Here is a 55,058-nt window from a genome sequence, read left to right as displayed (position 1 = left end):
GATCATCCTTGGACGCTGGTGGAAGTGGTTGGATGAACTTTGTTGCCGAGGGCGAAAAACAAGGCTATAATTGAGTTCTTCGCTGATCACCACAGTGGAGAAAGTGATTGGGAAACAGAGACTTAGCGCTCTAGTGCATGACTCGTCTCCCGCTCCAAATACAAAAAGGAAGCACCGGCCTATACCGAGCTTCCTTTTTTCTTGCAGTACTGGCGCAATGGCAGAGTGGTTATGCAGCGGATTGCAAATCCGTGTACGTCGGTTCGATTCCGGCTTGCGCCTCCAGTACCTTCCCTGCAATCCCCCCTGCATCTCGTTACCCATCCCTACGCCCGGTCAATCGATTGATTGCTATGGTGACGCCGTTTTCATTTTTTGACGACGCTCCCATGCTCAACAATCAAAAATCCCGCCGCCCCTCCCCTACGTTGTTGGCATTGTCCACCGCCGCCTTGATGACGCTGGCGCCGCTGGCCGCCGAAGCGGATTCCGATCGCCATCACCATCGCCATGGACATGGGCATGGCCGCGGCGAGTATAAAGAGAAGTATTGGGATGGCGCCTGCGAAGTCGAGCGCAAATGGAAACGCAACGGCGACTATCGCGAAAAGCGTAAATGCCGCGACGACTACCGCTATGGCTACGCGCCCCAGCCGGTTCTGGTGCCGGCGATGCCGGCGCCCGCCATCGTCATCAACCCGCCCCCCATCATCATTCGCCCCTGACCATGGACCCCTTGGTGAAAGACGCCATTGCCCGCTGGCCCGACGTGCCGGCGGTATTCGGCTGGCTGTCGCTGGACGCGCGCGGCCGCTGGCGTCTGCATCCCCAGGGACAGGCCGCGCAAGGCGGCGGGGGCGAATCGATCTCCAACCCGCAGATCCTGGGATTCATCAACCGCAATTACGAACGCGACAACGATGGCCGCTGGTATTTCCAGAACGGGCCGCAACGCGTGTTCGTGCGGCTGGACGCGGCGCCATACGTGCTGCGCCTGGGCGATGATGGCGGCAGCCTGGTCACGCATACCGACGCACCGGTCGATACCATCACCGCCTGGTGGCTCGATGACGCCGGACAGTTGTATGCCATGGCGCCGCAAGGGCCCGGCATCGTGCTGGACCGCGATCTGCCCGCGCTGATGGACCGTTTGACCACGTCCGACGGCGTGCCATTGCTGGACGCCGTGGAATCGCTGGCAGGCTCGCATCACTTGCCCGTCACGCTGCCCGGCGTCTATCCCGCCGCGCCATTGCGGCAGGTCGAGCGCGCCGACGTGCCGCTGGTGCTCGGCTTCCAGGCAAATCCCACCGCCTGAATCTCACCCCCCACTGCGGCCGCGCGCCGCGCCGCATGCCGTTCAGAACATGCCATTGCCATTGGCGGACTGCTCGGGGATCGGCTGGACCGCGTCCCAGTGCTCGACGATCCTGCCCTTTTCGAGACGGAAGATGTCGATGATGGCGTTGCCGCGCGTGCCCGGCTCGCGCACCGCGTGCACGTGCAGGATCACGTAGTCGCCATCGGTGAAGACACGCTTGATCTCGCTTCTGGACTGCGGGTACTTGTCGCGCAAGAAGGCGACGAACTTGCGGAATCCCTCGGGCCCGTCGGCGGCGTTGGGGTTGTGCTGCACGTAGCGGTCGCCCAGATAGCGCAAGGCGGCATCCGCGTCCTTCTGGTTCAGGCCCTTCTCGTAGAAGGCCAGCACGGCCGCCTTGTTGGCGGCTTCCTGCTCGGGCGAGGCCTGGGCGGTGGACGACAGGGCGGCCGCGAACAGGACGGCAGCAAGGACTCGCATAACGGGTGACATGGGATCTCCAGGTAAGCCAAGGCGGCCGGCCCATTCTAGGGCCGGCCGCGCCGGGGACGATGCCCAATCCAGTAGACAGTTTGATGCGCGGGGCGATCAGCCGCGGCCGCTCTTGAGCAACGCGAACTTGCCGTCGCCCAGCAGCGCCAGCACCGCGGCAGCCACGGCCAGGAACACCGGGTATTCCCAGCCGCCGCCCGGGTTGCCGAAACCCCAGCCGTTGCCGAAGTGGACGCTGGACGCGACAAACAACTGCACCGCCGCGATCACGGCGATCCAGCGCGGCCACACGCCGAGGATCAACAGCGCGCCAGCGCCAATTTCAAAGAAGGTCACGGGATAGGCCAGCCAACCGGCGAACCCGATCTTGGCGAAGAACTGCGCGGTGCCCGGCAGCGTGAACACCAGCAGCTTGGTCAAGCCGTGGGCCAGGAACATCACGCCCAGCGCGATGCGGAGCAAAAGCGCGGCATACGGCGCGGTACGGGTATCGATCATTGCATTCTCCGGGAGCGAATCGCCCAGGACGGGAAGATTCTTGATGGCCGCTATTCTTGCGATTCCAAAAACAAAGATAAACATGCAAAATCGCAACTTATTGTTCCCCATTAGGAAACAATCATGGACACCCATACCGCCATGCAGACCTATGTCCGGGTCGTCGAACTGGGCTCCTTCGCGGCGGCCGCCGACAAGATGGGCCAGGCGCGCTCGGTGGTGACCCGGCAGATCGCCTTCCTGGAAGAGAAGTACGGCGTGCGCCTGCTCAATCGCACCACCCGCAAGCTCAGCATGACCGACGCCGGCCGCGCCTTCTACGAGCGCGTGCGGCCGATATTGGCCGAAGTGACCGACCTGGAGTTGTCGCTGCAGGCCGAAGGCCAGGCTCCGAGCGGCCGCCTGCGCATCAGCGCCCCGGTATCGTTCGGCATCCTGCACCTGGGCCCCGCCATCGCGGAATATCTGCTGCGCTATCCGGACGTGGTGATCGACCTGGACCTGAACGACCGCGTGGTCGATCTGGTCGAGGACGGCTATGACGTCGCGGTGCGCATCGGCCCGCTGCAGGATTCATCCCTGGTGGCGCGGCCGCTGGCCCCGCAGCAACTGTTGGTGTGCGCCGCGCCGGCCTACCTGGAAAGCCATGGCGTGCCCCTCGTCCCCGAAGACCTGAAACAGCACCGCTGCCTGCACTATGCCTACGCCAGCACCGGCAACGAATGGCATTTCGAGAAGGACGGCGTCAGCCACCTGGTGCGGGTCAACGCGGCCTTGCGCGCCAACAACGGCGACGTGCTGCGCACCGCGGCGCTGGCCGGGCACGGCGTGATCCTGCAACCGGAATTCCTGGTGGGCGATGACGTGCGCGCCGGCCGCCTCGTCGCCCTGCTGCAGGACTATGTCCACACCCCGATTTCCATGTACGCGGCCTATCCCCATCGCCGCTTCCTGTCGCCCAAGGTGCGTTCCTTCGTCGAACACCTGGAAACGCGCTTCGGTGGCAACGCGCCGACTCCGCCCGCGCGGCGCGCCAGCCGGCGCCGCAGCCGTTAGAATCGTATCCATGACCGCCAAATCGCCCCTCGAATATTTCCCCGCGCCGCGCCGTGCGAATTTCTGCAGCCAATGCGGCTCGCCCGTGAACCGCCGGGTGCCCGAGGGCGACAACCGCGAACGTGACATCTGCGACCACTGTGGCGCCATCCATTACCAGAATCCGCGCCTGGTGGTCGGCACGGTGCCTGTGCTGGACAACCGCGTGCTGCTGTGCCGCCGCGCGATCGAGCCGCGCTACAACACCTGGACGCTGCCGGCCGGCTTCATGGAACTGGGCGAAAGCACCGCGCAGGGTGCCGGCCGCGAAACGCTGGAGGAATCCGGCGCCCGTATCCGCCTGGGCGACATCTACACCATCATCGACGTGCCGCAGATCGAACAGGTGCACGTCTTCTACCTGGCCGAAGTCCTCGGCCCCGAGCTGGATCCCGGCCCCGAGAGCCTGGAAGCCCGCTTCTACGACGAGGCCGACATTCCCTGGGACGACCTGGCGTTCCGCACCGTGGCGACCACGCTGCAACGCTACTTCGAGGACCGCAAGCGCGGCACGTTCGGCCCTCACCACTACACCTTAGAATCGCACCGTTGAAGCTGCCCTGGCTCGCCGCAGACACGCCGTTCCCGCCAGCTGAATTCGCCCTGACGGATCCGGACGGGCTGCTGGCGGCTGGCGCGGACCTGTCCATCGATCGCCTCGTCCAGGCCTATTCCAACGGCATTTTCCCGTGGTATTCCGAGGGCGAGCCGATCCTCTGGTGGAGCCCCGACCCGCGCATGGTGCTGGCCTGCCAGGACTTCGCCCCCTCGCACTCGCTGCGCAAGCTGCTGCGCCAGGTCGCCAGCCACGAACACGAGGCCGCGCCGCGCATCGAGGTACGGGTGGACACCGCCTTCGCCACCGTCATGGCCGAATGCGCCGCGCCCCGCGAGGGCCAGCCGGGCACCTGGATCACCGCCGCCATGCGCCAGGCATACCGCGCCTGGCACGAAGCCGGCTACGTCCATAGCGTCGAAACCTGGATCGACGGCGAACTGGCGGGCGGCTTGTACGGCATCAGCCTGGGGCGCATGTTCTTCGGCGAATCGATGTTCACGCGCGCGCCCAACGCCTCCAAGATCGCGCTGGCCTACCTGGTGCGCTATGTCAGCGCCCAGGGGGTGCAGTGGATCGACTGCCAGCAGCAGACACGGCACCTGGCCAGCCTGGGCGCCCGGCCGATCCCGCGCTCGCGCTTCCTGGCGCACATCCGCGCGGCGACCTCGCGGCCCGCCATCGCCTGGGCGCCCGGCAGGCTGGACAGCACCGGGCGGCTGATTCCGTTCGCGGCCTCGGCAGGCTAGCCGCGGCACGACGGGCGCCGCCATGGCCGCGGCGTTCATGCGTCCCTGGCCACATCGGATCGCGGGTTAAGCGTTACTATGTAGTCGTCCCCGTCACGGACTTGGCGCCGGACACCGGGATTCCAAATGAGCCAGCTAAAAGAATTACCTTTCTCCACGCTGCAGTTCTACGCGACCGCGCCCTACCCTTGCAGCTACCTGCCGGGACGCCAGGCCCGGTCGCAGGTCGCCGCGCCCGGCCACCTGATCAATGCCGGCACTTATTCGCAACTGGTCGAGCAGGGCTTTCGCCGCAGCGGCCTGTTCACCTATCGCCCGCATTGCGACAACTGTCACGCCTGTGTGCCGGTGCGGGTCGATACCGCCGGCTTCGCGCCAAACCGGAGCCAGCGCCGGGCCTGGCGCGACCACCGCGACCTGCAGTCGTTCGTGGCGGAGCTGGCCTGGTCGCCCGAACACTACCGTCTCTATACCCGCTACCAGCAAGGCCGCCACCCAGGCGGCGGCATGGACGAGGACAGTCGCACCCAGTACGCGCAGTTCCTGCTGACCAGCCGCGTCAATACCCGCCTGGTCGAATTCCGTGACCCGGGCGGCGTGCTGATGATGGTGTCGATCATCGACGTGCTGGACGACGGCCTGTCGTCCGTCTACACCTTCTACGACCCCGACGTGCCTGGCAGCCTGGGCACCTACAGCATCCTGTGGCAGATCGAGCAGTGCCGCACCCTCAACCTGCCCTGGCTCTACCTGGGCTACTGGATCGAGGACAGCCGCAAGATGTCCTACAAGGCAAGCTTCCATCCCGCCCAGTACCTGATCGACGGCGCCTGGGGCGAGCCTCCGGCGCCGGCCGGCGGCGCCGACGATCGCGCCGCCTGATCCGCGGCGGCGGGCGCGCCCAAAGACGTTCTACAATCCCGCTCCATGTCGATCCTCTTCCACGCCTATCCCCTGGCCCGCCCGGCGCTGTTCGCCATGGACGCGGAAACCGCCCACGAAGTCACCCTGTCGGGGCTGCAACGGGCCTATGAATGCGGCGCCACGCGCAAGCTCCTGCATGCGCAGCCCAAGGCGCCATGCACGCTGATGGGCATGCATCTGGCCAACCCCATCGGACTGGCGGCCGGCCTGGACAAGAATGGCGCGTATATCGACGCCCTGGGCAACCTGGGGTTCGGTTTCATCGAAGTGGGCACCGTGACCCCGCGCGCGCAACCCGGCAATCCCAAGCCGCGCATGTTCCGGCTGCCACGCGCCAATGCGCTGATCAATCGCCTGGGGTTCAACAACCAGGGCCTGGACGCATTCCTGGCCAACGTGCAGCGCAGCCAATGGCGCAAGCAGGGCGGTATCCTCGGCCTGAACATCGGCAAGAACGCCGACACGCCGATCGAGCGCGCGGCAGACGACTACCTGATCGGGCTGGCGGGCGTGTACCCGCATGCCGATTACGTGACGGTGAACATTTCGTCGCCCAACACCAAGAACCTGCGGGCACTGCAAGGCGGGGACGAACTCTCGGCGTTGCTGGGGCAATTGGCGGACAAGCGCCGCGCGCTTGAAGACCAGCACCAGCGGCGCGTGCCGATGGCGGTGAAAATCGCCCCCGACCTGACGGTCGAGCAGATCGACGCCATTGCCGACACCCTGCCCCGCCACGGCATCGATGGCGTCATCGCCACCAACACCACGCTGTCGCGCGACGCGGTCAATGGCATGGCGCACGCCGAAGAAGCGGGCGGGCTGTCCGGCGCGCCGGTGCATGAACTGTCGCTGGCGGTGATCCGGCGCCTGAAGGAGCGCCTGGGCGACAGCCTGGCGATCATCGGCGTGGGCGGGGTGCTGTCGGGGCAGCAGGCACGCGAGAAAATGCAGGCCGGCGCCGATGCCGTGCAGCTCTATACGGGACTGATCTATCGCGGCCCCGCCCTGGTGGGCGAGTGCGTGCGGGCCGTCCGCCGCTGAACGGCAGCCTTGCGCGCCAACTACGGCACGCGGACGACAGGCAAAAAAAGAGGCCACCCCGAGGGGTGGCCCTAATTCCAGCTCTGCTCTGTCACTCAACAGTACTACATAACTGCAATTTGCGCAGCACCGCTGCGCCAAATACTTAGGCGCTGCGGCGGCTGCGGCTGGCGACCTTGGTGGCGGCGTCGGCGGCGTCCGTCGCCGCCTTGAAGGTCGCGTTGGCGGCGGCGTTCAGGTTCGACTCGGCGACTTCGGCGGCCTGCTTGGCGGCCTTGGTCAGCGAATCGTAGGCGCTGTTGGCGGTGGCCAGCGAGGACTTGATCAGGGCGACGGCGCTTTCCGAACCCGTGGGGGCGTTCTTGGAGAACTGCTCGACGGCGTCGGTCAGCTGCTGCTGGCCTTCGGCGATCTGTTCTTCGGTCAGCTTGACCAGGTTGCCCTGCACGCCGGCGACGATGTCATACACGTGCTTGGTGTAGGCCAGGGCCTTTTCGGCGCCCGGTTGCAGCAGGCCCGAGGCGAACGCCGCGGCTTCCTGCGGATCCTTGACGTCGGCGGCTTGCTGCGACTTCTGGGCGACTTCGTCCAGGGTGGCGCGCACGACCTTCAGGTTCAGTTCGACCAGCTTTTCGAAGCCGGCGAACACAGCCGACTGGGCGGCCACGAAAGTGTTGATGCTGGCTTTTTGACGGTCCAGGACTTGTTGCGGGATAGCGCTCATAGAATTGCTCCTTTTAGGGGTAGCCGGAGGCTGTCCGGCAGGTAAGGATGGTGTCTGCGACGAAATAAGGAACGTGCGCGGAAACTGGTACTACAAGCTACCGCCGGCCCGTTTGATGCACTGCACAATTGACATTCTACGGGCCAAAAAAACCTTGTCAAGCAATATTGGTGCAACGCAACAACTATTTGCACATTAACAGTGCAGGCGCCGGTGCCGATTTGATCCAGCACAAGGATTTCCCATGATTCGGGAAATACCGGACATGACGGCGTATCAATTCTTTTCTACACTGCTTGCACGCTGATGACAGACAAACACAAACGATAAGTCAGCGGTCAAAAACACATCGCAGCAAGCAAAACCCTGCAATTGGAGACTTCATGACCCTCATCCCCCGCACGCTTTCGGCCCTGCTCGCGGCCAGCGCCATGCTCGCGGCCGGCGCCGCCCACGCGGAATATCCGGAACGCCCCATCAACATGGTGGTGCCTTTCGCCGCAGGCGGCCCGACGGACAACGTCGCGCGTTCGCTGGCTGAAGCCATGCGGCAATCCCTGGGCCAGACTGTCGTGGTCGAAAACAAGGGTGGCGCGGGTGGCACGATCGGCACCACGCAGGTCGCCCGCTCGCAGCCGGACGGCTATTCCGTGCTGCTGATGCACGCCGGCTTCTCGACCGCGCCCTCGCTGTACAAGAATCCGGGGTACGACCCCTACAAGAGCTTCGAGCCCATCGGCCTGGTGGTCGACGTGCCGATGACCATCATCGCGCGCTCGGACTTCCCGCCCAACACCATCCAGGAACTGGCCGACTACGTCAAAAAGAACAAGGACAAGGTCTCGCTGGCCAATGCCGGCATCGGCGCCGCCAGCCACCTGTGCGGCACCATGCTGGTCGAGGCCCTGGGCGTGCAACTGCTGACCATCCCGTACAAGGGCACGGCGCCGGCCATGAACGACCTGCTGGGCAAGCAGGTGGACCTGCTGTGCGACCAGACCACCAACACCACGCAGCAGATCGACGGCGGCAAGGTCAAGGCCTACGCCGTCACCAGCCTGCAGCGCGTGCCCACCCTGCCCAAGCTGCCCACCATGGACGAGTCCGGCTTCAAGGGTTTCGAAGTGGGTATCTGGCATGGCATGTGGGTGCCGAAGGGCACGCCCAAGCCGGTGGTCGACAAGCTGGTCAAGAGCCTGCAGGCCGGCCTGGCCGACCCCAAGTTCCAGGAGCGCATGAAGCAACTGGGCGCGACGGTGCTGACCAAGGAAGCCAACCCGCAGGCGCTGGAGGCCAAGGTCAAGCAGCAGGTCCCGCAATGGGCCGAGCTGTTCAAGAAGGCCGGCGTCGAACAGCAGTAAGCCAGGGGCCCCGCCAGGCGGGGCCTGCGCTGCCTATCGCGCCTGGTGGACATCCTGTCCCCGGCAGTGAAAAAGCCCCTCGGTTGCTGAAACCGCGGGGCTTTTTCGTTGGGGGATGCGGCAGGCGTATCAGGTGCGCATCGCCTCGGCCGCCATGCCCAGGCCATTGAAGCCGCTGGACACCGAGGGCTCGTAGCCCAGCGCCTCGGAAATGCTGGCGGCGGTATCGACCAGCGCCTTGATCCAGTCGTCCTGCAGGCGTTCGGCCGGCGCCGAGATCGACAGCCCGGCCACCAGCTTGCCGGTGTCATCGAAAATGCCCGCGGCGATGCAACGCACGCCCAGTTCCAGTTCCTCGTTGTCGCGCGCATAGCCATGGCGGCGCACCAGCGCCAGCTCGCGTTCGAGACGCTCCAGGTCGGTCAGGCTATTGCGGGTGTGGCCGGCCAGGCCGGTACGGAGCGCATAGGCGCGCACCTGGCGGGTGTCGGCGGTGGACAGGAACAGCTTGCCGGTGGAGGTCAGGTGCAGCGGCGCCCGGCCGCCAATGGCGCGCACCACCTGCATGCCGGAACGCTCGCTCCAGGCGCGGTCGATATAGACGATCTCGTCGCCCTGCTGCACCGACAGGTTGACGGTCTGCCCCGTCAGCTTGTGCAGCGATCGCATGGCGGCGATGGCCGCCTCGCGCACGTTGAGCCGTCCCTTGACCAGCGAGCCCAGTTCAAGCAAACGCATGCCCAGCTGATACAGGCCGTTGTCCACCCGCTCGACGTAGCGCCCCACCACCAGGTCGTTCAAGATGCGGTGCGCGGTGGAGGCGTGCAGGCCGGTGGTCGCGGACAGTTCCTTGAGCGTGACGGGATCGGGCTGCGCGGCCAGCGCGTCGAGCAGGCGCATGGCGCGCTCGATGACCTGGATGGCGATGGGACTGCCCGAGGCGCCGTCGGTTTCGGCATCCAGGGCGTTGCGAGTGGAGGAAGGGCGGGACATAGGCGGGGAAAGGGCTCGCGCCGCGCCACCGGAAGACCAAACTTGCGGCAACGCAGCAAACAGTTCTTTCCCGTATTGTGAAATTTACGGAGCCATTTGGCAACCGTTTTTTGGCCTGCCTATCGGGGACACTCCCCGATTCGGCCAGCATCTGTCCTCAGGCCGCGGGCGGCGCCAGCTTGCCGCCCAGGCGCAACACTTCGGCTCGCAGAAACGCCAATGCCTCGGCCGCCGCCTCGGGCTCGCCCTTCACGCCCAGGTCGATGTGCGGCGTGCCGCCGGCTTCGCCGACGCTGGGCAGACTGAAGGCGCGCACGCCGGGCCAGCGTGTTTCCACCATCTGCATGGCCGGCGTGATGCGGGATTCCGGCATGCTGAACACCAGGAAGGAATGCTCGGCGTGGCGGCGCGTATGTTGCAACGCACGATAGCGCGTGTCGAGCGTCCATTCCAGCATCGGCCACGCCATCACCGGGAAGCCCGGCACGAAGGTGTGGTCACGGATGAAAAAGCCCGGAATGCGGTTGTAGGGGTTGGGCACGATCTCGCAGCCCTCCGGGAACACGCCCATCTGCAGCCGCTGCTGGTTCTCGGGCGCGCTCATGTCGGCCGTGCCCTGCCCCTTGGCCGCCATTTCGGCGGTGCGCAGCGCGATGGCCTGTTCGGCCTCGGGATGCAGGGCCAGTGGCAGATCGAGCGCGGCGGCGGCGGCCTGGCGGGTATGGTCGTCGGGCGTCCCGCCGATGCCGCCGCACGAGAACACCACATCCCCGGTGGCGAAGCTGCGCCGATAGGCTGCCACCAGGGTATCGCGGTCGTCCGGCAGGAATTCCGCCCAGCCCAACTGCATGCCGCGCGCGCCGAGCAGTTCCACGACCTTGGAAAAGTGTTTGTCCTGCCGGCGGCCCGAAAGGATTTCGTCACCGACGATGATGAGGCCGATGCGGCGGGAGGCGGGTTCTGCTGCCATGTCCGGTTCCAGAGAGTGGCGGTTGAGGGAGGCGGACGACGCCGCGTCAGGCGACGTCGATGGTGCGATCCTGACGCAGCCGTTGCACCGCGTCCAGTCCGTAGTGGGCATAGACCAGCGCCGAAAACACCGGCAGGATGATCCAGGCCGGCGGCAGCAGGTTGAGCAGCGCGCAGATCAACCCGATGATCCAGAAGCCGCCATTGTTGCGTTCGAGGATGAGTTTGCGCTCGGCCGGGCTGGCATGCTCGACGATGGCGTCGACCCGCATCATGCGCGAGAAGGCGAAGGTCCACCAGAAGACCGGCAGCACCAGGGCCATCGGCGGCACCAGCCACAACGGCATGGTGAACAGCCAGCCGAGCACGAACGCGCCCGACACCCATACCGCGTTCCAGACGCTGACGGTGGTGGCCAGCTTGCCCTGCCGGCTGAGGCCGGCGTATTCGCGCTGGCTGACGTGGCGCAGCACCAGCGGCATGACGAACACCGCGGCGATCGCCAGGCCCAGCACGCCCGACAGCGGCAGCAGGATCGACACGGCGACCAGCGGCACCAGATAGAGCTTGAGCGAGAACAGCCCCATCGCCAGCAGCCATTCGTCGGTGCGGTTGATGAAGTCCCAGTGCGAGGCCTGGGCGGCGAGCCAGTCGGTCAGGGGCGTCCAGAACAGCCAGAACAACAGCAGCGCGCCGACCAGCGCGATCAGGAAGGGCAGCAGCAGCGCGAACAGCATGGTCGGGTGGCACTGCGACACCAGCGCGCGCTTGAAGGCCTGTGCTACACCCGCCATGCTGCGGGTGTAGCGGCTGGCGCCGGGCATCTCGGTATCAGGGCGCAGGACAGGCATGGCGGGAACAATGGAAGGTGATCATCCCGGGTATGATAGTCAAACACGCTTTCCCGCGCTCGTATGACATTACTGGTTCCCGGCTCCGATCTCACTGCCCTGCGCGCCCAACTGGCGGCCTCGCCCAAGGCCTGGCTGGTGGCGTGCTTCTGCGCCGCCTGGTGCGACACCTGCGAAGAATACAAACCCAAGCTGCGGGCCCTGTCCAGTACCCTGCCGCACCACGTCTTCGCCTGGATCGACATCGAAGACCACGCCGAACTGCTGGGCGAGGTCGACGTCGAGAACTTCCCCACCCTGCTGGTCCAGGTCGGCGGGCGCGTGGTCTTCTACGGCCCCATGCTGCCCCATATCGGCCATCTCGAGCGGCTGCTGGAAAGCCTGGACGAACACAGCGCGCCGGTCACCGCACCGTTGCCCGACCTGCCACGGCTGCTCGCCGCCTGAATCCGCACATATGAAAAAAGCGCCCTGCCAGGGCGCTTTTCCGTTGGGCGCGCAGCGCGGCCGCGACGCCGGGGCGGCGATCGTCGCCCTACTTGCGGCTGCCACCCAGCAACACGGCAAGCTGGCGCTTGGGCGCGGACGAATTGCCATTCTGGCGCGGCGCCTGTTCCTCGGCCGGCGCCGACGGAGCCGACGGTTCGTAGGGCTTGAGGAAGAAGTCGTCCACCGGCTGGCGCGAAGCGCCGCCGCCCGAGCGGCGCTCGGAAGAGCGGCCGCGTTCACGGCCGCCTTCGCGCGACGACGAACCGCGTTCCTCGCGGCGGCCATGGCTGCGCGCGACCAGTTCGGCCGGCACGTCGAGCGTGCCGCGCGGCACTTCGCGCTTGATCAGCTTCTCGATGTCGAGCAGGAAGCGTTCTTCGTCGGCGGTGAACAGGGCGATGGCTTCGCCCGTGGCGCCGGCGCGGCCGGTACGGCCGATGCGGTGCACGTAGTCTTCGGCGTTGTACGGCAGGTCGTAGTTGATGACGCAAGGCACGCCGGCGACGTCGAGGCCGCGCGCGGCCACGTCGGTGGCCACCAGCACTTCGAGTTCGCCGGCCTTGAAGGCCTCGAGCGCCTTCATGCGGTCGGCCTGGGTCTTGTCGCCGTGGATAGATTCGGCCTTGACGCCGTCGCGCTCGAGTTCGCGCGCCAGGCGCGCCGTGCCGATCTTGGTGTTCGAGAACACGATGACCTGCTTGAGGCCTCGCGACTTCACCAGGTGCACCACCGCGGCGCGCTTCTGGTCGCCGCTCATCTTGTAGGCGATCTGCGTGATGGTGTTGGCCGTGGCATTGCGCGCCGCGACTTCGATTTCCACCGGGTGATTCAGGTAGGAACGGCCCAGCTTGCGGATCTCGTTGCTGAAGGTGGCCGAGAACAGCAGGCCCTGGCGCTGCGCGGGCAGCAGCCGGATGATGCGTTCGAGATCGGGCAGGAAGCCCATGTCCAGCATGCGGTCGGCTTCGTCCAGCACCAGGATGCCGACCTGGCTCAGGTTGACGTTCTTCTGCTCGACGTGGTCGAGCAGGCGGCCGGGCGTGGCCACCAGCACTTCGCAACCACGGCGCAGCGCTTCCTTCTGCGGCCCGATGTCGACGCCGCCGAACACCACGGCGGAACGCAGCGGCGTCTGCTTGCTGTAGCGCTTGACGCTTTCGTAGACCTGGTCGGCCAGCTCGCGCGTCGGCGTCAGGATCAGCGCGCGCACCGGATGGCGCGCGGGCGAAGCGCTGGTATTGGCCAGCGGCATCAGGCGGTGCAGGATCGGCAGCGTGAACGCCGCGGTCTTGCCGGTGCCGGTCTGGGCCGCGCCCATGACATCACGCCCTTCGACCACGACGGGAATGGCTTGCGCCTGGATCGGGGTGGGCGTGGTGTAGCCGGTTTCGGCGATCGATTGCAACAGCAGGGGATGCAGCCCGAAATCGGAAAACGTGGGCGTCGGCGCGGGCGCGGCGGCGGGTGCTGCGGATTGAGTGGATTCAGTCATCAGGGTTTGGCAGATACCGGGACCAGTAAAAAAAGAACAAAACGAGAGTGCTGCGAGCACTGCACTGCATATGCATCAGGACAACCAGAACGCGCGCCACGCTCGCGCGGCCACGTGCGAACCACCGCGAGGCGCAAGCGCATCGCAGGCAATCAGCACCCTGCCTTGCAGGCCAGGTGGCGCATTCTGGTTTCGATACTTATGAGGGCAGTACCAGGCCCGGATTGCTGTGGATAACTTGATTTTAGCGCAGCCGGGCGCCGGGGCGGTCAAGCCAGTGCCGGGGGGCGACTCCTTTGGCCTGGCGAAAGCTCTTGCTGAAATGGCTCAGGTTGGCGAATCCGGTGGCCAACGCAGCGTCGGTGACCCGGTATCCGGCCTCCAGCATGGACGCCGCGGCCTCCAGCCGGACCGACTTCAGGTAGGCGTGGACCGAGCGGCCGGCCACCTGACGAAAGCCCGCTTTGAGCTTTTTCTCGCTCAGGCCGACCTCCCGCGCCAGCCGCGGCACCGTCCATTCCTCGCCATAGCGGACTTCGATCAGACGCCGGGCCTGGGCCAGCTGGCGCCGTTCGCGGGCCGCCACCGGCGGTTCGCCGGCCGCGCCGCTCATGGTTTCCAGCACGATGGCCAGGGCTTCGAGCGCCTTGGCGCGCATGTAGAGGCGACGCGCGGTGGCGTTTTCGTGGCGGCAGTCCAGCACGTCGGCGGCCAGCCGTAACAGGCCCGGCGGGGCCGGGAATCCCGCCATCAGCGAGCCGGCCGTCGGCACGCTGTGATCCAGCACGAACGCACCGCGCAAGGCCGCCAGCGGCCTGCCCCCGGCACGCAGCAGCCCGGCGGGCGAATAACGAATGTCCACCAGACGGACGAGCTGCCCGCCCGACATCTGGAAACGGCCGCGCGCCCCACGTTCGCCCGTCTGCACCACCGCCATGCCGGGACCGGCGCGCAGCGGCACGCCGCCGTCGATCGACATGCAGGCCTGGCCCTCAAGGAAGACCGCAATGCAGAACATGGGCGGCCCTTCGGCGGCGACATCCAGGTCAACGCCCGGCGCCCCGCTCCAGACCGACATGGTCAGGTCTTCGTCGAACGCTTCCAGGCGGGACAGCGCCTCCCAGGCGGCCGGGATGACCGCGGCCGGCAGGAGCGGATGGCCGCAATGGTGCCCGGGTCCGTGGGCGGTTTGCACGCGCGTGCCAGTGGCGAAATCCAAATTTAGACCCCGAATTGAATAGTGGCGGCACCGAAAGCGTTAGTCCGCGCCCGAACAAATAACAATAATTCTCATTAATGATTCTACTGAAAACCCGCTTCGACGACCATGACACTTTCGCTCCCTTTCCGCCACACCGCGCTGACGGCCGCGCTCTGCGCACTGACACTTCCCGCCGTCGCGCAGTCCCAATCCGTCAGCGAGCTCGCTCCCATCACCGTCACCGCCAGCAAACAGGAACAAGCGCTGCGGGATATCAACGGCGCCGCCATCGTGGTGCCGGCCGAAACCCTGCACGCCGCGCAGGTGGACAACACCCTGCAGTTGTCGCGCGTGCTGCCGGGCGTGCAGATGTCGGGCAGCGGATCGTTCCTGTTCCCCGTCATTTCCGTGCGCGGCATTACCTCGGCGCAGGATTTCTACAACCCCGCGCTTACGGTTTATGTGGACGGCGTGCCGCAATTGCCCACGTTCGCCTCCCAATTGCTGACCGATGTCGATCGCGTGGAACTGCTCAAAGGCCCGCAGGGCACGCTGTACGGCAAAAGCGCCATGGGCGGCGTGCTCAATATCGTGTCGCGACAGCCGGACGACACGCCTTATTTCCGCGCGACCGCGGGTGTCGCCAGCCGCGATGGCTACCTGTTCAAGGCCAGCGGCGGCGGGCCGCTGGTCGACAACCTGCTGTATGGCTCGGTGGCCGCCGCGGTCAACGACGCCCCCGGCCGGCTCGACAGCCCGGTCACCGGCGCCAGCCATATCGGCGGCACCTCGGCCAACGCGGGAACGGCGCGCCTGCGGCTGGCGCCAGCCGGCAGCCCCTGGGAAATGGGACTGGCCGTCAGCGGCGAATGCACCCGCGGCAGCCAGGATGTCTACGTGCCCTTCGATGCCCCTGGCAGCGGACAAGCGGCGATTTCCCCGGACATGCCCGCAACGCTGGCCGATCCCTACCAGAAGCGCTGCAGCGCAAGCCAGGCACTGACGGGCCGCTACGATCTCGATGGCTGGCGGCTCGATGCGGTGGCCGCCTGGCAACGCCTGCACTACGACCGCCACTTCTCGCTCGGCTCGACCTATACCAGCCAACCCGAGCGCTGGCGCCAGCAGGTGCAGGAGCTGCGCCTGTCCACCACCGGCACGCGTGCGGTCGACGGCGTCCTGGGCCTGTACCGCCAGCGGGTCACGCAGTCGCGTTCCGCGCTCAGCCAGATGCAGATGCCCGGGATGCAGCTCGACGCGTTCTCGGCCGGTTCCCGCAACACCAGCGAGTCAACCGCCTTCTACGGCGACGCCACCTGGCATGCCACCCGCGCGCTCGACCTGTCGGCCGGCCTGCGCTATTCCCGCGACAAGGCGTCCACCCGATACGACGGCTCGACGCTCAATGGCACGACCTACGGTCAGGCCCCCTTCGGCGGCGCGGGCACGGCCTCCGGCAACACGGTGCTCGGCAAGCTGTCCGCCGGCTACCGCCTGTCGCCCGAATGGCGCGCATACGTCAACGCGGCGCAAGCTTACAAGCCCGGCGGCTACAACCTGGCCCCGTCCAACCCCGCCGATGCGCGCCCCTTCGGCAAGGAACGTGGCGTGAGCTACGAAGCCGGCGCGCGCTTTGACGGCGATGCGTTGCGCGCAGGCGCCGCCCTTTACCGCACCGACATCCGCGACGCGCAGCTCTATGTCAGCGACCAGATCGGCTATCAGCACATCGAGAACGTCGGCAACACGCGCTCCACCGGGGTCGAATTCGACCTGAGCTGGGACGTGACCTCGCAATGGACGCTGGGGCTGGATGGCTTTCTCAACCACACCACGTTCCGCAGCTTCAACAGCAGCGCCGTCTGCCCCGGCTGCGATGGCAACCGCGTGCCGTTTTCGCCGGGCTATGGCCTGAACGCCAGCGCCCGCGGCCATTTCGACCCGGGTGTCGGGCGGCTCTCGCCGGCCCTGATCGTGCGCCGGGTCGGCGCGCAGTTCTTCGACATCGGCAACAGCCTGCGCCAGGACGCCTACACACTGGTCGATCTCAGCCTGGCGTGGCGCATTCGGCCACAGGTCGAGGCCACGCTGTACGTCAACAACCTGACCGACCGGCGCTACCGCACCTACGCCTTCGGCGGTGGCGCGCGCGGCAGCTACGCGCAGGTCGATCCCGGCCGCACGGTGGGCCTGAACGTCGCCTTCGAATACTGACCCGGGACCCAACGCGATGCCGAACGCCTCCCTGGCGCGCCTGCCCACCGCGCGGGTCATCGCCGCCATTGGCGGCATCTGCATGGTCCAGAGCCTGGTCAGCGGCATTGCCTTCCAGGGCGTGCCGACGCTGCTGCGCGACAGCGGCACGCCGCTGGACCAGGTTGGCCTGGCCTACCTGGCCTTCCTGCCCTGGTCCCTGAAATTCCTGTGGGCGCCCTGGATCGAGCGCTATCGGCTGCCCCACGGGCAGGCGGGGCGCCGCACCCGCCGCATCGTGCTGCCTGGCCAGTGGCTGCTGGCCGCCCTGCTGTTCCTGCTGGCGGTCCTGGGGCAACCGACGCTGCCCGCGCTGCTGGCCGTGCTCGGCCTGATCTCGCTTACCGCGGCCACCGTCGATATTGCCGGCGACGCCTTCGCGGTCGAGCAATTGGCGGCGCGCCGGCGCGGCTGGGGCAATGCCACCCAGGTCGGCTCCAGCTACGTGGGCATGTTCCTCGGGGCCGGCCTGTTCGTGGTGCTGGCGGGCAGCCATGGCTGGCGCGTGGCGGCCGCCGCCATGGGCCTGCTGGTCCTGTTGTTGACCCTGCCGTTCGCCGGCTTGCGCGAACCGGCCCGCGCGACCGACACGCCACCGCATCGGCCCAGCCTGCCGCACGCGCTGGGTCGGTCCGGCGTGCGGCTGGGCCTGCTCATCACCGTGGTGTTCCAGATCGGTTCGCGGCTCGGCGCCGGCATGACCTCGCCGCTGTTGCTGGACCGCGGCGTGCCGCTGGCCTCGGTGGGCTGGATCAACGGCGCTGGCGCGGTCGTCGCGGGCCTGGCGGGCACATTGCTGGGGGCGCTGGCGCTGCAACGCTGGCGCGCGCCGCGCGCGGTGGTCGCGGCCATGGCCCTGCAGGCGGCCGCGCTGATCCTGTTCGTGGCCGGCGTCGCCGCGCCCGGCCTGGGACTGCCGGCCGCCAGCCCCGGCTGGCTGGTGGCGCTGACGTTGTTCAAGGCAGCCACCGCCGCCACGGGTTTCGTCACGCTGTACGCCTTTCTCATGGGCCTGGCGTCGCCGGCCCAAGCCGGCGTCGATTTCACGCTGTTCCAGTGCGCCGATGCGCTGGTCGCCATGGTTGGCGGCGTGGCCGCCGGTTGGCTGGCGCAGCACCTGGGCTACGGCGCCTGCTTCGGCATCGCCGCCGCACTGGGCGCGGCCGGCCTGCCTGTCCTTTCCGTCCTGATGCGGCGCGCCGCGCCGCTTTCGTCTTCTGGAGAATGAACATGTCTGAACGCACCGTGGTCATCGCGGGCGCCGGCGTCGCCGGACTGGCCTGCGCCTGGTGGCTGGCCCGGCAGGGCTGGCGCGCCGTGATCGCCGAACGCGCGCCGCACCTGCGTGACGGCGGCTACATGATGGGCCTGTCCGGCCCCGGCCTGCTGACCGCCCGCCGCATGGAGCTGGTGCCCGCCCTGCGCGCCGTGGAGCGCGAAATCGGCGAGAACGTCTACCGCGACCGCCGGGGCCGCGAAGTCATGCGGATCCGCTATCGCGAGCTGCTGCGGGAACTGGACTGGATCACCCTGCGGCGCACCGATCTCGTCCAGGTACTGCACGCCGCGGTGCGAGACCGCGCCGAAATCCGGCTGGCCACCACCGTGGCGGACTGTAGCCAGGATGCCCACGGCGTGGACGTGACGCTGTCGGATGGGTCCCAATTGCGCGCGGATCTGCTGATCGGCGCCGATGGCGTGCGCTCGGCGTTGCGCGCCCGGGTCTTCGGCGCCAGCACGGCGGTGCCATCGCCGCTGGGCTACCGATATGCCGCCTATGACGTCGACGACGACACCGGCATGGCGAGCGACTTCGTGTCCTATGCCACGCCGGGCCATCAGGTCGAATACCATGGGCTGGGCGGCGGCCGCAAAGCGGCCCTGCACGTCTGGCGCAGCCATGAGGCCGGATGGGTCGAGGCGCCGCGGCGGCTGGGCCTGCTGCGGGAACTGGCGCGCACGACTCACGCGGAAGTGGGACGGCAGCTGGACACACTGCCCGCCGACGCGCCGATCGTCATGGATGACCTGGCGCTGATCGAGATGCCGCGCTGGCACCAGGGCCGCATCCTGCTGGCCGGCGACGCCGCACATAGCCTGTCCCTGATTTCTGGCCAGGGAGCGGGGATGGCGCTGGCCAGCGCCTACGTGCTGGCCCAGGAACTGGCGTGCGCGCCCCTGCCGGAGGCCCTGGCCGCTCATGAGCGGCGGCTACGGCCGGTAATCGACAGCCTGCAGCAGCGCAGCCGCAGGCTTGCGCCCGTCTACGTGCCCGCCTCGGCATTCGCCTTCGGCCTGCGCAACACGGCCCTGCGGTTACTGCCCAGGTTGATCCTGAAGCGATACTTCCTCAGCGGGCTGAAATCCGAAATGGAGGCTGCCGCCGCGCTTGGCTGAGCGGCCTCAGCCCGCCAGCCAGCGCAGCCCCCACAGCACCAGCATGCCGACCACGATGACCAGCACGGCGCTGCGGGTGCGCAGGAACACCAGGATGGCGATGATGCCTGCCACCAGCTTGTAGTCGAAGATGGGGCCCAGCCCGGCCTTCCAGGGCAGCAGGTCGGGCACCACGATGGCGGTGAGCGCGGCGGCCGGCGCGTAGCGCAGGGCCCGGCGCACGCCATCGGGCAGCGGGATGTAGTCGCCGAACAGCATGAAGCCGGCGCGCGTCAGCACGCTGCACAGCGCCAGCAGCAAAATCGCAGAATAGACGTAGATTTCCGAAGGCCAGAGAGTCATGCCCGCGCCTTGAAGAAGCGTTCGGCCCACATGCCCGCCACCACGCCGGCAATGACCGCGGCCGCCAGGCCCAGGCGCAGCGGCAACACCTGGCCGGTCCAGGCGACCACGCCCGCGGCCAGCATCGACACCAGCATGGGCTTGGAATTGGCCAGCGGCACGGTGATGGCCAGCAACGCCAACACCGCCGCGAAATCCAGCGACCACGCGGCCGGCACCATGGTGCCCAGGTAGATCCCGACGATCGACGAGGTCTGCCACACGAACCAGCCCGGGGCGATGGTGCCGATGAAATACCAGAGCTGTTCACGGGTGCCGCGCTCGGCCGCATCGCCGAAACGCGGCATGAACAGCACGAAGCCCATGTCGGTGGTGAAATAGCCCAGTCCCAGCCGCTTGGGCCACGACAGGTGGCGGAAATAGGGTTGCAATGCCGCGCCGAAGATCAGGAAGCGCAGGTTGACCACGCAGCCGGCGGCGAAGATCAGCCACAGGGGCGCGCCGGTGGCGATCAGGGGCAGCGAAGTGAGCTGGGCCGAACCGGCGTACAGCAGCAGCGTCATGGCCAGGGCCATGGATTCGGTAAGGCCGGACTTGACCATGGCCACGCCGGTCACCAGCCCCCACGTGGCGGTGGCGATGAGCGCGGGCACGATGGCATGCACGCCGGCACGGAAAGCGGCGACACGCTCCTGGCGGACCGCCCGTGGGTCTTCGGTTTCGGGAAACGCGGACTCAGAGGACAACGGCAAGCCCCTGGGGAATCGGACAGGACGACATGGAAACTCTGTGGGAAGGAAACTCACGACAACCTGCTCGCCCGCCGGGGCCGCGGGCGCCGCAAGGCACCGCGCCGGTGCGCGAATAGGCCGCTATTGTAACCTCGCCGCTTGATACAATACGGCCCTCGGGTTTAGAGAGGGAGACAGGCCATGTCGATGGCTGACCGCGATGGCTTCATCTGGTATGACGGCAAGCTCGTGCCCTGGCGCGACGCGACCACGCACGTCCTGACCCACTCCCTGCACTATGGCCTGTCGGTATTCGAGGGCGTGCGCGCCTACCGTTCCGAGATCGGCACGGCGATTTTCCGTCTCGAAGACCACACCAACCGCCTGTTCAACTCGGCGCACATCTACCAGATCCCCATGCCGTTCGATCGCGACACGATCAACGAGGCGCAGCGGACGGTGGTGCGCGAGAACCAGCTCGAATCCTGCTACCTGCGGCCGCTGGTGTTCTACGGTCCTGAAAAGATGGGCGTGTCGCCCAAGGGCGCCAAGGTGCACGTGGCGATCGCCGCCTGGCCCTGGGGCGCCTATCTGGGCGAGGAAGCCCTGTCGCAGGGCATCCGGGTCAAGGTCTCGTCGTTCGCGCGCCAGCACGTCAACGTGACGATGCCGCGCGCCAAGGTCGCCACCACCTACGCCAACTCGATCCTGGCCAACACCGAGGCCCTGCAGGACGGCTACGACGAGGCCCTGTTGCTGGACACCGAAGGCTTCGTGGCCGAGGGCTCCGGCGAGAACCTGTTCCTGGTCAAGGACGGCGTGCTGTGCGAACCCGAGATCGCCTCGGCCCTGACCGGCATCACCCGTTCCACCATCCATGCGCTGGCCGCCGATTTCGGCCTGCGCGTGGTGACCAAGCGCCTGACGCGCGACGACGTCTACATTGCCGATGAAGCCTTCTTCACGGGCACCGCCGCCGAAGTGACGCCGATCCGCGAGGTCGACAACCGCCAGATCGGCTCGGGCCGGCGCGGCCCCATCACCGAGAAGCTGCAGAAAGCCTTTTTTGACATGGTGAATGGCCGCAACCCGAAGTACCATCACTGGCTGAGCAAAGTCTGATTCGCGCCGTCCTGCCTGGCGGGACGGCATTACTGCCCCAACCTACCGTCCTACCGGTATTTTTTATTCAGGAAATTCCATGACCGCCGCTGCCCCGGCCGCCGCCCCCCACGAAGTCATCGAAGTCGGCGCCGAAGACCTGCCTGTGTTCTGTCCGGGTCCCAAGGCCCCGCTGTGGAGCATGCACCCGCGCGTCTTCCTGGACGTCGCCCACACCGGCTCGGCGCGCTGCGCCTATTGCGGCGCCGAGTACAAGCTCAAGCCCGGCACCGTGCTGCACGGCCACCACTGAGAATCGCCGCTCAACAGCCATCCGTCCCGCCATCATGTTCGCCACGCCCGAAGAAGCAGAGCACGCGTTCTACGAAGCCCTTGAGCAGGGGGACGCCGTCCGCCTGATGCAAGTGTGGGCGGACGACGAGGAAGTCGTCTGCATCCATCCGGGAGGCCTGCGCATCGTCGGCCACTCGGCCGTGCACGAATCCTGGCAACACGTGCTGGCGAACGGCCCGCTGCACATCCGGCCGCTGCGCCCGCTGGTCATGCTGAGCATGATGTGCGCGGTGCACGTGCTGGTCGAGCAGGTGGCGGTGCGCACGCGGGAAGGCACGCAGTTCGCCAACTGCTACGCCACCAACATCTATCACAAGGGCCCCACGGGCTGGCGCATGGTCATGCACCACGCCTCCTCGGCGCCCACCGAAGCCGGGGTGCTCGACTTGCACGACGTGCCCGACATGCTGCACTGATCGGGTCGATTTTGGCTGCTGCTCGTTTCGATACCACGCCCTGCCCCGTTCCCTCCTGGCTCCCCGGAGGCGATGCCCAGACGGTCTACGCCGCGCTATTCGCGCAATACCACCGCATCGCTTTCGTGCGCGACCGGGTCGAGACGCCCGACACCGACTTCGTCGACTTCGACTGGACCGGGCCGGGGCTGTTTCCGCACAAGGCCGCCGACGGCGCGCCCGTCAGCGGGCAGCAACCCGTGGCCAACGGCAAGACCGCGGCCGCGCGCTGGATGACCGAGGCCGACTGGAAATCCTTGCCGCAGACGGCCGACACGCCGGCGCTGCTGCTGTTCCACGGCCTGGAGGGCGGCAGCAACAGCCGCTATGCGCAATCCATCGCGCACCACTTCCGGGCGCGCGGCTGGATCGTGGTCATCGCGCACTTCCGCGGCTGCTCGGGCGTGCCAAACCGCCTGGCGCGGGCCTATTATTCGGGCGATTCGGCCGAAGTCGGCTTCCTGCTGAACACGGTGCGCAACCGCATCCCGCACGCGCGCTGGCACGCCGTGGGCGTGTCGCTGGGCGGCAATGCGCTGCTGAAATACCTGGGCGAACACCAGGAGGACACCGGCTGGCTGACCGCCTGCGCGGGCGTCTCGGTGCCGCTGGACCTGGTGGCCTGCGGCAAGACCCTGTCGACCGGATTCTTCAACCGCAAGGTCTACACCAACCACTTCCTCAAGACCCTCAAGCACAAGGTGCTGGAGAAAGCCCATCGCTACCCCGGGGCCATCGACGTGATGCGCATCGCCCACGCGCGCGACCTGCGCGACTTCGACGATGCCTACACCGCGCCCATGCACGGCTTTCGCAATGCCCTCGATTACTGGACGCGCGCCTCCAGCAAGCCCTGGCTGCCGCGCATCTCGGTGCCGACGCTGGTGCTGAACGCGCTGAACGACCCCTTCATTCCCGCCAGCGCGCTGCCCAAGCCCGACGAATGCTCGTCCAGCATCCTGCTGCACCAGCCCACCGATGGCGGCCACGCGGGCTTTCCGACCGGCGCCTTTCCCGCCCACCTGGGCTGGCTGCCGCAGCGCCTGGGCCGCTTTTTCGAAACCGGGCTGTAAACGGCCTCCGTCGGGCGGCTCCCCACGGCGCATCCGGCGAGCGTCAGCCTGACTTGAAGCGCTCCAGCAGCTGGCGCTCTTCGGCCAGCTTGTCCTTGACTTCCTTGATCTGCACGTCGATCTGCGATTGCTCGTAGAAGTCGCTGGACATGCCGCGTGCCTGCTGCAGTTGCGATTCCGCCGCGGCGAAGGCGCCTGTCATCACGTAGTAGCGCGCCAGGTCGCGCCGTGCCTGCACCGGCTTGCCGGTGCGTTCCTCGCTCTGCGCCAGCATCTGGTAGAGGCTGGGCTCATCCGAGCCCCATTGCTTGATCTTGGCGCGCAGGTAGTCCTGCGCTTCGGCGTGGCGGCCGTTGGCCTGCAGGGCCGTGGCGTAGGCGATGCCCAGGGCCCGCTGCTCGGGCCAGCGGCGGGTGGCGGCCTGGGCCAGGTCCTGCGCGCGCCGGTTGTCCTTGCGGGCCAGCGCGATGTCGACGGCAAGCCTGGCCATCTGCGGCGAATCGCGGCCATCGGCCTGGGCCTGCGCGAGCTGGCGCTCGGCCTCGTCCAGGCTGTTGCGCTGGAAGGCCTGCAAGGCCAGTCCGTAGTAGGCCGCCGAGCGGCGCACGCCGGACAGGGCCTGGGCCTCGTCCTGCAGCTGCTGGCCGGCCGTGCGCAGGCTGACCGCGTCACGGCCCTGCACCACGCGCATCTTGGCGCGGATGTACCAGAAGTCATCGCTGTCGACATGGCGCGATACGGGCAGCGATCGCACGCGGTTCTGCACGTCGGACATCCGCTCGATCGACAGCGGGTGGGTGCTGGCCCAGGAACCGCCGCCCGCCCCTTCGTTCAGGCGCGAGGCGTTCATCAGGCGCGAGAACATCTGCGCCATGCCCTGGGCATCGTAGCCGGCCTTGGTCAGCATGGTGAAACCGGCCCGGTCGGCCTCGCGTTCGGCGTCGCGCGAGAAGCCGAGCTGGCGGTTGATGGCGGCGGCCTGGCCGAACGCGGCCACGCCCATCGCCAGGTTGCCGCCGCCGCCGGCCAGGGCCGCCAGCAGCGCGCCCGCCAGGCTCGCCAGCATGACCATGCTGTTCTGGCTCTGCTGCGTCATGCCGCGCGCGATATGGCGCTGCACCACGTGGCCGATTTCGTGCGCCAGCACCGCCGCCAGTTCCGATTCGCTGCCCGAGGAGACGATCAGCCCGGTGTTCACGCCGATGAAGCCGCCCGGCATGGCGAAGGCGTTGATCTCGGGATCGCGCACGCCGAACATCTCGACGTCGGGCACCGCCCCGGGCGAGAACGCCGCCAGCTTGCGCCCCATGGTGGTCAGGTACTGGCTGAGTTCGGGATCGTCGACATAGGTCGGATCGCGGCGCCCCTGCGACATGATGGCTTCGCCGAGGCTGCGCTCCAGCGCGGGCGAGAGATCCGCGGAGGATGCGGCACCCATCGAGGGTAACCCCACCGGCTGGGCCCAGGCCGTCGCCGGCAGGGCCGGCATGGCCAGCGCGGCACAGATTCCGAAGATCGCGCCCCGCTGCGCAATCGAGCAAATGGATGGCATTTTCCTGCGGTTCATGAGCCTATGATAGCGATGCGCTTAAAATGTTTCATCGATACCCCCAACGAGGTTTCAATGCGTCCCGTCCGTAAAGCCGTTTTCCCCGTCGCCGGCATGGGCACGCGCTTCCTGCCCGCCACCAAGGCGATGCCCAAGGAAATGCTGCCCGTCGTCGACAAGCCGTTGATCCAGTACGCCGTCGAAGAAGCCGTGGCCGCCGGCATCACCGACCTGATTTTCGTTACCGGTCGCAACAAGCGGGCCATCGAAGACCATTTCGACTCCGCTCCCGAACTCGAATCCGACCTCGAAAGCAAGGGCAAGCACGAGCTTCTCGCCATGGTGCGGGGCATTCTACCCGCCCACGTCAATTGCCTCTATATCCGTCAATCGGCGCCGCTGGGGCTGGGCCATGCCGTGCTGTCGGCCGCGCCGGCCGTGGGCGACGAGCCGTTCGCCGTGCTGCTGGCCGATGACCTGATCGACGCCGACACGCCGGCCATGAAGCAGCTGGTCGATATCGCCATGGCCCAGAACGCCAGCGTGCTGGGGGTGCAGGACGTGCCGCGCGAAGACACGCGCAAGTACGGCATCGTCGCCACCCGTGATGGCGAAGGCGATGGCCGCACCGAACGCGTCACCCACATCGTTGAAAAGCCCGATCCCGACGCCGCCCCCTCGACCCTCGCGGTGGTGGGACGCTACGTGCTGGAAGCCGCCATCTTCGATCACCTGCGTTCAACCAAGATGGGCGCCGGCAATGAGATCCAGCTGACCGACGGCATCGCCTCGATGATGCGCGAACGCGCTGTCTATGCGCACCGCTACGACGGCACGCGCTACGACTGCGGCAACAAGGCCGGGATGTTCCAGGCCACCGTGGCGCTGGGCAGGAAGTACCACGGCCTGCTGCCGGAATGACGACGAGGCGGCCGCACGGGCCGCCTGATCACTCGCTTGCGTGGGCGCGGCCAATCGGCCGCGCATGACGCGCCCGCGCCAGGGCGTCGCGATCGGCCTTGCGCAGGCGGCCCTTGGCCGACAAACGCATCAGCGTCCCCAGGGCCACCATCAACCCGATCACCTCGACCAGCGCCGCGGGAATCCACATGGTCAGGCCGCCGATGGTCTGGTCGGTCTGCGCCGACATGGCGATGGCCCGGCCGCACAGCTCGAACAAGGGATAGATATCGCTTTCGGTGAAGGCGATGACGGCGCCCGCCACCATCTGCGGCAACATGGTCAGGATCGGCGAAATCACCCGGCCGCCCGGGGTCATCGCGGCCGGCGGGGCGGGCCGGCGGTCCAGGATCAGGTTCCAGTACATGAAGCCGCTGATCACCACCGACCAGTTCATCAGGCGGTAGAGCCGCCAGTCGAGCATCGAATAGAACTGCACCGACGGGATCAGCCAGACCAGCACCAGGAACACGAACAGCGTCGGCACGAAGATCTTGTTGGTCAGCACCGCCACGGTCAGGCGGCCGGCGCCGGTGCGCAGGAAGTCACGCAGCCGGATGCGCCAGGCCATCGGCAGGCCGGCGCGCATGACCTGCCCGGGAAATGCCGCCATCACCAGCAACGGCCCCAGGTGGTGCAGCACCAGATGCTGGATGCGGTGGATGAAGAACATGCGTTCGGCGTAGTAGTCCAGGCGGGTGTGCATGGACAGGTACAGCAGCACCATGCCCGTCCAGAACAGCACGCGGCGCGCGCCCGTGACGTGATGCGCGCGCTGGCCGCGCACGAACAGCACGATGGCCACCAGGAAGGAGGCCACCAGCGTGGGAGAGAACTCCCAGGGTATGAGCCATTCGAGACTGTCCATGCGGGTCATCCGGAAAATGCCGACGGGGGCGTGGCGGGTTCGGGCCGGAACACGCAGCCGGGTCGATTGTAGTAGACCCGGCCGCCCCCGTACGGCTCAGAACCGGTGCGAAATGCCCGTACCGAAGCGCGAGGTGTGGGAATGGCCAGGGTCGAACTGGTTGTCCAGGGTGTAATTGGATGCGTAGCCGGCGAACGCGTAGAGCGTGGTGCGCGGCGACAGGTCATACGTATACCCCAATGTCACCAATTGCGCATTGCGCGCTGTCGAACCGTCATCCCATTTCCAGTCGGGCCGCGCCAGCGACCACTGCGCCACCACGGCGCCGTGGCCCACGGGCACGCTGGCGCCCAGCAGCCAGGCGTTGACGCTGCCGCCGCGCGCAAAGGCCGCCGGCCCCAGGTTCTGCCCCAGGCCGTCCGGATCGCCACCATCCAGCCCGACATAGCCATTGCGCTGGCGCGACCAGGCGACCGACACCTTGACGACTTCGAAATCGTAGGACGCCCCGAGCTGCACCGCCCGCGGCCGCCCCGCCTGGCCCGCCGGCGGCTCGGCCAGGCGCAACTGGTCCCAAGTGGCGACCGCCAGCAAGGGACCGTCCTCGTACTTCAGGCCCAGGCTCAGCGCGCGGTTGTTGGCCGCGGTCTTGAAGCGGTCGCGGCCGTCGGCGTCGAAGGAATAGCCGATGCCCGCCTGCAAGCCCTGCCAGGTGGGCGTGTAATAGTTGACCAGGTTGCTGAACTGGTAGTTGTCGGAGGCCTTGAAGGTGGCGCCCATGCCCATTTCCTTCCATGACGCCAGCTCCAGCGCGTTGCCGTAGGTCTTGCCGACCGTGTACTGGCGCCCCAGGCGCAGGTCGCCATAGTTATCATGGGCCAGCCCCACCCAGGCGCCGTAGTTGAACAGGCGGTCGTCGTCGGCGCGCTTGCCGGTGGACGGATCGAAACCGCTTTCGAGCTGGAAACGGCTGCTCCAGCCGTCGCCCAGGTCCTCGGAACCGCGCAGCCCCCACAGGGAGTCGGTCAGGCCGCCGTTGAGCAGGCCGTTGTGCGTGCCCTGGCCGGAGGTATGGGTGGTGGCCACGCCCGCGTCGACCACGCCGTAAAGCGCTACGCCCGACGCCCCGCCGGCCGCACAGGTGGCCAACGGCCAACTGGCCGCGCCCGCCACCAGGGTGGTGGCAACAGTCGAGATTTTCATGCACATCTCCTGAACCCGGCGGCGGGCCCTCCGCCGCCGGACATATCGAATTGACTATTGCCAGCCGTAGCGACGCACCCAGATACCCTTGAGCATTTGGGTCAATACGCAGTAGCTCAGCAGGATCCCGGCCAGCCAGGGGAAATAGCTCCACGGCAGCGCCTGCAGCTGGAAGTAGCCGGCCAGGGGCGAGAACGGCAGGAACAGCCCCAGCCCGACCACCATCACCGTCATCGCCATCAGCGGCCAGGCGGCGCGGCTCTGCAGGAACGGAATCTTGCGTGTGCGGATCATATGCACGATGAGCGTCTGCGACAACAGGCCTTCGACGAACCAGCCGGACTGGAACAGGGTCTGGTGCTCGGGGGCGTTGGCCTGGAACACGTACCACATGAGCGCGTAGGTGGCGATGTCGAAGATGGAGCTGATCGGGCCGAAGAACACCATGAAGCGCCCGAGTCCGGCCGGGTCCCACTGCTGCGGCTTCTTGAGCAATTCCTCGTCGACATTGTCGAAGGGAATCGCGGTCTGCGAGATGTCGTACATCAGGTTCTGCAGCAGCAGGTGGATCGGCAACATCGGCAGGAACGGCAGGAAGGCGCTGGCCACCAGCACCGAGAAGACGTTGCCGAAATTGGAGCTGGCGGTCATCTTCAGGTACTTGAGCATGTTGCAGAAGGTCTTGCGGCCTTCGATCACGCCATCCTCCAGCACCATCAGGCTCTTTTCCAGCAGGATGATGTCGGCGGCCTCCTTGGAGATATCGACCGCCGAGTCCACCGAGATGCCCACATCCGCGGCGCGCAGGGCCGGCGCGTCGTTGATGCCGTCGCCCACGAAGCCGACGGTGTTGCCCTGGGCGCGCAGCATGCGCACGATGCGCTCCTTGTGCGCCGGGGTCAGGCGGGCGAACACATTGGCCTCGCGCACCGCCGCGGCCAGCCTGGCGTCGTCCATGGCCTCGATCTCGGCGCCCAGGTACACCTTGCGGACTTCGAACCCGACTTCGCGGCACACCTTCTGGGTCACCAGTTCAACGTCCCCGGTCAGGACCTTGACCTCGATCCCGGAATCGCGCAGCGCGGCCAGGGCCGGGCCAGTGGATTCCTTGGGAGGGTCGAGGAAGGCGATGTATCCGACCAGCACCAGGTCGGCCTCGTCCGCCACGCCATAGGCCTGCTGGGTGGGTGGCAGCTCGCGCACGCCCACCGCGATCACGCGCAAGCCGTCGCGGTTCAGTTCGGCCGTCACGCGACGGATATCGGCGCGCCGCGCATCGGTCAGCAGATGCACCTCGCTGCCGACCCGCAGGCGGGTGCAGACGGACAGCATTTCCTCCAGCGCGCCCTTGCAGATCAGTTCATGGTGCTCACGCCCGTTTTCGGTTTCGCTGACCACCACCGACATGCGGCGGCGCGAAAAATCGAACGGAATCTCGTCGATCTTGCGGTAGCGGGCGGCCAGGTCCAGCTTGCGTTCGACCTCGGCGTGGCGCAGCACGGCCACGTCGAGCAGGTTCTTCAGGCCGGTCTGGTAGTAACTGTTGAGATAGGCGTAGGCCAGCACGTCGTCGCTGGTGGCGCCGTACACATCGGTGTGGCGCTCGAGCGCGATGCGGTCCTGCGTCAGCGTGCCGGTCTTGTCGGTGCACAGCACGTTCATCGCGCCCAGGTTCTGGATCGCGTCGAGCCGCTTGACCACGACCTTGCGCCGGGACATCCTGACCGCGCCCTTGGCCAGCGTGGCGGTGACGATCATCGGCAGCATCTCCGGCGTCAGGCCGACGGCGATGGCCAGCGCGAACAGCAGCGCCTCGAGCCAGTCGCCCTTGGTGAAGCCATTGATCAGCAGCACGATCGGCGCCATCACCAGCATGAAGCGGATCAGCACCCAGCTCACCCGGTTGATGCCCTGCTGGAACTGCGTCGGCACGCGCGAAGCCTGGGTCACGCGCCCGGCCAGTTGGCCGAAGTAGGTGCCGGAGCCGGTCGCCACCACCAGCGCGCTGCCGGAGCCGCTGACCACGTTGGTTCCCATGAAGGCCATGTTCTCCAACTCCAGGGCGTTGCCCGTCGCGGTGCGTTGCACTGCGTACTTTTCCACCGGCAGCGACTCGCCGGTCAGGGCTGCCTGGGCCACGAACAGGTCCTTGGCGCCCAGGATGCGGCAATCGGCCGGGATCATATCGCCGGCGGAAAGCAGCACCACATCGCCGGGCACCAGTTCCGCCAGCGGCACCTCGATCTGGCGCGAACCGCAGGCGTGCAGCGTGGCGCCGAAGAAACGGCGGGCATCGCCCTCGGCCATGCCCGCGGGGTCGCTGCGCAGCACGGTGGCGGTGTTCTGCACCATCGCCTTGAGCGCTTCCGCGGCGCGGTTGGAACGGCGTTCCTGCACGAAACGCAGCAGCGTCGAAATCGCCACCATCGAGCCGATGATGATGACGCCCTTCCACGACTGGTCGTCGGGCTCGGCCATGTACACGTCCGTGACCCAGGACAGCGAAGCCAGGCCGGTCAGCAGCAGGTTGAAGGGATTGCGGAACGATTGCCAGAGATGGGCATACCAGGTCAGCGGCTTTTCGTGGTCGACCTCATTGGCGCCGTAGCGCGCGCGGGCCTCTTCGGCCTGGACCTGGGAAAGGCCGCCGCGGCCGCTGCGGAACAGGGCGAACAGCGCATCGAAATCCTGTTGCGCCACATCCAGCATGCGGCGGTTGGCGCGGCGCGCTGCATCGGAAGTGTCGGCCGCGGCCTGCCCGCCGCCCTGCTCCAGCATGGGCGAACGCCGGAAGTGCCGGCCAGAGCGCCGCAGCCCGGCCGCGGACGAGAAAAAAGTCTTGAGGAATTTGAACATCGTAGTGTTCCCGTTATTGGTGTTGTTATGGAAGACACGGACGACAGGCGCCAGGCGCCGCGCGCGGGCAGCACGGGGCCGCGACCCGGGCGGGTCGTGGTCGCCCCGTACGGGCGTGCGCAGGCACCGGAGCGATGTTGCCGGTGTCCGGATCGCGTCGAGGCGCGCCGGGTGCGTGAAAGCGGAACGGGAAACTAGCGGGAGAACCGGGGCCGGCGGCAGTGGCGCGCGAGGAGCGGGCCTGGCCGGAGGTTCGGGGCTGCGGATTCCGTACTAGACCGGGTGACTATCCGGCCAGTCGGCTCGCAAGGGAGAAGACGGGTCAGACAGGCATGCCGGCGCCGCGCACGTGGCGCAATCGAGGCTCGGGGTCTAAGGCACTGGGCATGGTCTCTCCTGGGGGTGACGGGCGGCTTCAGGCCGCCAGCGGTTGCGCGCCGAAATGCACGTGGCGCACGGCGGGATTGGCGCTGAGCCGACGGGCTTGCGACATCAGTTCGCCACGCAGTTCGGGCGGGCAATTGACGGTGATGCAGGCCGAAGCCAGGCCGGGGTCGCGCCCCTGGTCGATCTGCACTTGCGACACATCGAGCCCGGCGGCGCTGAAGTCCAGGCAGATCTGCTTGCGCAGGGCGCCCAGTTCATCGCGCGGGCAGATGACCGTCAGGCGCGACGTGCCGCGGCGGCGGCCCATGGCGGTGGCACGATCGACGCCGGCGCGGCGCAGGAACAAGTCGAAGAAACGCATAGCGACCTCCATTGCGTAATGGGAGCGGCTTTCGCGCATACGCGCGCACGCGAGGCACACGGCGCCAGGCGAACGGGCACGGAAAGACGTGCGCGCGCGTTGACGCTGCGACTAGCGGCGGTTCTGGCGGTTTATGTTGGGAAGAATCCCCGCAAGCCGTGGGCTTGCGCTGCTGCCCGGCACGAGACCCGGGGCGGGGGATACAACCGCAACCTGTTCAACAGGTTGCGGCAGACGGAGTTCTGCGTGGACCTGTCAAACAGCGGCGTCGATGCAAGATCGACTACTTTCGCCGGAATCGGTATTCACGAAGACTGCTCCTGGGATGGATAACGGGCAGAATTTTACGCGGGTTTCCACTGATGGACAAGGTTTGCCGGCATAAAAATTGCTTTTGCGCGCAAAAAAAGGCGCGAGGCCGCGGTGCCTCGCGCCCTTGCCCGGTCACGCGTAGAAATGCCAGCCCAGATAGGCCGCGAACAGGGCATAGAAGCCGCCCACCGCCGACAAGGCCGGCACGCTCATGCCGGCGCGACGGAAACGCAGCCACAGCAGGCTGATGGACAGCATGGTGAACAGGCCGGCGGCCAGCAGCGGGCCATCGAGCAGCCAGGGCGTCAGGAAGATGCCGAGCGCGCTGGGAATGGTGGCCTGGATCATCATGGCGCCCGAGATGTTGGCCAGCGCCAGGCGTTCCTTGCCCTGGCGCACCCAGATCAGCGCGTTCATGATTTCCGGCAGTTCGGTGGCCACGGGCGCCAGCAGCAGCGCGGCCACGTGCGGCGAGGCGCCCATGGCGATGCCCAGCAGTTCGATCTGGTTGACGAACACGTGCGAGGCGCCGGCAATCACGACCAGGGCCAGCAGCGTCTGGGTCGCGGCCCAGAACATCGACGGATTGTCGTCGCGCGGGCGCAGCTTGAGCGGTTCCAGGTCCTCGCAATCGATGCAGTCCTCGTCGTTGCTCAGTTCGCGCTTGATGTACAGGCCGTAGGTGGCCAGGAACAGGATGCCGAGCCAGGGTTTCCAGGCGAAGGCCAGCAGGCCCAGGCCGACCTTGAAGACGAAGATGCCCATGAACCAGGCCTGGTCGCGGGCCAGCCGGCGCTGGTCCGCGTTGATACAGTTGGCTTGCGCGGGCTGGCCGCGGCGCGCGCGCCACAAGGCCAGGCCGACCACGGCATAGGCCAGCGTCGCCAGCACCAGCGGGCCGCCCATGGCCGCGCCGACGCCGATGTCCTTCTGTTCGGGCGTGTCGCCGAACACCACGGCCATGAAGGTCACGGCGCTTTCCGGCAAGGCGGTGCCGAAGGCGGCCAGCACCGTGCCGGTCGCGGTGGCGCCGAGCTGGAAGCGATGTCCGACCCATTCAACGCCATTGACGAAGAATTCGCAGGCGAGATAGATGACTGCCGCGGACAGGAAAAACAGGAACAGGGTGAGCAACATATAGGCGAGCCGGACGAGCAGAAACCAATTGGCGCGACGCAGCGGCTCGCCCGGCCAGGGTGAACGCTACGCGGCCAAAGGTCTCGCCTGGCTGATCCATGCGCGGGCGGACCGCGGCATGGAGACCGTTAGCGCCATGGAGTCCTGGAAACCGCGGTGCGGCACCGAACCACCAAGTCTGTTGACGCTAACTCCTTTGGGGACAAAGGATGGCTACTCCCCAATGACAGAGCCGCGATTGTAGCAGTCCGCCGGTGACAGTCCAGTGAATCCGCACGCCGCGCGCGGGAATGGCGCCGGACTGTCGCATCGGCGGCACGACGGGTAAAGTAAGTGGCACCACAGCTTCCCGCCGGGCCTTGCGCCCCTTTGCCCATGAGCCTGCCTCCCACCGATATCGCCCCCTTCGCCGCCCGCCGCCAGCGCTTGATGGACCGGATGCGCGCCGATGGCGGCGGCATCGCGATCCTGGCCACCGCGCCCGAAGCGATCCGCAACCGCGACGCCGAATACCCGTACCGGCACGACAGCGACTTTTTCTACCTGACCGGCTTCACCGAGCCCGGCGCCTGGCTGGTGCTGATCGCCGGCGCCACCGACCGCGCCCTGCTGTTCTGCCGCCCGCGCCACATCGAACACGAGATCTGGGAAGGCCGGCGTTTCGGCCCGGAAGCCGCGGCCGAGCATTTCGGCTTCGACGACGCGCACGCGCTGGACGCCCTGGACGAACTGGTGCCGCAGTTGCTGCAGGACCAGCCGACCCTGTATGCGCCGCTGGCGGGCGACAAGCGCGGCGACGGCCGCCTGCACCGCTGGCTGGCGGCCGCGCGCGAAGCCAGCCGCGGCGGCCACCAGCCGCCCGCGCGCCAGCAGGACATCCGGCCAATCCTGGCCGAGATGCGGCTGGTCAAGGACGCCAGCGAAATCGCCGCGATGCGGCGGGCCGCCAAGATCTCCGCCGGCGCCCATGCGCGCGCCATGCGGGCCACGCGCGCCGGCATGCGCGAATACGAACTGGAAGCGGAACTGCTGTACGAGTTCCGCCGGCATGGCGCTCAGGCGGTGGCCTACAACAGCATCGTGGCGGCCGGCGCCAATGCCTGCGTGCTGCACTACCCCGCCGGCGAAGCGGTGCTGCGCGACGGCGACCTGGTGCTGATCGACGCCGGCTGCGAGGTCGACAGCTATGCCAGCGACATCACCCGCACCTTTCCGGTCAACGGCCGCTACAGCGGCCCGCAGCGCGCCCTGTACGATCTGACGGTGGCGGCCCAGGAAGCGGCGGCGCAGGCCACCGCGCCCGGCCGCGGCTGGAACGACGGCCACGAAGCCGCCGTCCGCGTGCTGGCGCAGGGCATGCTGGACCTGAAACTGCTCAAGGGTTCGCTGGACGGGGTGATCGAGTCGGGCGACTACAGCCGCTTCTACATGCACCGCACCGGCCATTGGCTGGGGCTGGACGTGCACGACGTGGGCGACTACCGCCAACCGGGCGCGGCGCCCGGCGCCGAACGCCCGTGGCGCACGCTGGAGACCGGCATGATGCTGACGATCGAGCCCGGCATCTATGTGCGCCCGGCCGACGACGTGCCCGAGGCCTACTGGAATATCGGCATCCGCACCGAGGACGACGCGCTGGTGACGGACGAAGGCTGCGAGCTGATCACGCGCGGCGTGCCGGTGCAGGCTGGCGAGATCGAGGCGCTGATGCGCGAATGATGGCGCGGGCGGGCGCCGCGCCAGGCCCGCCCGCGGGGGGCCGGGGGGATCTGCCCACTACGGGGGACCTGCCTACAGGTGTCTACAGGGTCAGGCCGTCCAGCCAGCCCATCGCCACCCAGACGTAGACCACCACCATCGCGATGGCGAACATGGACACGGTGGCGCCGACCAGGCAGGCCAGGATGGCGACCAGCACCGGCCCCCAGCCGGTCTTGCGGGATGGCGGCAGCCCGGGGTTGTAGAGGCGGTCGAACTTCTCGTCGGACATCAGCGAGAACACCGCGCTCTCGATGAAACCGTCGATCATGGGAATGAACAGCAGGAAGAAGGCCGGGTTGTCGTACCAGACCGGGAAATAGCGGAACGCACAGAACAGGCTGAGCAGCGCCAGCACGGTCACCAGCCAGGCATGGCGCCGGCCCAGGTACCACCAGTGCGCCCCGAGCCAGCCGAACAGGCAGGCCAGCAGGCCGACGGCGACCTTGCCGCGCGGACGGCGCGGGATTGCGGCGGACAGCGAAGATGAAGCCTGGAGCTGCGTCATGTCAATCAACCTGTGCAGGGGGCGCGCACGCCAAGCCGCGCCGGCAGACCCGGATTGTAGTGGACGGGTAAAATCCCGGCATGACTATCTCCGCCTTCGACATTGCGATTCTCGGCGCCGGCCCCGTGGGGCGTGTCCTGGCGTTGATGCTGGCGCGCGTGGCGCCGGACCCGTCCCGCATCGCCCTGCTGCAGGGCGCGTCGCCGGCGCCCGTCACGCCGGCCGCCGCCGTGCCCGCGGCCGATCCGCGCGTGCTGGCCATGAACCACGGCAGCCGCGTGCTGCTGGAATCGCTGCACGCCTGGCCCGCCAAGGCGGCGGACATCCTCAACATCCACGTCTCGCAGCGCGGCCGGCTCGGCCGCAGCGTGATCCGCAATACCGATTTCGACGTGCCGCAGCTGGGCTGCGTGGTCGCCTACTCGGCGCTGCACGCCCGCCTCGAAGAATGCGTGGCCGCCAGCGGCGTCACGCTGCTGTCCGGGCCGCCGGCCGTGGTGGACGGCCAGGATGCCGACGGCGTGCGCATCAGCCAGGGCGATGCCGCGCTGAGCTGCCGCATCGCCGTGCAGTCCGACGGCGCCGGGGGCAGCGACGTGCGCCGCGAGTACGGCCAGCACGCCCTGCTGACCACCGCCCACGCCAGCCTGCCGCGCCGCGGCTGGGCCTGGGAGCGCTTCACCACCGAAGGACCGCTGGCGTTGCTGCCGCACCCGCAGACGCCGGACGCCTATTCGGTGGTCTGGTGCAGCGCGCCCGAGCGCGCGGCCGAGCTGGCGGCGCTGGACAACACCGCCTTCTCGCAGGCGCTGAGCGCGGCCTTTGGCGACCGCCTGGGCCGCCTGACGTGCCAGGCGCCGCGCCATGTCTTCCCGCTGGCGCTGAGCGCGCGCCGCGCCCTGGTGCAGGGCCGCGTGGCCGTGATCGGCAATGCGGCGCAGACCCTGCACCCCGTGGCGGGACAGGGGCTCAACCTGGGGCTGCGGGACGCCGCCAGGCTGGCCCAGTCCCTGGGCGGCTGGCTGGCCCAGCCAAACGCCACCCCCCACCCCGCGCTGCACGACTTCGCCCGCGCGCGCCAGGTCGACCGGGTCATCACCGCCGGAGTCACCGACCTGATGCCACGCATCTTCGCCACCGGCCTGGCGCCGGTCGAACACGCCTGTGGCCTGGCATTGCTGGGCCTGGACCTGGCCGCGCCCCTGCGCGCGCCGCTGGCGCGCCATCTGCTGCAGGGTTTCCGGGCCTGATCTCGCCCTTTTTTTGCCCGCCTGTTACCAAGCGGTTGCGGAGCAAAAAATGGGGGTTCGATCGAGCCGGTTAAAATGTGACCATGCGCATAGGCCCGTGGACTCTTCCCAACAACGTTCTGGTCGCGCCCATGGCGGGCGTGACGGATCGTCCTTTCCGACAGCTCTGCAAGAAATTGGGGGCCGGTTACGCCGTGTCGGAAATGGCCGCCAGCAACCCCAAGCTGTGGGACAGCGTCAAGACCTCGCGCCGCCTGAACCACGACGGCGAGATCGCGCCCATTTCGGTGCAGATCGCCGGCGCCGACCCGGCCATGATGGCCGAAGCGGCCGTGTTCAATGCCAACAAAGGCGCGCGCATCATCGACATCAACATGGGCTGCCCCGTGAAGAAGGTCTGCAATGTGGCCTCGGGTTCGGCCCTGCTGCGCCACGAAGACCTGATCGCCCGCATCCTGGACGCCGTGGTCGAGGCCTGCGCGCCGCTGGGGGTCCCCGTGACCCTCAAGACCCGCACCGGCTGGGACCGCGACAGCCGCAACGCGCTGCGGGTGGCCAGGCTGGCCGAAAATGCCGGCATCGCCGCCCTGACGCTGCACGGGCGCACCCGCGCCGACCTCTATACGGGCGAGGCGGAATATGACACTATCCGCGCCGTCCGCGCCGAGCTGAAAATCCCGCTGATCGCCAATGGCGATATCGACTCGCCCGAAAAAGCCAAACGCGTCCTGGATTACACTGGCGCCGATGCGGTCATGATCGGCCGGGCGGCCCAGGGCCGTCCCTGGATTTTCCGCGAAGTCGACCACTACCTGCGCACGGGCGAAACACTGGCCCCTCCCGGCTATGGGGAAATGCGCGAACTGCTGCTCGAACATCTCGACGACCACTACCGCTTCTATGGCGAACACACCGGCGTACGCACGGCGCGCAAGCACATAGGGTGGTATCTGGACGGCCTGCCGGACGCGGACTCGTTCCGCGACCGCATGAACCTGATCGACAACACCCGCGACCAGTGGCGGGCGGTGTCGGATTGGTTCCTCAATCTTTCCCGCGACGGCAACCCCAACCCGGCGCCTGTCGCGAAAGCCCTGCTGGCGGCATGACCGCCTCAACACCAACATAAAAATATCTGTACTCCGATGAGCAAGAAAGATGTCCTGGAAGAATGCGTGCGCGCCAGCCTGGAGCGCTATTTCGAAGACTTGGGCGAATCCGAGCCCCACGACATGTGGGACATGGTGATGCGCTGCGTGGAGCGCCCGGTCCTCGAAGTGGCGTTGGAACGGTCCGGCGGCAACCAGTCGCGGGCGTCCGAAATGCTGGGCATCACGCGCAACACCCTGCGCAAGAAGCTGCTGGCCCACAACATCCAGGTATAGCGCATTGCCGCGCGGGCGGGCCGGCTGGCGCGCCCCGCATGACAGATTTCCCATCCCGACCTGAAGCGAGACAGGCGCACGCGCCCCACTCCCGTCCCTCACCATGAAAATCGAAACCGCCCTGCTTTCGGTGTCCGACAAGACCGGCATCGTTGAATTTGCCCGCGCCCTGGCCGCGCGCGGCGTGCGCCTGCTGTCGACCGGCGGCACCGCCAAGCTGCTGGCCGAATCCGGCCTGACCGTCACCGAAGTGGCCGCCCACACCGGCTCGCCCGAGATCCTGGACGGCCGCGTCAAGACGCTGCACCCCAAGATCCACGGCGGCCTGCTGGCCCGTCGCGACAGCGCCGAGCACATGGACACCATCAAGGCGGCCGGTATCGATCGCATCGACATGCTGGTGGTCAACCTGTATCCGTTCCGCGAAACCGTGGCCAAGCCGGATTGCACCTTCGCCGACGCGGTCGAGAACATCGACATCGGCGGCCCGGCCATGCTGCGCGCCGCCGCCAAGAACCACGGCACCGAAGCCGGTGGCGTGACCGTGGTGATCGACCCGGTCGACTACTCGCGCGTGCTGTCCGAAATGGACCAGGGCGGCGGCACTTCCTACGGCCTGCGCCTGGCGCTGGCCGCCAAGGTCTACGCCCACACCGCGGCCTACGACGGCGCCATCGCCGCCTACCTGACCAGCCTGACCGAAGCCGAACCGGCGCAGGACGCCGTGCCGGCCCGCCAGGAATGGCCCGGCACCCTGACCCTGCAGGTCAGACAGGAACAGGCCCTGCGCTACGGCGAGAACCCGCACCAGACCGCCGCGTTCTACGTCGACGCGCAGCGTCCGGCCGGCCTGCTGGGCAACTACCGCCAGCTGCAGGGCAAGGAACTGTCGTACAACAACATCGCCGACGCCGATGCCGCCTGGGAATGCGCGCGCAGCTTCGAGGCGCCCGCCTGCGTCATCGTCAAGCACGCCAACCCCTGCGGCGTGGCCGTGGCGGCCGACACGCTGGGCGCCTACCAGCAGGCCTTCAAGACCGACCCGACCTCGGCCTTTGGCGGCATCATCGCCTTCAACCGCCCGGTCGACGCCGCCACCGCCGAAGCCGTCAGCGCCCAGTTCCTGGAAGTGCTGCTGGCGCCGGCCTATGACGGCGCCGCGCTGGCCATCCTGGCCGCCAAGAAGAACGTGCGCGTGCTGGAAGTGCCGATGGGCACGGGCCAGAACGCCTTCGACGTCAAGCGCGTCGGCGGCGGCTGGCTGGTGCAGAGCCCGGACGCCTACAACGTGCCGCGCGACGCCCTGAAGGTCGTCACCAAGCGCCAGCCCACCGAGCAGGAAATGAACGACCTGGCGTTCGCCTGGAAGGTCGCCAAGTACGTCAAGTCCAACGCCATCGTGTTCGTCGGCGGCGGCATGACGCTGGGCGTCGGCGCCGGCCAGATGAGCCGCATCGACTCGGCCCGCATCGCCTCGATCAAGGCCGAAAACGCCGGCCTGACGCTGAAGGGCTCGGCGGTGGCGTCGGATGCCTTCTTCCCGTTCCGCGACGGCCTGGACGTGGTGGTGGCCGCGGGCGCGACCTGCGTGATCCAGCCCGGCGGCAGCGTGCGCGATGACGAAGTCATCGCCGCGGCCGACGAGCATGGCATCGCCATGGTGCTGACCGGCACCCGCCACTTCCGCCACTGATGCGCGTCCTCGGCATCGATCCCGGCCTGCGCCGCACCGGCTTCGGAGTGATCGATGCCGACGGCCCGCGCCTGCGTTATGTCGCCAGCGGCACCATCGTGGTGCCGCCGGCGCTGACGCTATCCGAACGCCTCAAGGTCATCCTGGACAACCTGCGCCAGGTGGCGCGCGACACGCAACCCGACGTGGCCGCGCTGGAAATCGTCTTCCTGAACACCAATCCGGCCTCGACCCTGCTGCTGGGCCAGGCCCGCGGCGCGGCGCTGTGCGCGCTGGCCGACAGTTCGCTGGCGGTGCACGAGTACACCGCGCTGCAGATCAAGAAAGCGGTGGTGGGCACCGGCCGCGCGGCCAAGGAACAGGTCCAGATGATGGTGCAGCACCTCCTGGCGCTGGACGGCACCCCCGCGCCCGACTCGGCCGACGCGCTGGCCTGCGCCATCTGCCACGCCCACGTCGGGCCCTTGCAGGATCGGCTGACGGAATTGGGCACGCGCCTGAGCCTGAGCGGCAAGACCCGCATCCGCAACGGCCGCCTGCTGGGCTGAAAACGCCGCGGCCCGCGCCACGCGGCGCGCGGACCCGTATAGAATCCCCGCATTCGCCGCGACTGACGCGGCCTCTTCTTCTGCCAGGCCACTGCCACCATGATCGGACGCATCACCGGAACCCTGATCGAGAAACTGCCGCCCACCGTCTGCGTGGACGTCAACGGTCTGGGCTATGACATCGACGTGCCCATGAGCACGCTGTACTCGCTGCCGGAAACCGGCGCCCGCGTCACGCTGTACACGCACCTGACCGTGCGCGAAGACGCCCACATCCTCTACGGTTTCGCCACCGCCGGCGAACGCAGCGCCTTCCGCGAACTGATCAAGGTCAGCGGCATCGGCGCGCGCACTGCCCTGTCGGTGCTGTCGGGCCTGTCGGTGGCAGATCTGGCGCAGGCCATCACGCTGCAGGAATCGGGTCGCCTGACGCGGGTGCCCGGCATCGGCAAGAAAACCGCCGAACGCCTGCTGCTGGAAATGCGCGGCAAGCTGGGCGCGGACATCGGCGCCACCGCGCACGCGGTGCACGACAACCAGTCCGACATCCTGAACGCGTTGCTGGCGCTGGGATACTCCGAGAAGGAATCGCTGTCGGCCCTGAAGACGTTGCCCGAGGGAGTGGGCGTCTCCGACGGCATCAAGCAGGCATTGAAAGCCCTGGTGCGCTGAAGGGGCGCCACCTGGGCCGCGCCGCCCGCAGATCATTGCGACCAGGGCTGGTCGCGGCAACAGGCGCGATACGCCCCAGGGCTGCCCCCGTCGACGCAGGCTTCGCGCACTAGCGCGCCGGCGCCAGGTAGCCGGGCGCCACCGCCTCCAGGCCGGTCGGCACCACATTCAGTTCGGGGGCCATCGGCGCCCCGCAGATGTTGTCGCTGCGCAGGGAATCGAGGTTGTCGCGCGACATCAGCGGCCGCCCCGGCAAGCATTCGAACAGCAACGCCTGCATCCGGCCCACGCCCATCGGCACGCTCATCACCGGACGCGGATGGCCGCTCCAGCCCGCGCACAGGCGCGCGATCTCGCCCAGGGTGTAGACCTGCGGTCCGCCCAGCTCGTAGGTCTTGCCGCAGGCATGCGTGTTGGCCAACGCCGACAGCATCGCCGACACCACGTCGCCCACGTACACCGGCTGCATGCGCGCGTGCGCGCCGGCCAGCGGCAGCACCGGCAGCCAGCGCGCCAGGCGCGCGAACATGTTGGTGAAATTGTCGTCCGGCCCGAACACCACCGAGGGGCGGAACATCGTCCACCCCCCTTCGCGCCAATCGGCCAGCTCCTGCCGGATGGCGGCCTCGCCATCGCCCTTGGAACGCTGGTACATGCTGCCGCCATTGGAATCCGCCCCCAGCGCGCTGACATGCAGCAGCCGGCGCACGCCCTGGCGGCGGCAGGCCCGGGCGATGCGTTGCGGCAGGTGCACGTGCGCCTGCGCGAAATCGGAGCCATAGGGGCGGCCCGCATTGCCGTGCAGGATGCCGACGAGATTGACGACCACGTCGCAGTCGCGCGCCAGGCGGTCGAGCGCGTCGTCGTCGTGCACGTCGCTGGCGAGCAGGGTGACGGTGGGCAGGATCTGGAGTTCTCGTCCCTGGCCGTAGCGGCGGGTGGGCACCAGGATCTGGTGCTGTCCACCCGAAAGCCGGGCGACGAGATGACGGCCGATGAAGCCAGTGCCGCCGATGACAAGGATACGCATGGAGCAGCCCCTGTTCTTCAGGATTCAGGCCCGATTCTGCCCTGCACGGGCCGCATCCGCAAGCGCGCGGCCAAAGCGCCGGACGATATCCCGCCGACGCCCGGCGCCGACCCTCAGCTTGCCAGCAACTTGCCGTAGGCCGGAAGGTCGACGTTGCCGCCGCTGATGATCACGCCGACGCGCGCGCCGCGCACCGGCACCACGCCCTGCAGCACGGCCGCGGACGACAGGCAGCCGGTCGGTTCCACCACCATCTTCATGCGCTCGGCGAAGAACTTCATGGTCGAGACCAGCTGGTCATCCGTCACCGTGACGATGTCGCGCACGTGCTTCTGGATGAGCGGGAAGGTCAGGTGGCCCAGGTGGGTGGTGGCGGCGCCGTCGGCCAGGGTCTTGGGCGCGGGGATGCGAACGACTTCGCCCTTGCGCAGCGATTGCTGGCCGTCGTTGCCGGCCTCGGGCTCGACGCCGTAGACCAGGCAGCGCGGGCTGAGCGCGTACGCCGACAGCGCCGACCCCGACAGCAGGCCGCCGCCGCCCAGGCACACGAACAGGTAATCCAATTCGCCGACGTCCTCGAACAGTTCCTTGGCCGCGGTGCCCTGCCCCGCGATCACGTCCTCGTGGTCGTAGGGCGGGATCAGCGTGGCGCCGGTCTCGGCCTGAATGCGGCGCGCGATCTCTTCGCGATCTTCGGTGTAGCGGTCGTAGGTGACGATCTGGCCGCCATAGCCTTCGGTAGCGGCGCGCTTGGCCGCCGGCGCGTCCAGCGGCATGATGATGGTGGCCTTGACGCCCTGCAGCTTGGAGGCCAGCGCGATCGCCTGCGCGTGGTTGCCCGACGAGAACGTGACCACGCCGGCGGCGCGCTGCTCGGGCGTCAGGCGCGCGATGGCGTTGAAGCCGCCGCGGAACTTGAACGCCCCCATGCGCTGGAAGTTCTCGCACTTGAAGAACAGCGAGGCGCCGGCGATGGCATCGGCCGTGGTCGAGGTCAGCACCGGCGTGCGGTGCGCGTGGCCGGCCAGGCGCTCGCTGGCGCGCGCGACATCGTCGAAAGTGGGCAGTTCGGGCAACATGGAAACAGTCCTTTGAACGCGGAAAGAGTCGGAAGCGAAACCTCCGGATCATAAACCCGTGGCGGCGTTCCCGCCGCCGCCACGCCCGGACGGTTTACTTGCCGAACAGCTCGCCGCTGGTGCTGGCGGCGCCGGCGGGCGGCGTCAGGCCCAGGTGGCGCCAGGTGGTCAGGGTGGCCGTGCGGCCACGCGGCGTGCGCTGCAGGTAGCCGTGCTGGATCAGGTAGGGCTCGATCACGTCCTCGATGGTGTCGCGCTCTTCGCCAATGGCCGCGGCCAGGCTGTCGACGCCGACCGGGCCGCCGTCGAACTTGTGGATGATGGCCTCGAGCAGCTTGCGGTCCATCAGGTCCAGGCCTTGCGGATCGACTTCCAGCATGGCCAGCGCGCGGCCGGCGACATCGGCGTCGATGGTGCCGCCGGCCTTGACCTCGGCGTAATCGCGCACGCGCCGCAGCAGGCGGTTGGCGATACGCGGCGTGCCGCGGGCGCGGCGCGCCACTTCGGCAGCGCCATCCGGCGTGATGACCGCATTGAGCAGGCCGGCGCTGCGGGTGACGATGCGGCCGAGGTCGTCGGCGTTGTAGAACTCCAGCCGCGACACGATGCCGAAGCGGTCGCGCAGCGGGTTGGTCAGCATGCCGGCGCGGGTGGTGGCGCCGACCAGCGTGAACGGTTGCAGGTCGAGCTTGACGCTGCGCGCGGCCGGACCTTCGCCGATCAGGATGTCGATCTGGAAGTCCTCCAGCGCCGGGTAGAGGATTTCCTCGACCACGGGCGACAGGCGGTGGATTTCGTCGATGAACAGGACGTCGTTCTTTTCCAGGTTGGTCAGCAGCGCCGCCAGGTCGCCCGGGCGTTCCAGGACGGGGCCGGAAGTCTGGCGCAATTGCACGCCCATTTCGTGGGCGATGATGTGGGCCAGGGTGGTCTTGCCCAATCCGGGCGGACCGAACAGCAGCACGTGGTCGAGCGCTTCGCCGCGCTTGCGGGCGGCGGCGATGAAGATCTCGAGTTGTTCACGGGCGCGCTGCTGGCCGACATATTCCTCCAGCGCCTTGGGGCGCAGGGCGCGTTCGATCGACTCCTCGTTGGGCGACGCCGGCTGGGGCGCCACGATGCGAGGCGCGTCGGGACGGGAGGAAAGCGAATCGGACTGGATGGCCATGGTGCGGAAAACGACTGGATACTGAGCGGGATGCTGCATCGTACCGTAACCACCGCCCCCCCGGGACCGGATTCCGCCCCGCCACGCCCTGGCGGGGGCGGGGTCAGGCGCCTTCCGCCACCGGCAGCTTGACCCGCACGCACAGGCCTCCGGACTCGGCCTGCAGCAACTCCAGCGAGCCGCCATGGGCGCGGGCGATGGCTTCGGCCAGCGCCAGCCCCAGGCCGACGCTGCCGGTACGGGTCCGGGCATCGTCCAGGCGGCTGAACGGACGCAGCGCTTCCTGGCGGCGTTCCGGCACGATGCCGGGGCCGTGGTCCGCCACGTCCAGCACCGCCTGGCGGCCTTCGCGCCGCAGGCTGACGTCAACCGGCGGCGCGCCGTGGTTGAGGGCATTGCCGATCAGGTTGTCGAGCAGGCGGCCCAGCGCGACGGCATCGCCCTGCACCACCAGGGCGTCGTCGCTGTCGGCCGTCTTGAGGTGGATGTCGGTGCCCGCGCCGCGCCAGGCGTTGACGCGCTCGGTGAGCCAATCGGGCAGCACCATCGACGCGTAGCGGTAGGCCGCGGGATCGGTGCCGCGCACGAAGCCGATGAACTGGTCGACCATGTGCTGCATGTCCTGCAGGTCGGTGCGCAGGCCCTCCTTCAGGGCCGAATCGTCGGCCAGCTCAATGCGCAGCCACATGCGCGATAGCGGCCCCTTCAGGTCGTGCGGCAGGCCCGACAGCAGCGTGCGGCGCACCGAGTCGGATTCGGCCAGCGCATCCAGCATGGCGTTGAAGCGCTCGCCCAGCACACGGGTTTCGTGCGGACCTGAAGGTTCGACCCGTTGCGGCTGGCCGGCGGCCAGGCGGTCGGCGGCGTCGGCCAGGCGGGTGATGGGACGCGTGATGTGCCAGGAGAACCCCACCGCCAGCAACAGCAGCAGCCCCAGCCCGCCCAGCCAGGCGGCGATCAGCGGCGTGGCCACGGGCGGGTCGAGGCGGTCCAGCGGGATCACCAGCCATTCGCGCAGGCGCGGCGCGTCCTCGCTGGCCGGATTGGGCGCCAGCGAGATGAAGATCTCGGGCGTGGGGCCGCGCGACAGCGCCACCCGGGTGCCGTCGTTCAGGCGTTCGTTCAGCTGCTGCACCAGCCCCTTCAGATCGCGCCGGATATCGTCGGGTTCGGGCTTGTAGCGGCGCATGTGTTCTTCATGCTCGCGCTGGCGTTCGCGCTCGGCCCGCTCCTGTTCGACTTCGTGTTCGTCGCGCATCTCCGGCGGCAGTGGCGGGCCCTGGATCTGCGCGCTCGGCGGTGGCGGCGGCGGCGGTGGCCGTTGCGTGCCGCGCGGCGGCGGGCGGCGGCCGTTGAAACGCTGCAGCTTGGCTTCGGCCGGCAGCACCCGCGACCACAGGCGCCATTGGTTCTGCGAGGCCGCGCGCACGAAATCGGCGCGGTCTTCGGCGGGGACCTGCGACACGGCGGCGCGCAGGGTGCGGATGGTGGTGGTGATGTAGCCGATGGCCACGTCTTCCATGAACTTGTGGCGGAAGTACGAAACCGTGACCAGCGTGGCCGCCTGCGTCAGCAGCACCGACCCGAGGATCAGCAGGATCAGCCGCGCCCGCAGCGAGCGCGGCACCAGGGAACTGGCGGAGAAGCGCATCAGGGCGAGAACCGGTAGCCGATGCCCCAGACGGTCTGGATCCAGCGGGGTTGCTTGGGATCGTCCTCGATGACGCGGCGCAGGCGCAGGATGGCGATGTCGATGGCGCGGTCGTTACGTTCGCCGGCGTCATCGTCGCGCGCCAGCGCCAGCAGGCGTTCACGCGACAGCGGCTTGCCGGCGTTGCGCACCAGCGCTTCGAGCAGGTTGATTTCGCCGCCCGTGAGCTTGACCACCGTGCCGTCGCGCGACAGCTGGCGGGTGGACGGATCGAACAGGAACGGGCCGAACGCGACCGGCGCGTCCTTGGTGAGGGCCGAGGGGCCGCGCTTGCGGCGCAGCACGGCTTCGATGCGGGCCAGCAGCTCGCGGGGATCGAAGGGCTTGCCGACGTAGTCGTCGGCGCCGGCCTCCAGGCCGATGATGCGGTCGACGGCCTCGTCGCGGGCGGTCAGCAGGATGACGGGGATGTCCTCGCCCTGCTCGCGCAGGCGGCGACAGGCATCGGCGCCGTCCCCGCCCGGCAGCATGCGGTCCAGCACCAGCAGGTCGGGCGCGTAGCGGGTGATGCGCGACGGCAGGTCGCTGGCGTCGGGCGCCAGCAGCGTGTCATAGCCGTGACGGTTCAGGTAGTCGGCCAGCAACTGGCGCAAGGCCGGATCGTCGTCGACGACCAGCAGCTTGGTGTGGTGATTGTCCATGGATGCCATAGTGGAGCCGTCCGCCCGCGGCGGCAAGAGCCGGGAAATCATCTGAAATATACCTGTTGCACGATGTTTGCCGGCGATGCCGGCCCGTTGGCGCCAGCGTCACCCGCCGGACAGGACTGGCCCTAAAATATCGCCATTGCCCCGCATACGCTGGTGCGGTTTGCTAAAGATCGTTTACAGCAGGGGCAACGCCCCCTTTTTACACTGTCGGTTATGGTCGCCCCTGCATCCTGGCGCAGGCGGCTGCTGCACTCGGCGTTGACGGCTGGCCTGGCCTGCCCGTTGATGCCGGCGTTTGGCGGCACGCCCGCTGCGCCCTCTTCCTCCCCGTCGGCTCCGGCCTACGTCGCGCGCGGTATCGGCGTGCTGGCGCCGGTGCAGCCGATACCGGTGCGGCCGGCGCCGTCGATGGCGTCACGGGCGGTGCCGCTGGATCCGACGCCCTGCGACCTGCAGACCAGCGAACCGGCCATGGACACCAGCGTGGCCGGAGGCGGCGCCGAAGCCATACCGGGGACGGGTTCGACCCTGTCCGGAGACGCCGCCACGGGCCCGCTGGCTTGCGAAGACACCCAGGCCGCCACGGCGTCGACCGACGCCCCCAGCTACTCGTTTGACCTGGAAAACGGGGACATACCAAGAGTGCCGGTGGTGGTGATCTCCGGCGTGTCGCGGCCAAGCCGCCCCTGGTTCGCCTCGGTCAGCGGCCAGGACGGCCTGCGCTATGGCGGCGACCGCAACTGGATCTACCGCAATACCGGCGGTCCGTCGTTCGCGGTGGGCAACATCAGCGCCAATGCCCCCACCTGGGGCAGCAGCGCGCCGGTGGGCGGGTTGCAGATATCCAACCTGCAAAGCACCACGGCGCCGCTGGCGGAAGGCACTTTTGGCTATTCGTCGTCGCTCGGGCGGCTCAACCGCATGGACCCATCCGCCACTTCCGGCGCGGTCGACTACGGCGCCTCGGTCGGCAACAGCACCGTGCGCTACGGGCTGACGCCGGTGCTGACGCTGGAGGGCCAGATGCAGAGCGCGCCATCCCTGACCACCCGGGGCATGGGCACCACCTACACCGCGGGCGAGTACGGCACGTTCCAGGCGGGAGCCACCCAGAGCTCGTTCGATGCGGCCAGCGCCTGGCGCTACCGCTTCGGCTACAGCGTGGACGTGGCCGACGCGGTCAACCTGGGCTACACCAACGAACAGATCGGCGCCGGCTTCGGCGACCTGTCCACCTATTCCGGTGGCGTGGCCGCGGCGCCGCAGACCCGCAACACCCTGACCGCCGGCGTGCCGATCACCGGCTGGGGCACGCTCAGTGGCACCTATTCCGGCCTGCATGAAGGGTCGGCGCTGGCCGAGCAGCGGCTCGGCCTGTCGCACAGCATGTTCGTGGCGCCCAAGGTCAAGCTGGCGGTGGGGGCCGACCGCGACATCATCTCCGGCAATTATGAATGGCGCGCCAATCTCAGCATGCCGGTCGACACCTTCATGCGCGGCACCTGGCTGAGCTGGTGAGCCGGCCCGCCCACGGACGGAAATGTCCGCCCGCGCCCGGGCGGTCCGATTTGCGGCTTAAAATCCCTGCCATGATGCTCACCGCCTACCCCCATGTCTGACGCGCGCGCCCTCGGAGTCCTGCAGCGCGTTTTCGGTTACGAATCCTTCCGCGGCGACCAGCAAGCCATCGTCCAGCAGGTCATCGACGGCGGCGACGCGCTGGTCCTGATGCCCACCGGCGGCGGCAAGTCGCTCTGCTACCAGATCCCGTCGCTGGTGCGCGAAGGCACCGGCATCGTCGTTTCGCCCCTGATCGCGCTGATGCAGGACCAGGTCGACGCGCTGACCGAACTGGGCGTGCGCGCCGCCTTCCTGAATTCGACCCAGGACTGGCGCGTGGCGCGCGACGTCGAACAGGCCTTCCTGGCCGGCGAGCTCGACCTGCTCTACGTCGCGCCCGAGCGCCTGCTGACCGACCGCTGCCTGCAACTGCTGGAGCGCGGCAACATCGCCCTGTTCGCCATCGACGAAGCCCACTGCGTTTCGCAATGGGGCCACGACTTCCGCCCCGAATACCTGGGCCTGTCGATGCTGCACGAGCGCTGGCCGGACGTGCCGCGCATCGCGCTGACCGCCACCGCCACCGCCGAAACCCGCAACGAGATCGCCCAGCGCCTGTCGCTGACCGACGCGCACCACTTCGTCTCCAGTTTCGACCGCCCCAACATCCGCTACCGCATCGTCGAAAAGAACGAGGTGCGCAAGCAGTTGCTGGACATGATCCGCACCGAACACGAAGGCGAATCCGGCGTGGTCTACGCGCTGTCGCGGGCGCGCGTCGAGGAAACCGCCGAATTCCTCTGCAACCAGGGCATCGACGCCATGCCGTACCACGCCGGGCTCAGCCCGCAGGTGCGCGCCGCCAACCAGGCGCGCTTCCTGCGCGAGGACGGCGTGGTCATGGTCGCCACCATCGCCTTCGGCATGGGCATCGACAAGCCCGACGTGCGCTTCGTGGCCCACATCGACCTGCCCAAATCGGTCGAGGGCTATTACCAGGAAACCGGCCGCGCCGGCCGCGACGGCCTGCCCGCCACCGCCTGGCTGGCCTACGGCCTGCAGGACGTGGTGCAGCAGCGCCGCATGATCGATGAATCCCCGGGCGACGACGCCTACCGCCGCCGCCTCGGCCAGCAGCTGGACGCGATGCTGGGCCTGTGCGAAACCGTGGAATGCCGCCGCGTGCGCCTGCTGGCGTATTTCGGCCAGCAGATCAGCGCCTGCGGCAATTGCGACGTCTGTCTCGATCCGCCCCAGGCCTGGGACGGCACCGTGGCGGCGCAGAAGGTGCTGTCGGCCGTGTACCGGCTGTGGAAGGAACGCGGCCAGCGCTATGGCGCCGGTCACATCATCGACATCCTGCGCGGCAAGGTCACCGACCGCACCAAACAGCACGGCCACGAAACCCTGAGCGTGTTCGGCGTGGGCGAAGACCTGAGCGACACGGCCTGGCGCGGCGTGCTGCGCCAGTTGCTGGCGCAGGGCCTGCTCACCGTCGACAACGAAGGCTACGGCACGCTGGCCCTGACCGAAGGCAGCCGCGCCGTGCTCAAGGGCGAGCGCCAGCTGATGCTGCGGCGCGAATCCGAAAAGAAGGCCCGCTCCGGCAAGAGCGGCGGCAGCCGCGCCAAGGCCGCGGCGATCGACCTGCCCGCCGAACTGCAACCGGTATTCGAGGCGCTGCGCGCCTGGCGCGGCGAAGTGGCCAAGAGCCACGGCGTGCCGGCCTACGTGATCTTCCACGACGCCACGCTGCGCGAGATCGCGCTGGCCCAGCCCGAGTCGATGGACGCGCTCAGCCACATCAGCGGGGTCGGCGCGCGCAAGCTGGAAGCTTACGGCGAGGAAATCCTGCAACGGGTGGCGCGGCCGGTGCTGTAGCGCCGGGCCCCCGCTCCCGGGAGCCGCGACCGGAGCGGCCGGGGTGGCCGACCAGGGCGGCCCGGCACGGCGGATGACATGGCCATCCGCCGGCGCCTGCCGCCTCGGACCTCAGGGCGACGGCGGCGGCAACAGCGGCACGGGCGCGCGCTCCTTGCCGAACACCGAGCGGTAGGCCAGGATGTTGAACACCAGCACCACCGGTATCCCCACCACCGCTCCGGCCATCACCAGCCGCATCGAGCCCAGCGCGCCGGCGCCGTCCCAGAGCGTCATGTCGTCCAGGATCAGGAAGGGGAACAGGCTGTAGGCCAGCCCGCTCAGCATCAGCAGGAACAGCGCCACGCACAGCACGAACGGCAGCCAGCTGAAGCGGTCGGCGCGGCCCGGCAGTCGCGCCAGCAGCATTTCGGCGGCCACGAAGCCCGCCAGCATCAGCACCCATACCGTGGCCGCCAGGCTCAGGTGGGCGATGTTGCTCCACTTGTAGAAGATGCCGGCGTTGGCCAGGCCCAGCGTGACGGCAATGGCCACCATGCCGACCGCGGTCCAGCGGATCGCATGGCGCGCCCAGTTGGCGGCGCGGCGCTGCAGGTCGCCGTCGACCCGCATCACCAGCCAGGACGCGCCCAGCAGCACATAGGCGGCCACGGCGCACAGGCCGACGAACAGCGCGAACCAGCCATAGCCGGCGTCGGATTGGTAGCCGGTGGCGATGCGACCGAGCAGCATGCCCTGGCCGAAAGCGGTCATCAGCGACCCGGCCCAGAAGGCGAAGATCCAGCGCGGCTTGGCCTCGTTGCGGGCGCGGATGCGGAACTCGAAGGCCACGCTGCGCAACACCACGCCCAACACCATGAAGGTGAGCGGCCCGTACAGCTTGCCCAGCACCGCGCCCCAGGCGAACGGAAACGCGGAAGCGAACAGGCCCATGCCCAGCAACAGCCAGAACTCGTTGGCGTCGCGCCAGGGACTCAGCAGGCTCATCATGCGGCCGCGCTCCTGTTCGGGCGCCAGCTGCAGCAGGATGCCCACGCCCAGGTCGAAGCCGTCCAGCACCACGCCGGCGGCGATGACGACGAACAGCAGGCCCATGAACGCCAGCGGCATCCAGAAGGAAGGATCATCGGGGCTCAACCCCTGCGAAGCGGCCAGCATGGCGATCATGGCGTGCCTCCGCCCAGTTTGCGCACCGGCACCACGCCGTAGCGGGCCGCGTGGAACAGCATGCCGGCAAACGCCGCCAGCAGCAGCGCATACAACACGCCATAGCCGACCAGCCCATACAGCACGGTGCTGGAGGACATGGTGCCCAGCACCTCGGTTTGGGTGACGGTGCCGTTGACGACGAAGGGCTGCAGGCCGATCACCGAGACCCACCAGCTGGCCACCACGGCGATACCGCCCGAGAACATCATGCCGCAGAGCACGCGCTGCCACCATTGCGGCAGCACCGAGACGTCCAGGCCGCGGCGCCAGGTCCAGAGGAAGGTGATCCAGGAGACGGCCAGCATCAACAGGCCCAGCCCGGCCGCGACCCGCAGCGACCAGAAGGTCAGCGCGACCGGCGGCAGCATGCCCGAATACTTGTCCAGGCCGAGATAGGTGCCGTCGTCATTGCGATGCAGCCACATGCCGCCGGCGTTGTTCCAGGTCCAGTCGGCCACGTTGGCATGGGCGCGGGCGTCCGGCCAGCCGAACAGAACCAGGCGCGGTTCGCTGCCGCTTTCCCAATAGCCCGCGGCGGCCGCGGCCTTGGCGGGCTGGTACTTGGCCACCATCTGGCCGGCGCCGGTCGCCACCGGCACCTGCAGCACCGCGGCCAGGGCGGCAATCACCAGGCCGGTCTTGAAGGTGGCGCGTTCGCCATCGCCCAGCGGGCGGCGTAATGCCTGCAGCGCGGTCACGCCCATCATCAGGAAGGCGGCGGCGAGGGCCGATCCCACCACCACCACGGCCATGCGCCAGCCGACGGAGGGGTTCAATACCACTGCGGTCCAGTCGTAGACCTGGTAGCGGCCATCGACCAGCACCGCGCCATCAGGCGTCTGCATCCAGGATTGCAGCGCCAGCACCCAGAACAGCGCCACCAGTTGCCCCACCGCCACCATCAGCACCGCCAGGGTATGGGCGCCGTCGGACACGCGGCGCTGGCCGAACAGCATGACGCCCAGGAAGCACGACTTGAGGATGAAGACCGACAGGATGCCGTAGCCCAGCAGGGGACCGGCAACGTTGCCGATCTTGTCCATCAGGCCGGACCACAGGCTGCCAAGCTGGATCAGCACCGGTACACAGGCGGCCAGGGTCAGCACGAACGACAGGGCGAAGATGCGGACCCAGAAGCGGTAGGCGGCGGTCCAGCCGCCCAGGCCCGAGAACCGGGCCCGGAGTTTGAAGAACAGCAGGACCCACGCAAGCGCCAGGGCCACGGCGAGAAACAACGCCAGGAAGCTCAGGCTGGCCACGAATTGCGCGCGGGCCAATGAAAGAGTGGAAATATCCATGATGGCCCGTAGTGTAGAGCCAGTTACATGACAATGGGGGCCAGTTTGAAACCGCTTGCAGCGAGCCAAAAATGGCTTGTCCCGGGAACGTGGCAAAATTGACGCTTTGTCGCTGCTTTTTCCTATTCTTTCAAGAATGACCTCCGCCACGACGCCGACCCCCGCCGCATCCAATTTCCTGCTCAACATCGTCGAGGACGACCTGCAAGCCAACCGCTTCCAGGGCAAGCGTTGGGCCGGCAAGCCTGGCCCGGCCGCCGTGCAGCAGCAGGGCGAGCCCGACCCGGCGAAGATCCGCACCCGTTTTCCGCCGGAGCCCAACGGCTACCTGCACATCGGCCACGCCAAGAGCATCTGCGTGAACTTCGGCCTGGCGCGCGACTTCGGCGGCGTCTGTCACCTGCGCTTCGACGACACCAACCCCGAGAAGGAAGACCAGGAATACGTCGACGCCATCATCGAGGCCGTGCACTGGCTGGGCTTCGACTGGAAGGCCGACGGCCGCGACAACCTGTACTTCGCCAGCGACTACTTCGGCTATATGTATGAGTTCGCCGAGGCGCTGGTCGAGGCCGGCCATGCCTACGTCGACGAACAGAGCCCCGACGAGATCCGCGCCAACCGCGGCACCCTGACCGAACCCGGCACCGACTCGCCCTGGCGCAACCGCCCGGCCGCGGAGTCCATCGCGCTGCTGCGCGAGATGCGCGACGGCAAGCATCCGGATGGCAGCCTGGTGCTGCGCGCCAAGATCAACATGGCGTCGCCCAACATCAACCTGCGCGATCCGGTCATGTACCGCGTGCGCCACGCCACCCACCACCGCACCGGCAACCAGTGGTGCATCTACCCGATGTACAGCTGGGCGCACCCGGTGGAGGATGCGCTGGAAGGCATCACCCACAGCGTCTGCACGCTGGAGTTCGAAGACCAGCGGCCGTTCTACGACTGGATCCTGGAACGCCTGGCGGAGCTGGGCAAGCTGGCCAAGCCGCTGCCGCACCAGTACGAGTTTTCGCGCCTGAACGTGAGCTACGTGGTCACCAGCAAGCGCAAGCTGCTGCAACTGGTGCGCGAAGGCCACGTGGATGGCTGGGACGATCCGCGCATGCCGACCATTTTCGGCCTGCGCCGCCGCGGCTACACGCCGGCCTCGATCCGCCTGTTCTGCGACCGCACGGCGGTGTCGAAGTCGGATTCGCGCATCGACTACAGCCTGCTGGAACAGGCCGTGCGCGACGACCTGGACCCGATTGCGCCGCGTTCGGTGGCGGTGCTGGACCCGCTCAAGCTGGTCATCACCAACTATCCGGAAGGCCAGACCGAAATCTGCACGGCGCCGCGCAATCCGCACGATCCGGAGGCCGGCTTGCGCGAGTTCCCGCTGTCGCGCGAGCTGTGGATCGAGCGTGACGATTTCCGCGAGGAAGCGCCGAAGAAATACTTCCGCCTGTTCCCGGGCAACCTGGTGCGCCTGAAATACGGCTACGTGGTGCGTTGCACCGGCTTCACCAAGAACGAGGCCGGCGAAGTGGTCGAGGTGCAGGCCGAATACCTGCCGGAAACGCGCAGTGGCACGCCGGGCGCGGACAGCGTCAAGGTCAAGGGCAATATCACCTGGGTCAGCGCGGCGCATGCGGTGCCGGCGCAGATCCATCTGTACGACCGCCTGTTCGCGGATCCGCGGCCCGATGGCGGCGACAAGGATTTCCTGGCCTGCCTGAATCCGAATTCGAAGGAAACGGTGACGGCCTGGCTGGAACCGGGCACGGTGGCGACGCCGGGCGCGACCTGGCAGTTCGAGCGGCTGGGGTACTTCACGGCCGACATCAAGGAATCGACGGCGGAAAAGCCGGTGCTGAACCGCATCGTGACCTTGCGCGACTCCTGGGTGCAGGGCTGATCGTCGGCGGGACCGGCTGCCAGGGCCGGGACCCGCATGAAAGACCCGCCGGATGGCGCCGCGTCCGGCGGCGCCTGCGCCATCCGCCGCGATTCCGGTTTTTTTCCCCCTTGCCGAATCGATTGAACGGGCCCGGGGCGGGTTATCATGCCCGACATTCCGCAGCCGGTTGCGCGCGCCCCTTCCAGGCGCCCGGAACCGCCAGCCCCCGATCAAGATGAACACTGAATCCCTAGCCCTGGACTTCAAGAGCGCCACCCTGTATGCCATCCGGGTGGTCCTGCACAGTGCCGATCCCGAACGCCTGAACGCCGCGCTGGCCAAGCGCATGGCGGACGCGGGCAGCTTCTTCGAGAACGAGCCCGTGGTGATCGACGCCAGCCGTGTCGAGGACACCATCGACTGGCCCGCCCTGGTCGCGGCCTTGCGCGGGCACAACCTGCCCCCCATCGGCGTCGTGGCCGAGGGCGCCAACCTGGCCGCGGCCCGCGCCGCCGGCCTGACGCCGGTGGAGCTGTCCACCCCCGCGGCCCGGCCGGCGCAGGTCATCGATACGGCGCCGCCCAACGATGTCGCCACGCCGGTGCCGTCGGTGCCGGCCGCCGCCGTCGAGATCGCCCCCGCCCCCACGCCCGCCGCTGAAGCGCAGGTCGACAA

At 68.0% G+C, this 55,058-nt stretch carries 52 protein-coding genes, 1 tRNA gene and 1 riboswitch (1 of these 54 only partly in view); of the genes, 29 read left to right on the top strand and 24 right to left on the bottom strand.

Annotation, left to right across the window (positions count from 1 at the left end):
• The first annotated feature begins 211 nt into the window (after window positions 1-211).
• The 3 genes from AT699_RS05200 to AT699_RS05190 all read left to right on the top strand — a co-directional run bounded on the left by AT699_RS05200 (window position 212) and on the right by AT699_RS05190 (window position 1,318).
• Window positions 212-285 (top strand) — tRNA-Cys (locus AT699_RS05200).
• Between the two features lie 68 nt (window positions 286-353).
• Window positions 354-725, top strand: a complete 372-nt coding sequence (locus AT699_RS05195) for a hypothetical protein (protein WP_024067878.1) — start codon at window positions 354-356, stop codon at window positions 723-725.
• Between the two features lie 2 nt (window positions 726-727).
• On the top strand, window positions 728-1,318 hold the full coding sequence (locus AT699_RS05190) for a DUF2946 family protein (protein WP_058207223.1): 591 nt from the start codon (window positions 728-730) through the stop codon (window positions 1,316-1,318).
• A 42-nt stretch (window positions 1,319-1,360) separates the two neighbouring features.
• Here the strand turns inward: AT699_RS05190 and AT699_RS05185 are convergent, their stop codons facing one another.
• Window positions 1,361-1,813, bottom strand: coding sequence for a nuclear transport factor 2 family protein (locus AT699_RS05185; RefSeq protein ID WP_006389029.1), 453 nt, complete (start codon window positions 1,811-1,813; stop codon window positions 1,361-1,363).
• Between the two features lie 96 nt (window positions 1,814-1,909).
• Window positions 1,910-2,311 (bottom strand): DoxX family protein, encoded by a 402-nt coding sequence (locus AT699_RS05180; protein ID WP_006389028.1) that lies wholly within the window; start codon window positions 2,309-2,311, stop codon window positions 1,910-1,912.
• Between the two features lie 123 nt (window positions 2,312-2,434).
• On the opposite strand from AT699_RS05180, the gene AT699_RS05175 reads away from it, so the two are divergent.
• The 5 genes from AT699_RS05175 (at window position 2,435) to AT699_RS05155 (ending at window position 6,679) form a co-directional block, all read left to right on the top strand.
• Entirely contained in the window at window positions 2,435-3,367 is a 933-nt protein-coding gene (locus AT699_RS05175; RefSeq protein WP_020924967.1) for a LysR family transcriptional regulator, read from the top strand.
• Between the two features lie 10 nt (window positions 3,368-3,377).
• Window positions 3,378-3,959: an NUDIX hydrolase gene (locus tag AT699_RS05170; protein WP_006389026.1), complete on the top strand. Its 582-nt coding sequence runs from the start codon at window positions 3,378-3,380 to the stop codon at window positions 3,957-3,959.
• Window positions 3,956-4,711, top strand: coding sequence for a leucyl/phenylalanyl-tRNA--protein transferase (aat, locus tag AT699_RS05165; protein ID WP_006389025.1), 756 nt, complete (start codon window positions 3,956-3,958; stop codon window positions 4,709-4,711). The genes AT699_RS05170 and aat overlap by 4 nt, the downstream gene beginning before the upstream one ends.
• Window positions 4,712-4,837: 126 nt before the next feature.
• Window positions 4,838-5,593, top strand: coding sequence for an arginyltransferase (locus tag AT699_RS05160; RefSeq protein WP_020924968.1), 756 nt, complete (start codon window positions 4,838-4,840; stop codon window positions 5,591-5,593).
• A gap of 45 nt (window positions 5,594-5,638) precedes the next feature.
• Window positions 5,639-6,679, top strand: a complete 1,041-nt coding sequence (locus AT699_RS05155; RefSeq protein ID WP_006389023.1) for a quinone-dependent dihydroorotate dehydrogenase — start codon at window positions 5,639-5,641, stop codon at window positions 6,677-6,679.
• 145 nt (window positions 6,680-6,824) lie between these two features.
• Here the strand turns inward: AT699_RS05155 and phaP are convergent, their stop codons facing one another.
• Window positions 6,825-7,403, bottom strand: coding sequence for a TIGR01841 family phasin (gene phaP, locus AT699_RS05150; RefSeq protein ID WP_006389022.1), 579 nt, complete (start codon window positions 7,401-7,403; stop codon window positions 6,825-6,827).
• A gap of 383 nt (window positions 7,404-7,786) precedes the next feature.
• Here phaP and AT699_RS05145 point away from each other — a divergent pair, with 383 nt between their 5' ends.
• Window positions 7,787-8,764, top strand: coding sequence for a tripartite tricarboxylate transporter substrate binding protein BugD (locus tag AT699_RS05145; protein ID WP_006389021.1), 978 nt, complete (start codon window positions 7,787-7,789; stop codon window positions 8,762-8,764).
• A 129-nt stretch (window positions 8,765-8,893) separates the two neighbouring features.
• Here AT699_RS05145 and AT699_RS05140 read toward each other — a convergent pair whose 3' ends face one another.
• From AT699_RS05140 to AT699_RS05130, 3 genes are all read right to left on the bottom strand, one after another.
• Entirely contained in the window at window positions 8,894-9,757 is an 864-nt protein-coding gene (locus AT699_RS05140) for an IclR family transcriptional regulator (protein WP_006389020.1), read from the bottom strand.
• A 157-nt stretch (window positions 9,758-9,914) separates the two neighbouring features.
• Window positions 9,915-10,727 carry a competence/damage-inducible protein A gene (locus tag AT699_RS05135; RefSeq protein ID WP_020924969.1) on the bottom strand — a complete coding sequence of 271 codons (813 nt, stop codon included), beginning with the start codon at window positions 10,725-10,727 and terminating at the stop codon, window positions 9,915-9,917.
• Window positions 10,728-10,773: 46 nt separating this feature from the next.
• Window positions 10,774-11,577, bottom strand: a complete 804-nt coding sequence (locus tag AT699_RS05130) for an EI24 domain-containing protein (protein WP_026382629.1) — start codon at window positions 11,575-11,577, stop codon at window positions 10,774-10,776.
• A 63-nt stretch (window positions 11,578-11,640) separates the two neighbouring features.
• On the opposite strand from AT699_RS05130, the gene AT699_RS05125 reads away from it, so the two are divergent.
• On the top strand, window positions 11,641-12,024 hold the full coding sequence (locus AT699_RS05125) for a thioredoxin family protein (RefSeq protein ID WP_006389017.1): 384 nt from the start codon (window positions 11,641-11,643) through the stop codon (window positions 12,022-12,024).
• 88 nt (window positions 12,025-12,112) lie between these two features.
• Here the strand turns inward: AT699_RS05125 and AT699_RS05120 are convergent, their stop codons facing one another.
• The gene (locus AT699_RS05120) at window positions 12,113-13,558 is read right to left on the bottom strand and encodes a DEAD/DEAH box helicase (RefSeq protein WP_006389016.1); all 1,446 of its coding nucleotides are present in this window, start codon (window positions 13,556-13,558) and stop codon (window positions 12,113-12,115) included.
• Window positions 13,559-13,802: 244 nt separating this feature from the next.
• On the bottom strand, window positions 13,803-14,753 hold the full coding sequence (locus AT699_RS05115; protein ID WP_024067875.1) for a helix-turn-helix transcriptional regulator: 951 nt from the start codon (window positions 14,751-14,753) through the stop codon (window positions 13,803-13,805).
• A gap of 132 nt (window positions 14,754-14,885) precedes the next feature.
• Here AT699_RS05115 and AT699_RS05110 point away from each other — a divergent pair, with 132 nt between their 5' ends.
• Genes AT699_RS05110 through AT699_RS05100 form a run of 3 tightly spaced genes read left to right on the top strand, consistent with a single transcriptional unit; the run spans window position 14,886 to window position 19,409 of the window.
• Window positions 14,886-16,973, top strand: coding sequence for a TonB-dependent receptor (locus tag AT699_RS05110; RefSeq protein WP_024067874.1), 2,088 nt, complete (start codon window positions 14,886-14,888; stop codon window positions 16,971-16,973).
• Window positions 16,974-16,989: 16 nt separating this feature from the next.
• A complete protein-coding gene (locus tag AT699_RS05105) occupies window positions 16,990-18,240 on the top strand; it encodes an MFS transporter (RefSeq protein ID WP_024067873.1) in 1,251 nt (416 codons plus the stop codon).
• 2 nt (window positions 18,241-18,242) lie between these two features.
• Window positions 18,243-19,409: an FAD-dependent oxidoreductase gene (locus tag AT699_RS05100; RefSeq protein WP_053497658.1), complete on the top strand. Its 1,167-nt coding sequence runs from the start codon at window positions 18,243-18,245 to the stop codon at window positions 19,407-19,409.
• Between the two features lie 6 nt (window positions 19,410-19,415).
• Here the strand turns inward: AT699_RS05100 and AT699_RS05095 are convergent, their stop codons facing one another.
• Window positions 19,416-19,751 (bottom strand): AzlD domain-containing protein, encoded by a 336-nt coding sequence (locus AT699_RS05095; protein WP_006389010.1) that lies wholly within the window; start codon window positions 19,749-19,751, stop codon window positions 19,416-19,418.
• Complete coding sequence (locus AT699_RS05090; RefSeq protein ID WP_006389009.1) at window positions 19,748-20,497, bottom strand: AzlC family ABC transporter permease; 750 nt, start codon at window positions 20,495-20,497, stop codon at window positions 19,748-19,750. The genes AT699_RS05095 and AT699_RS05090 overlap by 4 nt, the downstream gene beginning before the upstream one ends.
• 186 nt (window positions 20,498-20,683) lie before the next feature.
• On the opposite strand from AT699_RS05090, the gene AT699_RS05085 reads away from it, so the two are divergent.
• The 4 genes from AT699_RS05085 to AT699_RS05070 all read left to right on the top strand — a co-directional run bounded on the left by AT699_RS05085 (window position 20,684) and on the right by AT699_RS05070 (window position 23,465).
• Window positions 20,684-21,604: a branched-chain amino acid transaminase gene (locus AT699_RS05085; RefSeq protein WP_006389008.1), complete on the top strand. Its 921-nt coding sequence runs from the start codon at window positions 20,684-20,686 to the stop codon at window positions 21,602-21,604.
• A 79-nt stretch (window positions 21,605-21,683) separates the two neighbouring features.
• The gene (locus AT699_RS05080; RefSeq protein ID WP_006389007.1) at window positions 21,684-21,896 is read left to right on the top strand and encodes a zinc-finger domain-containing protein; all 213 of its coding nucleotides are present in this window, start codon (window positions 21,684-21,686) and stop codon (window positions 21,894-21,896) included.
• 34 nt (window positions 21,897-21,930) lie between these two features.
• Window positions 21,931-22,353, top strand: coding sequence for a YybH family protein (locus AT699_RS05075; protein ID WP_006389006.1), 423 nt, complete (start codon window positions 21,931-21,933; stop codon window positions 22,351-22,353).
• A gap of 11 nt (window positions 22,354-22,364) precedes the next feature.
• A complete protein-coding gene (locus AT699_RS05070; protein ID WP_006389005.1) occupies window positions 22,365-23,465 on the top strand; it encodes a YheT family hydrolase in 1,101 nt (366 codons plus the stop codon).
• Between the two features lie 43 nt (window positions 23,466-23,508).
• Here AT699_RS05070 and AT699_RS05065 read toward each other — a convergent pair whose 3' ends face one another.
• Window positions 23,509-25,017, bottom strand: coding sequence for a M48 family metalloprotease (locus tag AT699_RS05065; protein ID WP_372587092.1), 1,509 nt, complete (start codon window positions 25,015-25,017; stop codon window positions 23,509-23,511).
• A gap of 72 nt (window positions 25,018-25,089) precedes the next feature.
• On the opposite strand from AT699_RS05065, the gene galU reads away from it, so the two are divergent.
• Window positions 25,090-25,935, top strand: coding sequence for a UTP--glucose-1-phosphate uridylyltransferase GalU (galU, locus tag AT699_RS05060; protein ID WP_024067870.1), 846 nt, complete (start codon window positions 25,090-25,092; stop codon window positions 25,933-25,935).
• 28 nt (window positions 25,936-25,963) lie between these two features.
• On the opposite strand, the gene AT699_RS05055 is transcribed toward galU, so the two are convergent.
• The 5 genes from AT699_RS05055 to AT699_RS05035 form a co-directional block, all read right to left on the bottom strand.
• Window positions 25,964-26,851: a cytochrome c oxidase assembly protein gene (locus tag AT699_RS05055; RefSeq protein WP_102949892.1), complete on the bottom strand. Its 888-nt coding sequence runs from the start codon at window positions 26,849-26,851 to the stop codon at window positions 25,964-25,966.
• Between the two features lie 87 nt (window positions 26,852-26,938).
• Window positions 26,939-28,045, bottom strand: coding sequence for a porin (locus AT699_RS05050; RefSeq protein WP_024067868.1), 1,107 nt, complete (start codon window positions 28,043-28,045; stop codon window positions 26,939-26,941).
• A gap of 54 nt (window positions 28,046-28,099) precedes the next feature.
• Complete coding sequence (gene mgtA / locus AT699_RS05045; protein WP_024067867.1) at window positions 28,100-30,901, bottom strand: magnesium-translocating P-type ATPase; 2,802 nt, start codon at window positions 30,899-30,901, stop codon at window positions 28,100-28,102.
• 415 nt (window positions 30,902-31,316) lie between these two features.
• The gene (locus tag AT699_RS05040; protein ID WP_006388999.1) at window positions 31,317-31,649 is read right to left on the bottom strand and encodes a hypothetical protein; all 333 of its coding nucleotides are present in this window, start codon (window positions 31,647-31,649) and stop codon (window positions 31,317-31,319) included.
• A 444-nt stretch (window positions 31,650-32,093) separates the two neighbouring features.
• Complete coding sequence (locus tag AT699_RS05035; RefSeq protein ID WP_006388998.1) at window positions 32,094-33,098, bottom strand: sodium:calcium antiporter; 1,005 nt, start codon at window positions 33,096-33,098, stop codon at window positions 32,094-32,096.
• 78 nt (window positions 33,099-33,176) lie between these two features.
• Window positions 33,177-33,339: riboswitch (yybP-ykoY riboswitch) on the bottom strand.
• A gap of 134 nt (window positions 33,340-33,473) precedes the next feature.
• On the opposite strand from AT699_RS05035, the gene AT699_RS05030 reads away from it, so the two are divergent.
• Window positions 33,474-34,817, top strand: coding sequence for an aminopeptidase P N-terminal domain-containing protein (locus AT699_RS05030; protein WP_020924982.1), 1,344 nt, complete (start codon window positions 33,474-33,476; stop codon window positions 34,815-34,817).
• Window positions 34,818-34,899: 82 nt separating this feature from the next.
• Here AT699_RS05030 and AT699_RS05025 read toward each other — a convergent pair whose 3' ends face one another.
• A complete protein-coding gene (locus tag AT699_RS05025; protein ID WP_024067865.1) occupies window positions 34,900-35,364 on the bottom strand; it encodes a TM2 domain-containing protein in 465 nt (154 codons plus the stop codon).
• 80 nt (window positions 35,365-35,444) lie between these two features.
• Here AT699_RS05025 and AT699_RS05020 point away from each other — a divergent pair, with 80 nt between their 5' ends.
• The 6 genes from AT699_RS05020 (at window position 35,445) to ruvA (ending at window position 40,912) form a co-directional block, all read left to right on the top strand.
• Window positions 35,445-36,614, top strand: coding sequence for a UbiH/UbiF/VisC/COQ6 family ubiquinone biosynthesis hydroxylase (locus tag AT699_RS05020; protein ID WP_020924983.1), 1,170 nt, complete (start codon window positions 35,445-35,447; stop codon window positions 36,612-36,614).
• Window positions 36,615-36,697: 83 nt separating this feature from the next.
• Window positions 36,698-37,723, top strand: a complete 1,026-nt coding sequence (dusB, locus tag AT699_RS05015) for a tRNA dihydrouridine synthase DusB (RefSeq protein WP_035199573.1) — start codon at window positions 36,698-36,700, stop codon at window positions 37,721-37,723.
• A gap of 36 nt (window positions 37,724-37,759) precedes the next feature.
• Window positions 37,760-37,999, top strand: a complete 240-nt coding sequence (locus tag AT699_RS05010; protein WP_006217670.1) for a helix-turn-helix domain-containing protein — start codon at window positions 37,760-37,762, stop codon at window positions 37,997-37,999.
• A gap of 103 nt (window positions 38,000-38,102) precedes the next feature.
• Window positions 38,103-39,692, top strand: coding sequence for a bifunctional phosphoribosylaminoimidazolecarboxamide formyltransferase/IMP cyclohydrolase (gene purH / locus AT699_RS05005; protein WP_024067864.1), 1,590 nt, complete (start codon window positions 38,103-38,105; stop codon window positions 39,690-39,692).
• Window positions 39,692-40,240 carry a crossover junction endodeoxyribonuclease RuvC gene (ruvC, locus tag AT699_RS05000; protein ID WP_006388993.1) on the top strand — a complete coding sequence of 183 codons (549 nt, stop codon included), beginning with the start codon at window positions 39,692-39,694 and terminating at the stop codon, window positions 40,238-40,240. The genes purH and ruvC overlap by 1 nt, the downstream gene beginning before the upstream one ends.
• 99 nt (window positions 40,241-40,339) lie before the next feature.
• Window positions 40,340-40,912, top strand: coding sequence for a Holliday junction branch migration protein RuvA (gene ruvA, locus AT699_RS04995; protein ID WP_006388992.1), 573 nt, complete (start codon window positions 40,340-40,342; stop codon window positions 40,910-40,912).
• Between the two features lie 109 nt (window positions 40,913-41,021).
• Here ruvA and AT699_RS04990 read toward each other — a convergent pair whose 3' ends face one another.
• The 5 genes from AT699_RS04990 to AT699_RS04970 all read right to left on the bottom strand — a co-directional run bounded on the left by AT699_RS04990 (window position 41,022) and on the right by AT699_RS04970 (window position 46,541).
• Entirely contained in the window at window positions 41,022-41,942 is a 921-nt protein-coding gene (locus AT699_RS04990) for a complex I NDUFA9 subunit family protein (RefSeq protein ID WP_024067863.1), read from the bottom strand.
• Window positions 41,943-42,055: 113 nt separating this feature from the next.
• Entirely contained in the window at window positions 42,056-43,021 is a 966-nt protein-coding gene (locus tag AT699_RS04985; RefSeq protein ID WP_024067862.1) for a threo-3-hydroxy-L-aspartate ammonia-lyase, read from the bottom strand.
• Between the two features lie 94 nt (window positions 43,022-43,115).
• Window positions 43,116-44,189 (bottom strand): Holliday junction branch migration DNA helicase RuvB, encoded by a 1,074-nt coding sequence (ruvB, locus tag AT699_RS04980; RefSeq protein ID WP_026382640.1) that lies wholly within the window; start codon window positions 44,187-44,189, stop codon window positions 43,116-43,118.
• A gap of 103 nt (window positions 44,190-44,292) precedes the next feature.
• Window positions 44,293-45,840: a sensor histidine kinase RisK gene (gene risK, locus AT699_RS04975; protein ID WP_024067860.1), complete on the bottom strand. Its 1,548-nt coding sequence runs from the start codon at window positions 45,838-45,840 to the stop codon at window positions 44,293-44,295.
• A complete protein-coding gene (locus tag AT699_RS04970) occupies window positions 45,840-46,541 on the bottom strand; it encodes a response regulator (RefSeq protein ID WP_006388986.1) in 702 nt (233 codons plus the stop codon). The genes risK and AT699_RS04970 overlap by 1 nt, the downstream gene beginning before the upstream one ends.
• Before the next feature lie 222 nt (window positions 46,542-46,763).
• Between AT699_RS04970 and AT699_RS04965 the strand changes: the two genes are divergently transcribed.
• Entirely contained in the window at window positions 46,764-48,068 is a 1,305-nt protein-coding gene (locus tag AT699_RS04965) for a hypothetical protein (protein WP_024067859.1), read from the top strand.
• Window positions 48,069-48,161: 93 nt separating this feature from the next.
• Window positions 48,162-49,991, top strand: a complete 1,830-nt coding sequence (gene recQ, locus AT699_RS04960; protein ID WP_006388984.1) for a DNA helicase RecQ — start codon at window positions 48,162-48,164, stop codon at window positions 49,989-49,991.
• 111 nt (window positions 49,992-50,102) lie between these two features.
• On the opposite strand, the gene AT699_RS04955 is transcribed toward recQ, so the two are convergent.
• Both AT699_RS04955 and AT699_RS04950 read right to left on the bottom strand, forming a co-directional pair.
• Window positions 50,103-51,158, bottom strand: a complete 1,056-nt coding sequence (locus AT699_RS04955) for a cytochrome d ubiquinol oxidase subunit II (RefSeq protein ID WP_006388983.1) — start codon at window positions 51,156-51,158, stop codon at window positions 50,103-50,105.
• Complete coding sequence (locus tag AT699_RS04950; protein WP_006388982.1) at window positions 51,155-52,498, bottom strand: cytochrome ubiquinol oxidase subunit I; 1,344 nt, start codon at window positions 52,496-52,498, stop codon at window positions 51,155-51,157. Before AT699_RS04950 ends, AT699_RS04955 begins: the two co-directional genes overlap by 4 nt.
• Window positions 52,499-52,634: 136 nt before the next feature.
• On the opposite strand from AT699_RS04950, the gene AT699_RS04945 reads away from it, so the two are divergent.
• Complete coding sequence (locus AT699_RS04945) at window positions 52,635-54,401, top strand: glutamine--tRNA ligase/YqeY domain fusion protein (protein ID WP_006388981.1); 1,767 nt, start codon at window positions 52,635-52,637, stop codon at window positions 54,399-54,401.
• Window positions 54,402-54,618: 217 nt separating this feature from the next.
• On the top strand, window positions 54,619-55,058 hold the 5' end (the start) of the coding sequence (minC, locus tag AT699_RS04940) for a septum site-determining protein MinC (protein WP_024067857.1). It continues 478 nt past the right edge of the window; 440 of the gene's 918 nt are visible here — the first part of the coding sequence; its start codon is at window positions 54,619-54,621; its stop codon lies off the right edge, out of view.

This window comes from Achromobacter xylosoxidans (assembly GCF_001457475.1).
Lineage (GTDB): Bacteria > Pseudomonadota > Gammaproteobacteria > Burkholderiales > Burkholderiaceae_B > Achromobacter > Achromobacter xylosoxidans.
Note: the sequence above shows the minus strand (reverse complement) of the source record. Positions and strands in the feature narration are given on the sequence as shown.

What these genes read in the sequence shown, in the direction of transcription:
- AT699_RS05195 (WP_024067878.1), top strand. Translation starts at nt 354, where the DNA reads ATGGTGACGCCGTTTTCATTTTTTGACGACGCTCCCATGCTCAACAAT.
- AT699_RS05190 (WP_058207223.1), top strand. Translation starts at nt 728, where the DNA reads ATGGACCCCTTGGTGAAAGACGCCATTGCCCGCTGGCCCGACGTGCCG.
- AT699_RS05185 (WP_006389029.1), bottom strand. Translation starts at nt 1,813, where the DNA reads ATGTCACCCGTTATGCGAGTCCTTGCTGCCGTCCTGTTCGCGGCCGCC.
- AT699_RS05180 (WP_006389028.1), bottom strand. Translation starts at nt 2,311, where the DNA reads ATGATCGATACCCGTACCGCGCCGTATGCCGCGCTTTTGCTCCGCATC.
- AT699_RS05175 (WP_020924967.1), top strand. Translation starts at nt 2,435, where the DNA reads ATGGACACCCATACCGCCATGCAGACCTATGTCCGGGTCGTCGAACTG.
- AT699_RS05170 (WP_006389026.1), top strand. Translation starts at nt 3,378, where the DNA reads ATGACCGCCAAATCGCCCCTCGAATATTTCCCCGCGCCGCGCCGTGCG.
- AT699_RS05160 (WP_020924968.1), top strand. Translation starts at nt 4,838, where the DNA reads ATGAGCCAGCTAAAAGAATTACCTTTCTCCACGCTGCAGTTCTACGCG.
- AT699_RS05155 (WP_006389023.1), top strand. Translation starts at nt 5,639, where the DNA reads ATGTCGATCCTCTTCCACGCCTATCCCCTGGCCCGCCCGGCGCTGTTC.
- phaP (WP_006389022.1), bottom strand. Translation starts at nt 7,403, where the DNA reads ATGAGCGCTATCCCGCAACAAGTCCTGGACCGTCAAAAAGCCAGCATC.
- AT699_RS05145 (WP_006389021.1), top strand. Translation starts at nt 7,787, where the DNA reads ATGACCCTCATCCCCCGCACGCTTTCGGCCCTGCTCGCGGCCAGCGCC.
- AT699_RS05140 (WP_006389020.1), bottom strand. Translation starts at nt 9,757, where the DNA reads ATGTCCCGCCCTTCCTCCACTCGCAACGCCCTGGATGCCGAAACCGAC.
- AT699_RS05135 (WP_020924969.1), bottom strand. Translation starts at nt 10,727, where the DNA reads ATGGCAGCAGAACCCGCCTCCCGCCGCATCGGCCTCATCATCGTCGGT.
- AT699_RS05130 (WP_026382629.1), bottom strand. Translation starts at nt 11,577, where the DNA reads ATGCCTGTCCTGCGCCCTGATACCGAGATGCCCGGCGCCAGCCGCTAC.
- AT699_RS05125 (WP_006389017.1), top strand. Translation starts at nt 11,641, where the DNA reads ATGACATTACTGGTTCCCGGCTCCGATCTCACTGCCCTGCGCGCCCAA.
- AT699_RS05120 (WP_006389016.1), bottom strand. Translation starts at nt 13,558, where the DNA reads ATGACTGAATCCACTCAATCCGCAGCACCCGCCGCCGCGCCCGCGCCG.
- AT699_RS05110 (WP_024067874.1), top strand. Translation starts at nt 14,886, where the DNA reads ATGACACTTTCGCTCCCTTTCCGCCACACCGCGCTGACGGCCGCGCTC.
- AT699_RS05105 (WP_024067873.1), top strand. Translation starts at nt 16,990, where the DNA reads ATGCCGAACGCCTCCCTGGCGCGCCTGCCCACCGCGCGGGTCATCGCC.
- AT699_RS05100 (WP_053497658.1), top strand. Translation starts at nt 18,243, where the DNA reads ATGTCTGAACGCACCGTGGTCATCGCGGGCGCCGGCGTCGCCGGACTG.
- AT699_RS05095 (WP_006389010.1), bottom strand. Translation starts at nt 19,751, where the DNA reads ATGACTCTCTGGCCTTCGGAAATCTACGTCTATTCTGCGATTTTGCTG.
- AT699_RS05085 (WP_006389008.1), top strand. Translation starts at nt 20,684, where the DNA reads ATGTCGATGGCTGACCGCGATGGCTTCATCTGGTATGACGGCAAGCTC.
- AT699_RS05080 (WP_006389007.1), top strand. Translation starts at nt 21,684, where the DNA reads ATGACCGCCGCTGCCCCGGCCGCCGCCCCCCACGAAGTCATCGAAGTC.
- AT699_RS05075 (WP_006389006.1), top strand. Translation starts at nt 21,931, where the DNA reads ATGTTCGCCACGCCCGAAGAAGCAGAGCACGCGTTCTACGAAGCCCTT.
- AT699_RS05065 (WP_372587092.1), bottom strand. Translation starts at nt 25,017, where the DNA reads ATGCCATCCATTTGCTCGATTGCGCAGCGGGGCGCGATCTTCGGAATC.
- galU (WP_024067870.1), top strand. Translation starts at nt 25,090, where the DNA reads ATGCGTCCCGTCCGTAAAGCCGTTTTCCCCGTCGCCGGCATGGGCACG.
- AT699_RS05055 (WP_102949892.1), bottom strand. Translation starts at nt 26,851, where the DNA reads ATGACCCGCATGGACAGTCTCGAATGGCTCATACCCTGGGAGTTCTCT.
- AT699_RS05050 (WP_024067868.1), bottom strand. Translation starts at nt 28,045, where the DNA reads ATGAAAATCTCGACTGTTGCCACCACCCTGGTGGCGGGCGCGGCCAGT.
- mgtA (WP_024067867.1), bottom strand. Translation starts at nt 30,901, where the DNA reads ATGTTCAAATTCCTCAAGACTTTTTTCTCGTCCGCGGCCGGGCTGCGG.
- AT699_RS05040 (WP_006388999.1), bottom strand. Translation starts at nt 31,649, where the DNA reads ATGCGTTTCTTCGACTTGTTCCTGCGCCGCGCCGGCGTCGATCGTGCC.
- AT699_RS05035 (WP_006388998.1), bottom strand. Translation starts at nt 33,098, where the DNA reads ATGTTGCTCACCCTGTTCCTGTTTTTCCTGTCCGCGGCAGTCATCTAT.
- AT699_RS05030 (WP_020924982.1), top strand. Translation starts at nt 33,474, where the DNA reads ATGAGCCTGCCTCCCACCGATATCGCCCCCTTCGCCGCCCGCCGCCAG.
- AT699_RS05025 (WP_024067865.1), bottom strand. Translation starts at nt 35,364, where the DNA reads ATGACGCAGCTCCAGGCTTCATCTTCGCTGTCCGCCGCAATCCCGCGC.
- AT699_RS05020 (WP_020924983.1), top strand. Translation starts at nt 35,445, where the DNA reads ATGACTATCTCCGCCTTCGACATTGCGATTCTCGGCGCCGGCCCCGTG.
- dusB (WP_035199573.1), top strand. Translation starts at nt 36,698, where the DNA reads ATGCGCATAGGCCCGTGGACTCTTCCCAACAACGTTCTGGTCGCGCCC.
- AT699_RS05010 (WP_006217670.1), top strand. Translation starts at nt 37,760, where the DNA reads ATGAGCAAGAAAGATGTCCTGGAAGAATGCGTGCGCGCCAGCCTGGAG.
- purH (WP_024067864.1), top strand. Translation starts at nt 38,103, where the DNA reads ATGAAAATCGAAACCGCCCTGCTTTCGGTGTCCGACAAGACCGGCATC.
- ruvC (WP_006388993.1), top strand. Translation starts at nt 39,692, where the DNA reads ATGCGCGTCCTCGGCATCGATCCCGGCCTGCGCCGCACCGGCTTCGGA.
- ruvA (WP_006388992.1), top strand. Translation starts at nt 40,340, where the DNA reads ATGATCGGACGCATCACCGGAACCCTGATCGAGAAACTGCCGCCCACC.
- AT699_RS04990 (WP_024067863.1), bottom strand. Translation starts at nt 41,942, where the DNA reads ATGCGTATCCTTGTCATCGGCGGCACTGGCTTCATCGGCCGTCATCTC.
- AT699_RS04985 (WP_024067862.1), bottom strand. Translation starts at nt 43,021, where the DNA reads ATGTTGCCCGAACTGCCCACTTTCGACGATGTCGCGCGCGCCAGCGAG.
- ruvB (WP_026382640.1), bottom strand. Translation starts at nt 44,189, where the DNA reads ATGGCCATCCAGTCCGATTCGCTTTCCTCCCGTCCCGACGCGCCTCGC.
- risK (WP_024067860.1), bottom strand. Translation starts at nt 45,840, where the DNA reads ATGCGCTTCTCCGCCAGTTCCCTGGTGCCGCGCTCGCTGCGGGCGCGG.
- AT699_RS04970 (WP_006388986.1), bottom strand. Translation starts at nt 46,541, where the DNA reads ATGGACAATCACCACACCAAGCTGCTGGTCGTCGACGACGATCCGGCC.
- AT699_RS04965 (WP_024067859.1), top strand. Translation starts at nt 46,764, where the DNA reads ATGGTCGCCCCTGCATCCTGGCGCAGGCGGCTGCTGCACTCGGCGTTG.
- recQ (WP_006388984.1), top strand. Translation starts at nt 48,162, where the DNA reads ATGTCTGACGCGCGCGCCCTCGGAGTCCTGCAGCGCGTTTTCGGTTAC.
- AT699_RS04955 (WP_006388983.1), bottom strand. Translation starts at nt 51,158, where the DNA reads ATGATCGCCATGCTGGCCGCTTCGCAGGGGTTGAGCCCCGATGATCCT.
- AT699_RS04950 (WP_006388982.1), bottom strand. Translation starts at nt 52,498, where the DNA reads ATGGATATTTCCACTCTTTCATTGGCCCGCGCGCAATTCGTGGCCAGC.
- AT699_RS04945 (WP_006388981.1), top strand. Translation starts at nt 52,635, where the DNA reads ATGACCTCCGCCACGACGCCGACCCCCGCCGCATCCAATTTCCTGCTC.